49 protein-coding genes and 1 pseudogene (1 of these 50 only partly in view) are annotated in these 56481 nt (G+C 71.1%); 26 read left to right on the top strand and 24 right to left on the bottom strand.

The features are described 5' to 3' along the window. On the bottom strand, nt 1–434 hold the start of the coding sequence (locus tag ACWDUZ_RS22215; protein ID WP_451633528.1) for a LysR family transcriptional regulator. The gene continues 499 nt to the left of window position 1, outside the view; the window shows 434 of its 933 coding nt (coding positions 1–434); its start codon is at nt 432–434; its stop codon lies beyond the left edge, outside the window. Nucleotides 435–516: 82 nt separating this feature from the next. Between ACWDUZ_RS22215 and ACWDUZ_RS22210 the strand changes: the two genes are divergently transcribed. Both ACWDUZ_RS22210 and ACWDUZ_RS22205 read left to right on the top strand, forming a co-directional pair. Beyond that, the gene (locus ACWDUZ_RS22210) at nt 517–1278 is read left to right on the top strand and encodes a sulfite exporter TauE/SafE family protein (protein WP_451633527.1); all 762 of its coding nucleotides are present in this window, start codon (nt 517–519) and stop codon (nt 1276–1278) included. A 265-nt stretch (nt 1279–1543) separates the two neighbouring features. After that, nucleotides 1544–4651 (top strand): alpha-N-acetylglucosaminidase, encoded by a 3108-nt coding sequence (locus ACWDUZ_RS22205; RefSeq protein WP_451633526.1) that lies wholly within the window; start codon nt 1544–1546, stop codon nt 4649–4651. A 298-nt stretch (nt 4652–4949) separates the two neighbouring features. Here ACWDUZ_RS22205 and solA read toward each other — a convergent pair whose 3' ends face one another. Both solA and ACWDUZ_RS22195 read right to left on the bottom strand, forming a co-directional pair. Continuing rightward, nucleotides 4950–6098, bottom strand: coding sequence for an N-methyl-L-tryptophan oxidase (solA, locus tag ACWDUZ_RS22200; protein WP_451633525.1), 1149 nt, complete (start codon nt 6096–6098; stop codon nt 4950–4952). 136 nt (nt 6099–6234) lie between these two features. Continuing rightward, a complete protein-coding gene (locus ACWDUZ_RS22195; protein ID WP_451633524.1) occupies nt 6235–6912 on the bottom strand; it encodes a DUF305 domain-containing protein in 678 nt (225 codons plus the stop codon). 216 nt (nt 6913–7128) lie between these two features. On the opposite strand from ACWDUZ_RS22195, the gene ACWDUZ_RS22190 reads away from it, so the two are divergent. Then, a complete protein-coding gene (locus tag ACWDUZ_RS22190; protein ID WP_451633523.1) occupies nt 7129–8607 on the top strand; it encodes an LVIVD repeat-containing protein in 1479 nt (492 codons plus the stop codon). 95 nt (nt 8608–8702) lie between these two features. Here ACWDUZ_RS22190 and ACWDUZ_RS22185 read toward each other — a convergent pair whose 3' ends face one another. Continuing rightward, on the bottom strand, nt 8703–9527 hold the full coding sequence (locus ACWDUZ_RS22185) for an alpha/beta fold hydrolase (protein ID WP_451633522.1): 825 nt from the start codon (nt 9525–9527) through the stop codon (nt 8703–8705). A gap of 216 nt (nt 9528–9743) precedes the next feature. After that, on the bottom strand, nt 9744–10490 hold the full coding sequence (locus ACWDUZ_RS22180) for a phosphotransferase family protein (RefSeq protein ID WP_451633521.1): 747 nt from the start codon (nt 10488–10490) through the stop codon (nt 9744–9746). 326 nt (nt 10491–10816) lie between these two features. On the opposite strand from ACWDUZ_RS22180, the gene ACWDUZ_RS22175 reads away from it, so the two are divergent. Then, nucleotides 10817–11923 carry a DUF6215 domain-containing protein gene (locus ACWDUZ_RS22175; RefSeq protein ID WP_451633520.1) on the top strand — a complete coding sequence of 369 codons (1107 nt, stop codon included), beginning with the start codon at nt 10817–10819 and terminating at the stop codon, nt 11921–11923. Between the two features lie 44 nt (nt 11924–11967). Here the strand turns inward: ACWDUZ_RS22175 and ACWDUZ_RS22170 are convergent, their stop codons facing one another. Then, nucleotides 11968–13761, bottom strand: a complete 1794-nt coding sequence (locus tag ACWDUZ_RS22170) for a hydroxysqualene dehydroxylase (protein WP_451633519.1) — start codon at nt 13759–13761, stop codon at nt 11968–11970. A gap of 195 nt (nt 13762–13956) precedes the next feature. Here ACWDUZ_RS22170 and ACWDUZ_RS22165 point away from each other — a divergent pair, with 195 nt between their 5' ends. Next, entirely contained in the window at nt 13957–14250 is a 294-nt protein-coding gene (locus ACWDUZ_RS22165) for an ArsR/SmtB family transcription factor (protein ID WP_451633518.1), read from the top strand. Next, the gene (locus ACWDUZ_RS22160) at nt 14247–14639 is read left to right on the top strand and encodes a VOC family protein (protein ID WP_451633517.1); all 393 of its coding nucleotides are present in this window, start codon (nt 14247–14249) and stop codon (nt 14637–14639) included. The genes ACWDUZ_RS22165 and ACWDUZ_RS22160 overlap by 4 nt, the downstream gene beginning before the upstream one ends. Before the next feature lie 203 nt (nt 14640–14842). Here the strand turns inward: ACWDUZ_RS22160 and ACWDUZ_RS22155 are convergent, their stop codons facing one another. After that, nucleotides 14843–15793, bottom strand: a complete 951-nt coding sequence (locus tag ACWDUZ_RS22155; protein ID WP_451633516.1) for an NADP-dependent oxidoreductase — start codon at nt 15791–15793, stop codon at nt 14843–14845. Nucleotides 15794–15963: 170 nt separating this feature from the next. Here ACWDUZ_RS22155 and ACWDUZ_RS22150 point away from each other — a divergent pair. Together ACWDUZ_RS22150 and ACWDUZ_RS22145 are read left to right on the top strand one after the other, a co-directional pair. Continuing rightward, nucleotides 15964–16251, top strand: a pseudogene (locus ACWDUZ_RS22150) (helix-turn-helix domain-containing protein); the annotation flags it as partial. Between the two features lie 226 nt (nt 16252–16477). Further along, nucleotides 16478–17377, top strand: coding sequence for a GNAT family N-acetyltransferase (locus tag ACWDUZ_RS22145; protein WP_451633515.1), 900 nt, complete (start codon nt 16478–16480; stop codon nt 17375–17377). A gap of 193 nt (nt 17378–17570) precedes the next feature. Here the strand turns inward: ACWDUZ_RS22145 and ACWDUZ_RS22140 are convergent, their stop codons facing one another. Together ACWDUZ_RS22140 and ACWDUZ_RS22135 are read right to left on the bottom strand one after the other, a co-directional pair. Next, nucleotides 17571–17960 carry a hypothetical protein gene (locus ACWDUZ_RS22140; RefSeq protein WP_451633514.1) on the bottom strand — a complete coding sequence of 130 codons (390 nt, stop codon included), beginning with the start codon at nt 17958–17960 and terminating at the stop codon, nt 17571–17573. A 403-nt stretch (nt 17961–18363) separates the two neighbouring features. Next, nucleotides 18364–19011, bottom strand: coding sequence for an RraA family protein (locus ACWDUZ_RS22135; RefSeq protein WP_451633513.1), 648 nt, complete (start codon nt 19009–19011; stop codon nt 18364–18366). Between ACWDUZ_RS22135 and ACWDUZ_RS22130 the strand changes: the two genes are divergently transcribed. Both ACWDUZ_RS22130 and ACWDUZ_RS22125 read left to right on the top strand, forming a co-directional pair. Next, complete coding sequence (locus tag ACWDUZ_RS22130; protein WP_451633512.1) at nt 18989–19474, top strand: hypothetical protein; 486 nt, start codon at nt 18989–18991, stop codon at nt 19472–19474. The two genes, ACWDUZ_RS22135 and ACWDUZ_RS22130, sit on opposite strands and share 23 nt — an antisense overlap. 488 nt (nt 19475–19962) lie before the next feature. After that, complete coding sequence (locus ACWDUZ_RS22125) at nt 19963–20427, top strand: DUF417 family protein (protein WP_451633511.1); 465 nt, start codon at nt 19963–19965, stop codon at nt 20425–20427. Nucleotides 20428–20776: 349 nt separating this feature from the next. On the opposite strand, the gene ACWDUZ_RS22120 is transcribed toward ACWDUZ_RS22125, so the two are convergent. Then, entirely contained in the window at nt 20777–21658 is an 882-nt protein-coding gene (locus ACWDUZ_RS22120) for a LysR family transcriptional regulator (protein WP_451633510.1), read from the bottom strand. A 71-nt stretch (nt 21659–21729) separates the two neighbouring features. Between ACWDUZ_RS22120 and ACWDUZ_RS22115 the strand changes: the two genes are divergently transcribed. From ACWDUZ_RS22115 to ACWDUZ_RS22100, 4 genes are all read left to right on the top strand, one after another. Beyond that, on the top strand, nt 21730–22926 hold the full coding sequence (locus ACWDUZ_RS22115; protein WP_451633509.1) for a thiolase family protein: 1197 nt from the start codon (nt 21730–21732) through the stop codon (nt 22924–22926). Beyond that, nucleotides 22923–23618 (top strand): 3-oxoacid CoA-transferase subunit A, encoded by a 696-nt coding sequence (locus tag ACWDUZ_RS22110; RefSeq protein ID WP_451633508.1) that lies wholly within the window; start codon nt 22923–22925, stop codon nt 23616–23618. Before ACWDUZ_RS22115 ends, ACWDUZ_RS22110 begins: the two co-directional genes overlap by 4 nt. Beyond that, entirely contained in the window at nt 23615–24310 is a 696-nt protein-coding gene (locus ACWDUZ_RS22105) for a 3-oxoacid CoA-transferase subunit B (RefSeq protein WP_451633507.1), read from the top strand. Before ACWDUZ_RS22110 ends, ACWDUZ_RS22105 begins: the two co-directional genes overlap by 4 nt. 241 nt (nt 24311–24551) lie before the next feature. Continuing rightward, nucleotides 24552–25466, top strand: a complete 915-nt coding sequence (locus ACWDUZ_RS22100) for a helix-turn-helix domain-containing protein (RefSeq protein ID WP_451633506.1) — start codon at nt 24552–24554, stop codon at nt 25464–25466. Here the strand turns inward: ACWDUZ_RS22100 and ACWDUZ_RS22095 are convergent. From ACWDUZ_RS22095 to ACWDUZ_RS22085, 3 genes are all read right to left on the bottom strand, one after another. Continuing rightward, on the bottom strand, nt 25463–27235 hold the full coding sequence (locus ACWDUZ_RS22095; protein WP_451633505.1) for an FAD-dependent oxidoreductase: 1773 nt from the start codon (nt 27233–27235) through the stop codon (nt 25463–25465). The two genes, ACWDUZ_RS22100 and ACWDUZ_RS22095, sit on opposite strands and share 4 nt — an antisense overlap. Nucleotides 27236–27252: 17 nt before the next feature. Further along, the gene (locus ACWDUZ_RS22090) at nt 27253–29181 is read right to left on the bottom strand and encodes a maleylacetate reductase and hydroxyquinol 1,2-dioxygenase domain-containing protein (protein WP_451633504.1); all 1929 of its coding nucleotides are present in this window, start codon (nt 29179–29181) and stop codon (nt 27253–27255) included. Between the two features lie 213 nt (nt 29182–29394). After that, complete coding sequence (locus tag ACWDUZ_RS22085) at nt 29395–29877, bottom strand: ATP-binding protein (protein WP_451633503.1); 483 nt, start codon at nt 29875–29877, stop codon at nt 29395–29397. A gap of 213 nt (nt 29878–30090) precedes the next feature. Here ACWDUZ_RS22085 and ACWDUZ_RS22080 point away from each other — a divergent pair, with 213 nt between their 5' ends. Then, nucleotides 30091–30717 (top strand): cysteine hydrolase family protein, encoded by a 627-nt coding sequence (locus tag ACWDUZ_RS22080; RefSeq protein WP_451633502.1) that lies wholly within the window; start codon nt 30091–30093, stop codon nt 30715–30717. Nucleotides 30718–30802: 85 nt separating this feature from the next. Beyond that, nucleotides 30803–33001 (top strand): FUSC family protein, encoded by a 2199-nt coding sequence (locus ACWDUZ_RS22075; RefSeq protein ID WP_451633501.1) that lies wholly within the window; start codon nt 30803–30805, stop codon nt 32999–33001. A gap of 255 nt (nt 33002–33256) precedes the next feature. On the opposite strand, the gene acnA is transcribed toward ACWDUZ_RS22075, so the two are convergent. After that, complete coding sequence (gene acnA, locus ACWDUZ_RS22070; RefSeq protein ID WP_451633500.1) at nt 33257–35977, bottom strand: aconitate hydratase AcnA; 2721 nt, start codon at nt 35975–35977, stop codon at nt 33257–33259. A 132-nt stretch (nt 35978–36109) separates the two neighbouring features. On the opposite strand from acnA, the gene ACWDUZ_RS22065 reads away from it, so the two are divergent. From ACWDUZ_RS22065 to ACWDUZ_RS22055, 3 genes are all read left to right on the top strand, one after another. Next, nucleotides 36110–36904, top strand: coding sequence for a COG4280 domain-containing protein (locus ACWDUZ_RS22065; protein WP_451633499.1), 795 nt, complete (start codon nt 36110–36112; stop codon nt 36902–36904). Continuing rightward, entirely contained in the window at nt 36904–37122 is a 219-nt protein-coding gene (locus tag ACWDUZ_RS22060) for a hypothetical protein (protein WP_451633498.1), read from the top strand. The genes ACWDUZ_RS22065 and ACWDUZ_RS22060 overlap by 1 nt, the downstream gene beginning before the upstream one ends. Nucleotides 37123–37250: 128 nt before the next feature. Next, nucleotides 37251–38177 (top strand): MurR/RpiR family transcriptional regulator, encoded by a 927-nt coding sequence (locus ACWDUZ_RS22055; protein WP_451633497.1) that lies wholly within the window; start codon nt 37251–37253, stop codon nt 38175–38177. 25 nt (nt 38178–38202) lie between these two features. On the opposite strand, the gene ACWDUZ_RS22050 is transcribed toward ACWDUZ_RS22055, so the two are convergent. From ACWDUZ_RS22050 to ACWDUZ_RS22015, 8 genes are all read right to left on the bottom strand, one after another. Then, on the bottom strand, nt 38203–38790 hold the full coding sequence (locus ACWDUZ_RS22050; RefSeq protein ID WP_451633496.1) for a Chromate resistance protein ChrB: 588 nt from the start codon (nt 38788–38790) through the stop codon (nt 38203–38205). Nucleotides 38791–38799: 9 nt separating this feature from the next. Beyond that, nucleotides 38800–40674 carry an FAD-binding protein gene (locus ACWDUZ_RS22045; protein ID WP_451633495.1) on the bottom strand — a complete coding sequence of 625 codons (1875 nt, stop codon included), beginning with the start codon at nt 40672–40674 and terminating at the stop codon, nt 38800–38802. After that, nucleotides 40671–41390 (bottom strand): VIT1/CCC1 transporter family protein, encoded by a 720-nt coding sequence (locus ACWDUZ_RS22040; RefSeq protein WP_451633494.1) that lies wholly within the window; start codon nt 41388–41390, stop codon nt 40671–40673. The genes ACWDUZ_RS22045 and ACWDUZ_RS22040 overlap by 4 nt, the downstream gene beginning before the upstream one ends. 146 nt (nt 41391–41536) lie before the next feature. Next, the gene (locus ACWDUZ_RS22035; RefSeq protein WP_451633493.1) at nt 41537–42376 is read right to left on the bottom strand and encodes an ABC transporter ATP-binding protein; all 840 of its coding nucleotides are present in this window, start codon (nt 42374–42376) and stop codon (nt 41537–41539) included. A gap of 9 nt (nt 42377–42385) precedes the next feature. Next, complete coding sequence (locus tag ACWDUZ_RS22030) at nt 42386–43414, bottom strand: FecCD family ABC transporter permease (protein WP_451633492.1); 1029 nt, start codon at nt 43412–43414, stop codon at nt 42386–42388. Further along, nucleotides 43411–44463: a FecCD family ABC transporter permease gene (locus tag ACWDUZ_RS22025; protein WP_451633491.1), complete on the bottom strand. Its 1053-nt coding sequence runs from the start codon at nt 44461–44463 to the stop codon at nt 43411–43413. The genes ACWDUZ_RS22030 and ACWDUZ_RS22025 overlap by 4 nt, the downstream gene beginning before the upstream one ends. Next, nucleotides 44460–45491 (bottom strand): ABC transporter substrate-binding protein, encoded by a 1032-nt coding sequence (locus tag ACWDUZ_RS22020; protein ID WP_451633490.1) that lies wholly within the window; start codon nt 45489–45491, stop codon nt 44460–44462. Before ACWDUZ_RS22020 ends, ACWDUZ_RS22025 begins: the two co-directional genes overlap by 4 nt. 60 nt (nt 45492–45551) lie before the next feature. Further along, nucleotides 45552–46736, bottom strand: coding sequence for a C45 family autoproteolytic acyltransferase/hydolase (locus tag ACWDUZ_RS22015; RefSeq protein ID WP_451633489.1), 1185 nt, complete (start codon nt 46734–46736; stop codon nt 45552–45554). Nucleotides 46737–47039: 303 nt separating this feature from the next. On the opposite strand from ACWDUZ_RS22015, the gene ACWDUZ_RS22010 reads away from it, so the two are divergent. The 3 genes from ACWDUZ_RS22010 to ACWDUZ_RS22000 all read left to right on the top strand — a co-directional run bounded on the left by ACWDUZ_RS22010 (nt 47040) and on the right by ACWDUZ_RS22000 (nt 51301). Then, nucleotides 47040–48494, top strand: a complete 1455-nt coding sequence (locus ACWDUZ_RS22010) for a TldD/PmbA family protein (protein ID WP_451633488.1) — start codon at nt 47040–47042, stop codon at nt 48492–48494. After that, nucleotides 48491–49807, top strand: a complete 1317-nt coding sequence (locus tag ACWDUZ_RS22005) for a metallopeptidase TldD-related protein (protein WP_451633487.1) — start codon at nt 48491–48493, stop codon at nt 49805–49807. Before ACWDUZ_RS22010 ends, ACWDUZ_RS22005 begins: the two co-directional genes overlap by 4 nt. Before the next feature lie 246 nt (nt 49808–50053). Next, nucleotides 50054–51301, top strand: a complete 1248-nt coding sequence (locus tag ACWDUZ_RS22000; RefSeq protein WP_451633486.1) for a lipase — start codon at nt 50054–50056, stop codon at nt 51299–51301. A 78-nt stretch (nt 51302–51379) separates the two neighbouring features. On the opposite strand, the gene ACWDUZ_RS21995 is transcribed toward ACWDUZ_RS22000, so the two are convergent. Further along, entirely contained in the window at nt 51380–52216 is an 837-nt protein-coding gene (locus ACWDUZ_RS21995; RefSeq protein WP_451633485.1) for an alpha/beta hydrolase, read from the bottom strand. A 165-nt stretch (nt 52217–52381) separates the two neighbouring features. Here ACWDUZ_RS21995 and ACWDUZ_RS21990 point away from each other — a divergent pair, with 165 nt between their 5' ends. Genes ACWDUZ_RS21990 through ACWDUZ_RS21975 form a run of 4 tightly spaced genes read left to right on the top strand, consistent with a single transcriptional unit; the run spans nt 52382 to nt 55672 of the window. Next, a complete protein-coding gene (locus ACWDUZ_RS21990) occupies nt 52382–53461 on the top strand; it encodes an isocitrate/isopropylmalate dehydrogenase family protein (protein WP_451633484.1) in 1080 nt (359 codons plus the stop codon). Next, on the top strand, nt 53458–54864 hold the full coding sequence (locus ACWDUZ_RS21985; protein ID WP_451633483.1) for an NAD-dependent succinate-semialdehyde dehydrogenase: 1407 nt from the start codon (nt 53458–53460) through the stop codon (nt 54862–54864). Before ACWDUZ_RS21990 ends, ACWDUZ_RS21985 begins: the two co-directional genes overlap by 4 nt. Beyond that, nucleotides 54861–55379, top strand: a complete 519-nt coding sequence (locus ACWDUZ_RS21980; protein ID WP_451633482.1) for a cupin domain-containing protein — start codon at nt 54861–54863, stop codon at nt 55377–55379. Before ACWDUZ_RS21985 ends, ACWDUZ_RS21980 begins: the two co-directional genes overlap by 4 nt. Next, nucleotides 55376–55672 (top strand): antibiotic biosynthesis monooxygenase family protein, encoded by a 297-nt coding sequence (locus tag ACWDUZ_RS21975; RefSeq protein ID WP_451633481.1) that lies wholly within the window; start codon nt 55376–55378, stop codon nt 55670–55672. The genes ACWDUZ_RS21980 and ACWDUZ_RS21975 overlap by 4 nt, the downstream gene beginning before the upstream one ends. A gap of 63 nt (nt 55673–55735) precedes the next feature. Here ACWDUZ_RS21975 and ACWDUZ_RS21970 read toward each other — a convergent pair whose 3' ends face one another. After that, the gene (locus tag ACWDUZ_RS21970) at nt 55736–56269 is read right to left on the bottom strand and encodes a DUF4863 family protein (protein ID WP_451633480.1); all 534 of its coding nucleotides are present in this window, start codon (nt 56267–56269) and stop codon (nt 55736–55738) included. Nucleotides 56270–56481 lie beyond the last annotated feature (212 nt).

Here is a 56481-nt window from a genome sequence, read left to right as displayed (position 1 = left end):
AGGTCCGCCTCGCCGTCGGCGAGCATCCGGACCGTCTGCGGGGTGCGGCTCTCGGACACCGTGACATCGGTGTCCGGGTGGGCGCGGAGGAACGAGATCAGGGCCTGCGGCACGAGCCGGTGCATCGCGGAGCCGCCGCCCAGCAGGATCAGCGGAGCGGTCGGGGACCGGGTGTAGCTCGCGACGGCGCTCTCGAGCCGCGCGGTCCGGTCGAGTACGTCGCGGGCGTGGCGGGCCAGGGTCGTCCCCGCCGGAGTCGGCCGCACGCCCCGTCGGCCGCGGATCAGCAGGGCCACGCCGGCGTGGTGTTCCAGCGAGCGCACTCTGGCGCTGGCCGAGGGCAGGCTCAGGTGCATGCGCTGAGCGCCCGCAGTGATCGACCCCTCGGTGACGATGTGGAGGAACAGACGCAGGTCATCCAGGTCATAGCGCACCGCCCCAGCCTATGGCACAGCCTTAGGCCGGGTTATTGGATTCCGCATTGTGGAAGCGTTCGTCCACGGTGAAGCTCGACAGGTGATCGAGTTCCCGCTTGTCCTGCTGGCCGGTGTCGCCGCCGGAGTCCTCAACGCCATGGGGGGTGGAGGGACGTTCGTCGCCCTGCCCGCTCTCGTCGCCTTCGGCCTGCCCCCGGTCACGGCCAATGCGGTGTCGCGGGTCGCCCTCGTACCCGGCGCCGTGGCCAGTGCGTGGGTGTACCGGCACGAGCTCACGCGCATCGGAGCCACCTCCACGAAGGCGCTGACAGCGGTCAGTGCGGTCGGCGGAGGCGTCGGTGCCGGTCTGCTGCTGGTGCTGCCCGCGTCGTCGTTCGAGGTCGCGGTGCCGTGGCTGCTCGCCTTCGCCACCGTGACCCTCGCCTGCGGACGCCACCTCTCCCGGGCGTTGAGCAGCGCACTGGGCCGTTCCGTCGACCTGAGCTCACGAGGCGTCCTGATCGGACAGTTCTTCCTGGCCGTGTACGGCGGGTACTTCGGCGGAGCCGTAGGCATCATGATGCTGGCCCTGTGGACCATCGGCCTCCGCCTCGACGCCGCGGCCGGCAACCCGATGCGGGTCACTCAACTCGCGGCCATCTATCTCAGCGCAACGGCGCTGTTCCTCACCGCCTCGGACGCGCTGAGCGCTCCGCTGCTCCTCACCGCCATGCTGGTCGGCGCGGTGGCCGGTGGCTTCGTCGGCGCCCATCTGGCCCGTCGTCTTCCCGCCCGGCTGCTGCGCGGCATCCTCCTGTCGACCGCCGCGATCACGACGGTCCTGTACTTCCTTCGCGGTTGACCACATCGGAAGTCGCGGCGATCACTGCCGGCTTCGGGAAGCGTGCCGCAGTCCGCATCGGCCGGCACGGGCCGGGCCGGGCCCCGACAGCACCACCCGCGCCGGGCACTGTCCCTTTCCGACGCGCGCCGTCGCAACCGGCGGGGCCTGGACGAGCCCATGATCAGCCGCCGTTCGTCTCAGCCGTCAGGCGCGCACCGTTGAGCACAAGCAGGCCCCCGGATAGCGTGCGCCGCACCATCCGCGACGCATGGGGGTTACACACATGTCCGCACCGACGCGACGCTCGGTCATCGGCACGTTAGGCGCCCTCGGGCTCGGCACGGCACTGGGCGCCCTGGACGTTCCCGCCGCGCACTCGGCCACACGCTTCGACACGGCGGAGGCACTCGCCGCACTCGACAGGCGACTTCCCCGCCACGCAGACCAGTTCCGGCTCAACCTGATCGACGCGAACGACGGCACCGACCGTTTCCGGGTCTTCGGGACCCGGGGCCGCGTCGAGGTGCACGGCACGACCCCGGCGGTCCTGCTCACCGGGGTCCACTGGTATCTGAAGTACGTGTGCGGGGCGCACATCTCCTGGACCGGCACCCAGTTGGAGCTGCCGCGTACGCTGCCGGCACCGGGCCGCACCCTGGAGCGGTCGACGACGCTGCCCCACCGGTTCGCCCTCAACGACACCAACGACGGCTACACGGCGCCGTTCGCCGACTGGGCGTACTGGGAGCGCGTGATCGACGTTCTCGCGCTGCACGGCTGCAACGAGGTGCTGATCACCCCGGGCGCGGAGGCTGTCTACCACCGCGTGCTGCAGGACTTCGGGTACAGCGACGCGGAGGCCCGCGCCTGGCTCCCGGCCCCTACGCACCAGCCCTGGTGGCTGCTGCAGAACCTGTACGGGTACGGCGGCCCGCTCTCGCCCCAGCTGATCGCCGAGCGCGCGGGGTTGGGACGCAGGATCGTGGACCGGCTGCGGGCGCTGGGGATGAGACCCGTGCTGCCGGGCTACTACGGCCACGTCCCCAAGGGCTTCGTGGAACGCAACGGCGGCGACGCGCACGTCGTTCCGCAGGGCACCTGGTCGAGCGGGTTCGAGCGGCCCGACTGGCTCGATCCACGTACCACGTCCTTCGCACGGGTCGCCGAGTCGTTCTACCGGCACCAGCGGGACCTGTTCGGGGAGATCGACGCCTTCAAGATGGATCTGCTGCACGAGGGCGGCACCGCCGGCGACGTGCCCATCGACGGCGCGGCGCGCGGCGTGGAGGCGGCCCTGCAGAAGAACCGGCCGGGCGCCACCTGGGTCATCCTCGGCTGGCAGTCGAACCCGCTGCCGGCGCTGCTAGATGCCGTCGACAAGAAGAAGATGCTGATCGTCGACGGCGTCTCCGACCGCTACGCGTCGGTGACCGACCGTGAGAGGGACTGGGGCGGCACCCCGTACGCGATCGGCACCATCCCCAACTTCGGCGGGCGCACCACGATCGGTGCCCGCGCACACATCTGGAACGAGAAGTTCTTCGCCTGGCGCGACAAGCCGGGCAGCGCGCTCGCGGGCACCGCCTACATGCCGGAGGCCACGCACCGCGACCCGGCCGCCTTCGAGCTGTGGTCCGAACTGGCGTGGACCGAGCAGAAGGTGGACCGCGCTCATTGGTTCGCCGGGTACGCCGAGTTCCGTTACGGGCGCCGCGACGATGGTGCCCGCGCCGCCTGGCGTGCGCTGTACGAGACGGCGTACCAGCACACGGCGGTCGAGCACTCCGACCCGCACGACTCGCTGTTTGCCGCTCGCCCCGACCTCACCACCGACCGTGCCAACTACTGGGGGCCGCGTGCCCTGACCTTCGATCCGGGCCGCTTCGACGCCGCGCTGAGCGGACTGCTGGCTGTGGCCGGGGACTTGAGGCGCAGCTCCGCATACCGCTACGACCTGGTCGACGTGGCCCGGCAGGCTCTGGCGAACCGCAGCCGCCAACTGCTGCCCCAGCTGCGGGCCGCGTACGACGGCAAGGACCGGGCCTCGTTCAAGGAGCTCGCCACGCTGTGGCTGACGTTGATGCGGCTGTCGGACGAGGTGACGGGCACCGACCCGAACTTCCTGCTGGGCCCGTGGATCCAGGCTGCCCGGACGATGGGCACGAGCGAAACCGAACGCACCGAGTTCGAGCGCTGTGCCAAGGTCCTGATCACGGTGTGGGGCGACCGGTCCGTGGCCGACGCGGGCAATCTGCACGAGTACGCCAACCGCGAGTGGCACGGCCTGATGGGTGACTTCTACCTGCCGCGTTGGCAGAAGTGGCTGGACGAACTGCAGGACGCGCTCTCCTCGGGGCGCGAGCCGGAGGCGGTCGATTGGTTCGCGGTCGAGGAATCGTGGACACGGCAGCGCAAGGACTACCGGCTGCGGCCCTGCGGGGACGCGTACCGGACGGCCTCGCGGGTGCGGGACGTGCTCGCCCGGGCCCCGTACCAGGGCAGTGTGACGGTGACGGCCGAGCCGTCCTCGTTCCCGCCGGGTGGTCGCGCACGCCTGGCCGCCACCTTCCACAACATCAACGGGCTGCGAGCGACCGGCCGTGTCGACTTCACGCTCAAGGGCCTCGACGCGGCGCCCGAGCACGGCACAAGCCTGCCGCGCGTGGCAGCGGCCGGCCAGGGAACGGTCTCCTGGCAGGCGGCCGCACCGGCCGCGCCGCTGGACCAGCCGCTGCGCCCGCTGCCGTACACGATCGACGTGTGCTACGGGCCGCGAGGAGAGAAGCGGGTCACGTCCCGGCACCGGGGCACGCTGTTCGAGGTGGGCCCGCTGGCGGAGGGCTGGCGGACGTACAGCGACAACGCGGCCGTCATCGGGCAACTGGCGGACCGGTTCGCGATCGACGGCGGTGGCGCCGACCTGTGGAAGGCCACGACGGAGTTCGGCACCGCGTACCGCGAGGGCGCGTTCCGGGACGGTTCGTCGGTCGTGCTGCGGGTGGACGCGCAGGCGGTGACGGGCGCGTGGGCGCGGGCCGGGATCGTGGCCCGCAACCGTCTCGACGTGCCGAGCTCTCCTGGCTTCCTGAACCTGTCGGTGACCCCGTCGAACGGGGTGGTGTTGTCGTACGACACCAACGGCGACGGAACGCTGGACACCTACAAGCGGATCACCGGGATCAAGGCACCTGTGCTGCTGCGGCTGAGCCGGGCCGGCGGCGCGTACACCGGTGCCTGCTCCACGGACGGCGGGGCCACGTGGCAGACCGTCGCGACGGTGTCGGTGCCCGGTGCGACGGTGGCGCAGGACGTGGGCCTGTTCATGACGGCGGCGAACGGCGGCAGCGGGGCCCGCGGCACGGTCGAGTTCAGCGGCTGGACGCTCACGTAGGCGGCTTGAGGCGGCCGGAGGGGGTCCCTGGACCGTCGAAGGCCGCCCATCGACCCGGTGACCACCGCACCGTCGATCGGATGACCGCCGCAGCCGGGTGGGGCCGTCGGCACCGTGGTCCGCGAACTCGTCGCCCAGGGCCACTCCCCCGGTCGTGCCGCGGACGGGCCTGCGGTCAGGGCACCGACTGGTGGCCACGTCGCCGCGATGCGGGGAGGCGGACCGTGGTTGCCACCGTCGCCGGAACGAGTTGCCTCCCGGCCGGGCCGGGGCCCTGACCTTTCGCTGCCTCGGCGGCCTACCGGGTGAAGCGATCGAACGCGAAGGGGGCGAGGTCGAGGGTGCTGGCGCCCTGCGTGGCCAGTTCGGCGAGCGCCTCGCCGATCGCCGCGGAGTGCTTGAAGCCGTGTCCGGAGCAGGGAGAGGCGACCAGAACGCGCTCGCTTCCCGGCAGACGGTCGATGACGAACGCCTCGTCCGGCGTGACGGTGTACATGCAGACCTGGGAGTGTGCGGCGCGAACGGACACCCCCGGCAGCCGGCCGCCGATCATGGTCTGGTGGAAGCCGGCCGCCTCTTCCGCGGCGACGGTGCGATCGAGGCTGTCCGGGTCGGGGGTGCGGTGCTCGAGCTGTCCGGTGGCCACCTTGATCGTCGCGCCGTCGAGGGAGGGGAAGCCGTAGAAGTACTCCTCGGCGCGGCTCACTCCCTGCCAGATGAAGGTGGGGAAGCGCCCCGGGGAGAAGTCCTGCCCGGAGTCCTCGACGCCGAACCAGTGCAGGACCTGGCGGTAGACGCCGAAGAGGCGAGCGAGTCCGGGATCGTCGAGCAGGCCGGCCAGCCACCCGCCCGCGCACAGCACGACCTGGTCGGCCGTGTACGTGCCGACGTCGGTGCGCACGGTCACGGCCGACGCCGACGGCTCGACCGCCAGGACGTGCTCGCCACGGTGCAGCCGCGCACCGTACCGCTCCGCCAGCTCCAGTTGGGCCTTGATCGCGGCCTCGGGGCGGACGAGACCACCACCCGGCTCCAGCAGGCCCACGCGGGTGTCCTCCACACGGAACTGCGGGAAACGGTCCCGCAGCACCGCAGCGTCCAGCAGCTCGTACTCGATGCCGTAGGCGGTCGCGGCCCGCTCGTGCACGGCGAACGCCCGCGGATCGGCGGCACTGTCGGCCAGGTTCAGTACGCCACACGCGGTGAGCACCGAGGTGCCGGTCTCCGCCTCGATGCGCCGCCACCACTCATGTGAGCGCACCGCCAGCGGCGCGTACTCAGCGCCTTCCAGAGTCAGCCGACGGGTGATCCTGCTTTCGCCGTGGCTGGAGCCGAAGGCGTGCGCCGGGCTGTGGCGGTCGATACCCAGTACCTCGACCCCGCGCCGCGCGAGCTGGTGGATCGCGGCACTGCCCATCGCGCCCAGGCCCACCACGATCACGTCCATATCTGCCCCTACCTGCTGCTTCCCTTACCTCTGGCTCACCATACACATCGGGTCAGGACGGGCCGTCGGCCGTGATGCGTGACGGGGCGCCGACAGTCAGGGGGTCCGCACGGCAGTGCCGGCATGCGGGACGCCGTCATTGCATCGCGCGCATCCGCTTGATCTCGGCGGACTGCTGGGCGATGACGTCGTCGGCCATCTCCTCGATGCGGATGTTGTTGCCCTCGCCCTTGACGTCTGTGGCCATGGTCAGAGCGCCCTCGTGATGGGTGATCATCAGTCGGAGGAAGAGCGCGTCGAACTTCTCGCCGTGGGCGGCGCGCAGCTCGGTGAGCTGCTCCTCGGTGGCCATCCCCGGCATGGCCCCGTGGTCGTGCGCGTGGCCCGCCTGCTCCTCCGCATGCGCGTCCTTCAGCCAGCTGCGCATGGCCTCGATCTCCGGACCCTGTTCGGCGGTGATTCTTTCCGCAAGCCGCTTGACCTTTGCCGACTGTGCCTGGTCCGGGGCCAGTCGGGTCATCTGCAGAGCCTGGCGGTGATGGACGATCATCATCTGCGCGTAGGAGATGTCGGCCGTGTTGGGGGTGTCGTCCTGTCTCCGCCGCCGCTGTGCCTCGTCGGCGGAGAGCACCTTGTTCTTCTCTCCCGGCTTGCCCGGCGCGAGCACCGACGGGCCGTTCGCCGGGCGGGAGTCGGCATGCGCGGAGTCGTCGCCGGATCCGGAGTCGCAGCCGGTGACGGCGACGGCGAGCACGGTGAGCGCCAGCGGGGCGAGGACGCGGACGATCGTGCGGCGTGCGCGGGAGAAGGGCACAACAACCTCCGGCTTCGGATGAGTTGAGGTCGATCAGTCCTGGGGCAGAGCAGGCGCGTCGCTCGTGTTCCCCCGTGCCGGCACGCCGATCCGCACGACCGGGCAAGACCGTTTCCTGACAGTCTCGTTACCTCCTATTGATATGTGCATGGTGCAGACGATACTTCAAGGGTCGGAGAACAGTTCCCGTTTCAACGGAACTTCACGGAGGACGTAGTGACCCTGCGCCATACGACCCGAATACGCCCCAGACGCCTGGGAGTCGCCGCCACCGCGGCCGGCCTCCTGGCCGCGCTGCTCACGGCGGTTCCGGCGACGGCCACCCCCGGACCGGGAGACGGCAAGAACTCGTCCAAGTCGGTGTCCGAGAGCACCGAGGCCGAGGTCAGAGCGGCCATCGCGAACGAGGAGATCCCCGCCCCCGACGAGATCGTCCACTCGGACAACATCAAGCACGTCGCCCACGTGCCGAAGGCGGGCCTGACGGACTTCAACACCGACCTCGCCTTCCAGGGCAAGTACGCGTTCGCCGGCAACTACGACGGCTTCCGCATCTACGACATCAGCAACCCGAAGAAGCCCAGGACCGTCTCCGAGGTGCTCTGCCCCGGTTCGCAGAACGACGTCTCGGTCTCCGGTGACCTGCTGTTCCTGTCCACCGACTCCTCGCGCAGCGACAACTCCTGCAACAGCACCACGCAGCCCGCGACCGAGAAGTCCTCGTGGGAGGGCATGAAGGTCTTCGACATCAGCGACAAGGCCAACCCGCGCTACGTCGCCGCCGTCGAGACCGCCTGCGGTTCCCACACGCACTCGCTGGTGCCCACGGCCAAGAACGTCTACATCTACGTCTCCTCCTACTCGCCGCGCGCGACCTTCCCCGACTGCCAGCCGCCGCACGACGGCATCTCGGTCGTCAAGGTCCCGCGCAACGCACCGGAGAAAGCCGCCGTCGTCGGCTTCCCCGTGCTCTTCCCGGACGGCGGCAACCCGGGAGACCAGGGTAGCAGCGCCACCACCGGCTGCCACGACATCACCGCCCTGCCCTCCAAGGGCATCGCCGCCGGCGCCTGCATGGGCGACGGCATCCTGATGTCCATCAAGGACCCGGAGCACCCGAAGGTCATCGACCGCGTCGAGGACAACGTCAACTTCGCCTTCTGGCACTCCGCGACCTTCAACCAGAAGGCCGACAAGGTCGTCTTCACCGACGAGCTCGGCGGCGGCGGCGCGGCCACCTGCAACGCCGAGATCGGCCCGAACCGGGGCGCCGACGGCATCTACGACATCGTCGGCAAGGGCGAGCACGCCAAACTGGTCTTCCGCAGCTACTACAAGATCCCGCGCCATCAGGCGGACACCGAGAACTGCGTGGCCCACAACGGGTCGCTGATCCCGGTGAAGGGCAAGGACATCATGGTCCAGGCCTGGTATCAGGGCGGTGTCTCCGTCTGGGACTTCACCAACTCCTCGCACCCGAAGGAGATCGCCTACTTCGAGCGGGGTCCGATCAGCGCCGACCAGTTGGTGCTCGGCGGTTCGTGGTCGGCGTACTACTACAACGGCTACATCTACTCCAACGACATCGACAAGGGCTTCGACGTCCTGAAGATCTCCGACAAGCGGACCGACCCCGCGAAGAGGATCAGGATGAAGGAGCTCAACGTCCAGACCCAGCCGGACTACTTCGACTGACCACCCTCCCGGCCGGCCCCCGGGGCCGGCCACCCGGGGACGGCCACCCGGACGCGCGGAAGTGACAGATCACTGACGTGTGCGCCGCCCGGGCGTCAGGTTCTCTCGGCGTCCGGGCACTCGCCGGTGTCCCGCAGGAACCGTTCGAGCGCCTCCTCCAGGACGTCGGGTCGTTCCAGATGGAGGTCGTGCCCGGCCCCGGGGACGCTCAGGGCGACCGTCTCGGGCCGTTGCTGGAGCATCCTGTCGCAGTCCTCCGGGGCGATGATGCCGCCTTGCCCGAACACGGCCAGCGTCGGGCAGGTGAGGCCGGCCCACTCGTCCCAGTAGGAACGCCGGGCGTTCTCGGCCAGGGAGTCGACCATCACGTCGCGGTCGAAACGCGGCCACCATGCGCCATCACGTTCCTCCAGTCCGGCGGCCCAGCCCTCGCCGACCGGGCCGCCACCGAAGAACGTCGCTGCGGCCTGCCTCGACGGGAACGGGACCGGCCACGAGTCGAGCCACCTGCCGATCTCAGCGGGAACATTCGGACTCGCCCCGCCCGGTCCGGCCTCGACGAGCACGAGCGCGTGGACACGGTCGGGATGCGCGGCGGCGGTGAGCATGGCGGTGTGGCCGCCGAGCGACTGGCCGATCAGGACAGCCTGCCGGCGGCGCAGTTGATCGAGGACCGCGATGACGTCGGCGACGTATGCGGCGCGCGAGCGGTCGTCAGGGCGCCGCTCGCCGGCACCGTGGCCACGCTGGTCCAGTGCGACGACACGGTGCCGGGGGCTCAACTGCCGTGCGATCGCGACCCATTCGCCCGCATGGCCGGCCAGTCCGTGCAGCAGGACAACGGGGCGCCCCGCTCCGACCCAGTCGCGACAGGAGATGCGTACGCCGTCGCGGACAACGGTGCGCTCGGACCAGGTCATTCGGCCCCCCTCGAAGGTGTCGGGCGGGTGCGTGTCGGCGGTGGTCAGGGTAGGCGGTGAGCTCCGTCATCGCCTGGCGCTCGAGCGCTGACCTGCGCGTGACCAACCGCGGGAGGCCACGATGCCTGTGCGGCTCTTGAGGGCGGCGATGCGCCCCCTGGGGAAGGCCCGCTCGATGCGCCGGAACGCATACGGAGCGATACGTCACGCGCGGCCTCACATCCGGGATCTCAGCACGTCGACCTCACAGCCCGGCGCGAAGGCGTCGAAGCCGTGCTCGAGCAGCCAGCGAACGTTCAGCAGGCTTCGCAACGACCACCAGGCGTGGATCACCTCCAGGTCGATGTCGCTGCCGTAGCCGGCGATGACGTCGTCGAGGTGCTCCTCGTGCCCGAGCGTGAAGGTGGCGAGGTCGTACAGCGCGTCACCCTGGCCCGCTTCGGACCAGTCGATGATGCCCGTGACCTCGTCGCCGTCGACGAAAACGTGGTCGATCTGCAGATCGCCGTGCGTGAACGCGGGCGTCCAGGGCCGGAGGGCGGCCTCGGCGACCCGGCGGTTTCGGGTGACCAGGTCGGCGGGCAGGACGCCGTTCCTCACGAGCGACTCGCACTCGTCGTCGAGTTCCGCCGCCAGCGCCACGATGTTCCGGCCGGCCCGGCCCGGCCGGGGCGGCAGCGGTGCGTCGTGCAGTTTCCGGATGGCGGCGCCCGCCGCGGCCCACGCCGTCGGCGACCCGGTCGACGGCCCGCCGAGACGCCCGAGCGTCGTGCCCGGGAGTGCGGCGGTCGCGAGAACGGGCGGCTTGCGCCACAGCACCTGCGGGGTCGGGACCGGCGCGAGGGACATCGCCTCGACCTCGACATCAATGCGCGCCTGATCGGGGTCGACCTTCAGGAACACGTCGCCGACGCGCAGAGTCGCGCGCTCGGAATGAGCGACGACGACTTCGACCCCATCCATGGGTGAGCAGTATCCCGGCGATGTTCGCCGACGTCGCCGGGTTTTTCACGGGCCGTTACGCGGCGAACGCCCGTGACTGACGCCGAGATGCTGTGCGCCGTGCGATGTCGGCGTGGACGAGGGGTCGGGGCGGAGGCCGAGCAGCGCCCGGCGCGAAGCCTCGGTGACGACCTCGACTCCGGCCGGGGGGCCGAGCGCAATGGCCACGGCGACGGCGTCACGCCACGGCGATCGCGGCCACCGCCGGATCCGGTGCAGGCAAGCCTTTTTACGGAATTATGGCTTCCACCATGGCGTATGTGATCTTGTCATGATCAGATCGGGGAATGCTCGGTTTTCTCATCCGGCTCCTGCCCTTCTGGGTCCGCGAGCCGCTGCTCATCGTGCTCGGGTCCGTACTCGGCGTACGCATCATGTATCTCGGGGTCCAGGACCACGAGTGGGTCGCTATCGGTCTCGGCACCGTGTTCCTCGTGTTCACGGCGATCCGCGTCACTGTGGTGGTCCGTGCGCTGCGCGCACGCCGGAACCGGGGCCCCGCGGCGACACACGTGGACACCGCGGGCGCGGCAGGGGGCCATGCCGCCGGGACGCAGATTCAGGTTCCCGGGGAAGCCGGGCCTCACCCGGACCCGGCCGCTTCGGACAAGGCCACTGCGGCGAGAACCGTTGCGGAGCAGGCCGTTCCGGCGAGGACCGTTCCGGAGAAGGAGCCCAACATGTGGCTCCAGGCCGGCGCGGCCGTGGCCGTGTTCGCGGCGATCGGGGCCGCGGTATGGCTGCTTCCGGACACGATGACGTCCGCCGCCGGCGCGCCGAAGCCCGCCTCGTGCCCGAGCGGGGAACACGAGGAGCTGCCCCAGGCCTACCGCCGGAACTCCCGGGCCGTGACCGGCGACGAGCTGTGCAAGGCGCTCAACCGGCCCGACCTGGCCCAGCTCCTCGGTACGCCCGGTGAGATCCCGGACACGGTCTCGGGCACCAGCGGCACCGCTCCCCTCACCAACGGGAAGATCGCCCTCCCGGAGGCCAAGGTCGCGTTCGGCACGTACACCGTGAACCTCTCGGCCACGTACAACGAACTGACGACCGCCCAGTACGTGAAGCTGATGAAGTACGGGGACGAGCAGGACGTCCGGACGCTCACCGTCCTCGGCCGGCCCGCCATCCTGTCCTCGGACCACACCATGAAGATCGAGATCAGGTTCGGGGCCGACGCGACCGGCGGTAGCGGCGGGCCGGTCGAACAGGGCCCCCTCGCCAGGACGCTGACCGTTGCCCTCGACCGGAAGGACCGGGGCGGCTACTACGACATCACCGTGTGGAGCGAGACCGGAGCGCTCCCGGACGACAGCCGTCTCACCGCCATCGCCGAGAAGGTCATTCCGACGATCCCCGAACGACCCGCTCGATTGGATGCCGCGACCCGATAGGGCCCGTAAGGCCGCTGCCGGTCCGGCGGCAGCGGCCTTCCTCCTCAGCCCAGGTCGAAGGTGTTGGGCAGGCCGAGCCGGTAACGCACTTCGTCGATGCGCTTGAGGGGCTCCAGTTCCCGGGGACGGTACAGCTCCCAGATACGGCACCGTTCGGCGTTCGAGCCGTCCTCGTCGAGCAGCGCGTTGACGGCCCGTCGCGCCGACTCGTTGGCGCCTTCCATCGTCGCCAGGTCCACGTCGGTGCGGACGTAGTCTCCGGCGAGGAAGAAGTTCGGTACGGCGGTCTTCGCCGACGGGCGGTTGTAGAGCGTTCCCGTGGGGTGGATCAGCAGCTGCTCACGGTTCTGCGGGTCGGGGCCGCCGAGCCCTGTCACGGCCGGGTCCATGAACCAGCCGAGCCGGTCCGCGTCCGTCAGCGTCGTCTTGCCGGGGTCGTTCAGGGCGTCCTTCAGTTGCGCCCAGCACTCCTCGACGATCTCCTCACGCGTGCACTCCCGGGCCGTCTTGCCGTACAGGATGCCCGGCCGGTCCCACTCCGAGACGATCGCGGACAGGCAGTCGTGGGCGCGTCCGTCGCCGTAGTCGTCCGAGAAGTTCCGTACGTCCCAGAACTGCGCCTGCCCGATCGCCGTCACCGACCAGGGTGAGTCGAGGCAGTTGATGTGCCCGTGGACGACGGGGGTCGGCGTGCGGAGGTAGAACTGCACACCGGTCATCCAGTCCGTCCGCAACGCGTCGCACCGGGCGAGTTGCGGGTCGGCCGCACGGAGGGCGACGCCCCAGGTGCGTCGGGCGTGCTCGACGGGCATGGCGCTGACGTAGTGGTCGGCGGTGACGGTACGTTCGTCGCTCCCGTCACGGGCGGAGACCCTCACGCCGGTGACGCGCCCGCCCGCGTACAGCACCTCCCGCACCTGCGTGCCGAGCACGAACCGGACGCCCAAGGTGCGCAGATGCGCGGACCAGGGGTCGATCCACGCCTCGCTCGTGGGCGCGTTGAGCACCCGGTCGATGTCCGCGTCGCCGTCCATGCCACGGCCGAGCAGCCCCCACAGCAGCAGCGCCTCGATGATGACGCGGCCGACGGTGCGCGTGGAGGCGACCTGGGCGCGGGTGGCGACGAGGTTGCGGGTCTGCCCGATCCCGAGGAGCGTCCGGTACTCCTCGCTCATCCGCTCGGCACGGATGAACTCCCACCAGGAGGTCTTCTCCCACTGGTCTTCGCGGCGCGCGTCACAGCTGGTGAGATGGACGAGGACACGGTCGGCGAAGTAGGCGGCCTCGTACGCGGGCAGCCGGCTGCCCAGGTCGAGGACGGAGAGGATCTGGTCGCGGATCCAGGACGGGGTGATGTCGCCGGGCGCGGGCGGGGTGGTGGCCCGCCTGAGGGGGAAGTGGAGGTCCGGGCGGCCCGCCTCGCGGGCGAAGAGCGCCTCGGTGCCGCCGTGCAGGTTGTCGTGGACGCCGCCCGCGTTGCCCGGGAAGGGGATGCGGCGCATGGTGTCCGGCAGGTTCCGGTAGAAGCCCGGGAAGAAGCGGAAGCCGTGTTCGCCGGGCAGGGGACTGCGGCCGCCCGTGCCGGTGTGGGGGACGTCCATCGAGCGGGCCTTGCCGCCCAGGACGTCGTAGTACTCGTAGACGGTGACGGCGTAGCCGCGTTCGGCGAGTTCCTGGGCGGCGCTGAGTCCGGAGACGCCGCCGCCGAGGACGGCGACGCGCTTGCCGGTGGCGGTTGCGGCAGCGGCGGCCCCCGGCCATAACGCGAGCGCGCCCACCGCGCCGCCGGCACCCGTCAGGAGGCGTCTGCGGGTTGTTCCCTGGTGTTCTGTTGTCATGGATACGGGAGGGTAGGCAGAGCGGAGACGCGGCGACAGGTCACCGTTCGGTCGCCCACGGCATCCTCACAAAGGTGCGGGATTCGTCCGGGAGTGGTTGCCGACCTGGTCTTCGTGATCCGCGGCGATGCCCGAACGGAGACTCACCCCTCCCCCGGCTTGATAGGCAAGTGATGACTTGCCTATGGTGGGGGCGTGCCGGACGATGTGTTCAAGGCGCTGTCCGACCCGACCCGCAGAACGATCCTCGACGAGCTGACGGAGCGGAACGGGCAGACCCTCTTCGAAATCTGCGCGCGGCTCACCATGAAGCACGGGCTGGGACTGTCACGTCAGGCCGTCAGCCAGCACCTCGCCGTGCTGGAGGCCGCGGGGCTGGTGACGACACGGCGCGAGGGCCGCCACAAGTTCCACAACCTCACCACCGAACCGCTCGAGCAGATCGTCTCGCGCTGGCTCAAGCCGCAGGAACCGGAGACCAGAAAATGAAAATCTACGTCGCCCACGTGTTCGTCGACGACCAGAACAAGGCCGAGCGCTTCTACACCGACGTGCTCGGCTTCGGGAAGAAGAACGACGTCCCCCTCGGCGGCGGCGCCCGGTGGCTGACCGTCGTATCGCCCGAGAACCCGGCGGGCCCCGAGCTGCTCCTGGAACCGTCCGGCCACCCCGCCGTCCCGCCCTACAAGGAAGCACTGGTCAAGGACGGCATCCCGGCCACCTCCTTCGAGGTCGAGGACGTGCACGAGGAGACGGCGCGCCTCCGCGAGAAGGGCGTGATCTTCACACAGGAGCCGGCCGACATGGGCCCGGTCACCACGGCCGTCTTCGACGACACCTGCGGCAACCTCATCCAGATCGTGCACCACAACGCCTGATGAAAGAGCCCGGGCGACGCTGGGCGGGCGGATTCCGGGGGCCTTGCCGATCACGCGGCAGGTTCGACGTGAGGGGCGGCGAGGGCGCATCACCGGATGAGGAGTGGCGAGGGAGCTCCACCGGATGAGGGGCCGACGCCGAGCGCCGACCCCACAGTTGAGGGTGCCTTGCCGGCAGAAGGGCCGGGACCTGCTCAACTCGGTCAGAAGACGAGTACGGGGCGGCCCCGTACGCCTCCCGCCTCCATGAACGCATGTGCCTGCGCGGCTTCTTCGGGGGCGAAGGTGGCTGCGACGCGAAGCGTCAGAACCCCTGACTCCACGTGATCGCGCAGCGTGGTCAGGACGCTGGTGTCGCCCGAGTGCTCGACGACGTTCACCACGCGCGAGCGCAGTTCGCGGCCGGTCTCGGTGTCGACTGCCGGGCGCAGGGTGGCGATCACGCCCCCGTCTCGGACCGCGGCGCCGGAGGCCCCGGTGAACTGGGCCGTGTCGATCAGCCCGGCCACGCCGTCCGGCCGCAGGCGCCGAACGGCGTCGACGAACCCGTCTCCCCGTGGCACCAGGTGGTCCGCGCCCAGAGCGGCAACGAGGTCACGATCGCGTTCGGCCGCATCCGCGATCACGGTCAGCCCCGCGGCCTTGGCCAACTGCACCACGTACCCGCCGACCGCTCCGGCCGCTCCGATCACCGCGACGGTCGCGCCCGGCGCGACCTCCAGCAGTTCCACAGCATGCCACGCGGACACCCCGTTCATCAGTAGGGTGGAGGCTGCGGCCGGCGCCACGCCCCGCGGCGCCCGCACGACGGACTCCGCGGCGGCCACCACGTACTCCGCCTGCGCACCGAGCGTCAACCGCGGGACGACGAGTGCGAGCGTACTGGTCCCGACGGTCAATTCCGGGCGAACGTTTTCGCCGACCTCGTCGATCACGCCTGCGGCGTCCCACCCGACGACGTACGCGTCGGACGCCGGGAACGCCTCGGGCATGAGCTTGCGTATGGTGCCGGACCGAAAGGCGATGTCGGACGGGTTGATGTCCGCCGCTCCGACCCTGATCCGTACCTGGCCCGGACCCGCGTGCGGTTCCGGCAGATCCAGTACCCGCATCACCTCCGGGCCTCCGAATTCCGTGAACCCGACAGCTCGCATGGCCGCATCTCCGTGGTGTCGATCGGCAGGTCGCGGGACCGCGGACCTGGTGGCCACCGGGGGACCACGGCACCGAGCCTCACACCGACGGATACCGGGCGCCAGGGAGGGACGTCCCTATGGAATCCGGTACCAGGCACCCCACCCCTCCCCGGTGTGAAACGGGGGGCATGGGTGAGCGGAGCGGAGACACTGACGGCAACGATCTGGGTCAGTTCCTGCGTGCCCGCCGTGCCGCGCTCGACCCGCGCCGAGCCGGCCTGGCGCCCGGTGACGGCTTGCGTCGCGTGGCTGGTCTGCGCCGCGAGGGGCTGGCCCAACTGGCACACCTGAGCTTCGACTACGTCGTCCGGCTCGAACAGGGACGCACGCGCCGTGTCTCCGCCTCCGTCCTGGACGCGCTCGCAGACGCCCTCCGGCTCGATCACGACGAGCGTGCCTACCTCTCCCGCGAGGCTCGGAACAGCCGGAGCGATTGACAGGGGCGTCTTCCAAGGGTCGCGGAAATCCATGGACGGGCCCGCGAAAGATCACGTACTGTGTGGCTACACGCCCTGAGATGGATGGAAGGAGGCGAGTGCCGTGCGGTTCACACCTTTCCAGCGCTCCCCTTTCCGCTGTCCCGGCGTGGTTCGTCACTTCTGACCGGGAGCGCTCCAAGCAGCCTGTATCCCGGAGGAATCCATGACCGATCCGGTCATCCGTGCGCTCACCGCGAGCGACGCCCGTCTCTTCGACGAACTTCCCGACCCACTGGGCGCCCGTGAAGGCCATCGGCGTACCCGATTCCGCCCCGACTGGATGCGCGTCGCTCTGCGCGACGGCGAGGTCGTCGCACGCGGCGCATGGTGGGGCGGCCCCGACGACTCGGAGCCCATCAACATCAACTGGTTCGATGTGGCCGAGGGCGAGGCCAAGGCGGGGGCCGAGCTCCTGCGCTCCGCGCCCTGGCAGGTCGAACTCGAGATCAATCTGCCTGCCGGCTGGCGGGACAAGCCCGACCTGCGCTCTGCCGCAGAGACACGCTTCGCCGCCGCCCGAGCCGCCGGGTACGAACTCCTGGTGGAACGTTTCCTGTACCGCTGGACCCCGGAGCAGGGTCTGCCCGAGCGGCCGGGACGCCTGCGCTTCAGCGCCGAACCCGACGACACCGTGTTCTTCGACGCATTGCGCCGCATCCACTCCGTCACCCTGGACGCCCACGCGCTCAAGGCCGTCAAGGAGGGCGGCCTCGACCAGGCCGCCCAGGAGGAACTCGACTTCTTCCACTGGTGCCCCTCCCCACGGGAGTGGTGGCAGATCGCGCACACGCCGGAGGGCGACCTGGCCGGCATCCACATCCCAGCCCACAACCCCTCCGGCCCGACCATCGGCTTCATCGGAGTCGTCCCGGAACAGCGGGGTCACGGCTACGCCTACGATCTCCTCGCGGAGTGCACCCACTTCCTCGTCGAGGAGGGCGCAGAGTTCGTCACCGGAGGGACCGACCAGGGCAACTTCCCCATGGCCGCGAACTTCGCCAAGGCCGGCTTCCCCGTCGTCAGCGAACGCATCAACTTCCACCCGGCGCGCCAAGCGGCCTAGCGACGGGTAACACGCGGTGAGGGATCCGGGCCCGAGAACGGGCCCGGATCCCTTGTCCTTGACGTGCTGGATCTCTGCTGTGGCCGGCGGCCACCGTCTCGTGGTCAGTCCACACAACTCACGGTGGTCCCGGTGGACGCACCCGGTCTCGGACCGGCCTCAGCCAGCAGGATCACGATCTACAGCTGGAGTATCAGGTGAGCAACGGCCAGAGGTAGACCACTCCCACGATGCAAGCCGTGGCCGATCCGGCCATCCAGTACAAGGAAAAAGTATTGAGAGGCACCTTTTCCCAAGGTTTCGCCTCTTGTTCCGCAATGTCGGATGCGACCTTTTTCGCGACCGGGGCCAGCATGACGACGAACATCACCAGGGCACAACTGTAGAAATACAGGGTGTGCGAGACGGAATAGCCTTTTATCGCGGCATTGGGGAACAGGAACATCCAGCCGACCAGCGGGGCGATCACCATGCGCCGCTTCGCCTTGGGTGTCGGCATGCACCAGTACATGGTGACCATGTAGACCACGGTGGCGCCTGCCGCGATGAGCCACCAGTCGTCAGTGGTCAAGTGGTCGGGCATGTTCGCGGCTCCTCCTGCGGTGAAACACGACGTGGTGTCCTATGACCGAGAGCCCCGGCCGTAGGGTGCTCGCGCCGTTGACATCGGCGAAACGGTGATCGGCGTGAGGTCGGCGGCGCGTGGCGCCAGCCTCTCCTTCGTGACCCGTCATCCCCCACAACCGTTCCGGACCGTCATCTCGATCCGCGGGCCGAACGCACTCGATGAAGACTGCTCGAGCGAGCATACGTACCTGGCGTCCTGATGTGAGGGCCGACTTCCGGCAGCAGGACTCCGCTGAACTCTGCCACCTTCCGGCAATTGCTCACGCGGTCCCTGCAAGGTTCAACGCGCCGGCACAACCCTGTCGAACACCGTCCTCGGGTGGCCGGCCCGTACCGCACCCGCAACACGGTCTTCGAAGTCACTTCAGCTGTCTCGGCTTGTTCTCAGCCCTGATGTCCCTGGCAGCCGCGGCTTCCTCGGCCACGATGTCCTCCGCGACGGCCAGGACCTGCCGCAGGCTCGCTGGAGGGATCACGACACCGCCTGCGCTGTCCATGTAGACGTAGTCGCCCGGGTTCACGCACACGCCGGAGATCTCGACGGCCACGCCGAACGTGTGGGGCATGACCGTGTCCCCGCCCCAGCGGACCGCCTCGCCGGTGCACCACGTGGCGAAACCGTAGTCGCGCAGCTGGTCGAAGTCCCGGAGGCGGCCGTCCGCCAGTACGCCCGCCAACCCGATGCTGTCCGCCCTTGCGAGCTTGGTGCCCCCGCCGTGCGACACGTCGGAGTAGCCACCGCTGGAAAGTACGAGTACGTGTTCCGCGGCGGCCCCTTCCCCCAGCGCTCCGTAGAAGTAGTACTTGAAGTCGTGGCCCGTTTCTGTCAGATCCTCCCGGTACGGCAGGAAGGAGATGGTGGCCGCACGCCCGAAGAGGGGGCGAAGGGGATCGGGGCTCGCCATGGCGGGAATGTGAGCCCGGTGGCTGTAGACCCGGCCCATGGCGTCGACGAGCGTGGCGCATCCGAGGCGGGCGGCTCTCATGGCCAGACTGCTGTTCTTCATCGGTTTCTTTCCGTCATGTACGCCTGGATCACCGGCGGTCTTCGCGCGGCCCGACCACGCGGAAACTCGCCCTGCCGACATGGAGCACGCCGTCCGACAGCGGCGTGCACCTCACGCCTCCCTTCCCGCGCAGCGCGCGATGCGCGCCGGGTCCGATGACAGTGTTCATCCACGCGCACGGATGGGCGGCGCGGTTGACGGCGAGAGCGATGGGGCCGTCGCCGGTGTCGAGCTCTACGATCCAACCGACGTAGGCGTCGATGTCGACGCCTCGAAGCAGGATGTTCCGTCGCGTCTGTCGGAGATCGACGGCAGGATCGATGTCCGTGGGCAGGTTCTCTTCCGCCATGATGGTCACGGCCGCGTCCCGGTGCGCCGGCTGGGCGAAGTACCGGTCGCCGACGATTCCGAGCCGGCGGCGTACATGGATCTGCTCCACCAGCCCGCCGACGGCGTCCGCTGACGGCCCCTGGGCGGGCCGTCCGGAGTACCTGTGCACTGGCGACACCAGGAGCTGCACCACCTGCACCTCGTCCGGAGCAATACCTGGGGAACTCAAACCGAGCCAGGTCCCTTCTTCCTCGAATTACCTCGTGAATTTGCTGTCTCTGGATCCCTGTAATGGCCTCCGGCACGGAGCCTTTCCAGGACTCGCGCCGCCGTCTGCTGCGCCAAGCGCCTCGGCCGCCTCACCGCACAGTCACGGTCTCGTCAATTGGACGGATGAGGGCGAGCCGCTTTTCCCCTTCCCGGCTAGGGATGTGCAGTCATGACTACGGAGAGTAGTCCGCCGTCATGCCGGTTGGACCAGTCCTTGGCATGATAGTCAGCAGATCACGCTGTGCGCGTGGGCGTTCCCGGCACGACGAGCCGTGGAGGGGAGCGAGCCTGGCGAAACGGGCACCTACGACCAGACTCTCGGGGAACTGTGAGAGGCGAGAGGAGATCTCCATGGCCATGCGCCCCACGGCCCGCGGACTGAGCTCCGGAGGGATGACCGCGGCCCGGTACGGACTCGCGCTGAACCTCCTCAGCATCGGACGGCTGAAATTCGAATCCTACGAAGTCGAAAACATCCGTGCTGTGGTTGTCGCAAGCCCACTGCTCAGGAAACCACTGAAAATGCTTGGCGAGGAGAAGCTCGCCAGGGCCATCGGTCTCACCGAGATCGCCATCGGCGGGATGGTGTCGACCGGGCGTTGGGCGCCGCGGGTTTCGGCAACCGGTAGTCTGCTCGCCTCCGGCATGTTTGCCGTCACACTCAGTTTCCTGGCCACCACCCCGGAAGCATGGCACGTGCGGGAGCGGGGGCGAGAGCCCAAACTGTCGCCTGCGGGGCAATTCCTCATCAAGGACATCGTGCTTCTCGGAGCATCCATGATCACCGCTGCGGACTCGCTCAACCGGATCCGATAGCCGCGCCGGTGGATGACAGCGTGCGCCCATTGCGGTGAGGCGTGGCTCACTGCCGCGGGAGAAGACACCGCTCGTCAGCGTCATCGGTCATCGGTCATCGGTCATCGGTCATCGGTCATCGGTCATCGGTCATCGGTCATCGTGATTATCGACGAAGAGACACATCGACCGGATCCCGTCTGTCGCAGCTGCCGGCCGAGCACCACAGCGCCGCCGCATCATCGGCGTGAAACGGTCGCGAAGTGCGGTCGACGGTGACGCGGGAGTTCGAGGCGGCCAGGGTGCCGAGCAGAACCTGTCTGCGGCGTCTCCCACCGGTGCCTGCCGAAGGCCGACGTCCGCCGGCCGTTCAGAAGAGCTCGCGAATGACCTCGACCGTGCGAGTCAGATGGGGTTCGTCGCGGTCGGCGCGGTGGGCGACGGCCAGTTCGATCGAAGCCGCCGGGCGCACCAAGGGCCGGTAGGCGACACCGTCGAGCGCGAGCGCGGTCACCGGCTCGGGCACGACCGCGACTCCGAGGCCGCCGGCGACGAGGGTGATGAGCGTCGAGGTCTCTCCGACCTCGTGCCGGATGTGCGGCTCGACGCCGACCTCTCGGAGGACGCCGAGCACGACGTCGTGCATCACCGAGTGACGGTCCGCCGAGTGCATGATCAGGTCAAGGCCGGCAAGGTCGGCGGCGCGCACCCGGGTCTTCGCCGCAAGGGGATGCTCGGCCGGGAGTGCCACCACGAGGCGGTCCCGGCGCAGGGTGTGGACGGCGAGGGACGGGTCGGCCGCGGGCGGGCGCAGCAGGGCCACGTCGATCGCGCCGCTGCGCAGCGCCTCCACCTGAGCCGGGGCGAGCATCTCCCCGCGGAAGGAGAAGTCGATGCCCGGCAGTTCGGTGGCGAGGTGGCGCGACAGCGCCGGCAGCAGGCTGTACGTCGCCGAGCCGACACAGCCGAGGGTGAGATGGCCGACCGCACCGGCGGCGACCCGGCGGGCGTGGTGGGCGGCCTCGTCGACCTCGGCGAGGATCGCCCGTACCCGGTCCAGGTAGGCACGGCCGGCGTCGGTGAGGTCGACCCGGCGTGTGGTGCGGTGGAACAACGCGACGCCGAGCTCGCCCTCGAGCTGCCGGATCGCCTGCGAGAGCGGCGGCTGTGCCATGTGGAGCCGCTCGGCCGCACGCTTGAAATGGCGCTCTTCCGCGACGGCGACGAAGTAGCGGAGCTGGCGCAGATCCATAGTTCCAGCGTATCAATCGACGTCGATATTGATACTTCACAGTATCGGCGGTGCCGTCTAGCGTCGAGTGCATGGACAGTGCATTCCTCTACGCCACCACGCGGACACCGTTCGGTAAGTTCAACGGCGCGCTGGCCGAGGTCCGGCCCGACGATCTGGCCGCTGCCGCGATCAAGGGTGTGCTCGCGCAGGCGCCCTCGCTGGATCCGGCCGCGATCGACGAGGTCGTCTGGGGCAACGCCAACGGCGCCGGCGAGGAGAACCGCAACGTCGGCCGGATGGCCGCCCTGCTGGCCGGTCTGCCGACCAGCGTGCCCGGCACGACGGTCAACCGGCTGTGCGGCTCGAGCCTGGACGCGGCGATGGCCGGTTCCCGCACGATCGAGACGGGCGACGCCGACGTCGTTCTCGTGGGCGGTGTCGAGTCGATGACGCGGGCGCCGTGGGTGCTGCCCAAGCCGTCGCGGGCCTTCCCGGCGCGCGACGTCACCGCGGTGTCGACGACCTTGGGCTGGCGGCTGGTCAACCCGCGGATGCCGAAGGAATGGACCATCTCGCTGGGAGAGTGCAACGAGCAGCTCCAGGAACGCTTCGGCATCTCCCGCGAGCGCCAGGACGAGTTCGCCGTCCGCTCTCACCGCCTCGCGCACCAGGCCTGGGAGGACGGCTTCTACGACGCTCTGGTCACCCCGGTCGGGGACCTGACCCGCGACGAGGGCATCCGCGCGGACTCCAGCACCGAGAAGCTCGCCAGGCTCAAGCCGGCCTTCCGCCCGGACGGCACCATCACCGCCGGCAACGCCTCGCCGCTCTCCGACGGTGGCTCCGCGGTGCTCCTCGGCAGCGAGGCGGCGGCGACGACCATCGGCCACGACCCGCTCGGCCGGATCCTCGGCAGAGGCGCGATGGCGCTGGACCCGCGGGAATTCGGCTACGCCCCGGTCGAGGCCGCCAACCGGGCGCTGGCCCGTGCCGGGATCACCTGGGACCAGGTCGGCGCGGTCGAGCTCAACGAGGCGTTCGCAGTCCAGTCACTGGCCTGCGTCGACGCCTGGCTCAAGGACGGCCTGCGGGATCCCGGGATCGTCAACCAGCGTGGCGGGGCCATCGCGATCGGGCACCCGCTGGGCGCCTCCGGCGGCCGGATCCTCGGAACCCTGGCCGGGGTCCTGAAGGAGCGCCGCGAGAGGTACGGCGTGGCCGCGATCTGCATCGGCGTCGGCCAGGGGCTGGCCATCGTCCTGGAGAACCTGGAGGTGGCGAAGTGAGCCGCACCGCAGTGCTGGATTCGACCGACGAGGCCGTCGCCGGGATCGAGGACGGCTCCACCGTGCTGGTCGGCGGCTTCGGCCTGGCCGGGATGCCGTTCGACCTCATCGACGCGCTCATCCGGCAGGGCGCGAAGGATCTCACGATCGTGTCCAACAATGCCGGAAACGGCGACGTCGGACTGGCGGCGCTGCTCGCCGCCGGCCGGGTCCGCAAGGTGTTGTGCTCCTTCCCGCGCCAGGTCGACTCCTATGTCTTCGACGCGCTCTACCGCGAGGGGAAGATCGAGCTCGAGGTGGTGCCCCAGGGCAATCTCGCCGAGCGGATGCGAGCGGCCGGCGCCGGGATCGGCGCGTTCTACTGCCCGACCGCGGTCGGCACCCCGCTCGCCGAGGGCAAGGAGGTGCGCACCATCGACGGACGCGACTACCTGCTGGAGTATCCGATCAAGGGCGACTACGCCCTCATCGCCGCGCACCGGGCGGACCCGATGGGCAACCTCGTCTACCGCAAGACCGCCCGCAACTTCGGCCCGGTGATGGCGACCGCCGCCACCACCACGATCGTCCAGGTCGACGAGGTCGTCCCGCTCGGCGCGCTCGACCCCGAGGCGGTCGTCACGCCGTCCATATACGTCGACCGCATCGTCCCGGTCGAGGCCCGCCACTACACCGTCCAGGGGGCACGATGACCACCGACACCACCACCGCGGCGACAGGTTCGGTGTCCGCCGGCGAGGCGCCGATGACCGTCGGTCATCCGCTCAGCATGGACGAGGTGGCCGCCGTGATCGCACGGGACATCCCGGCCGGCGCGTTCGTCAACCTCGGCATCGGCCAGCCCACCAAGATCGCCGACCATCTGCCCGAGGAGCTCGGCGTCGTCCTCCACACCGAGAACGGCATGCTCGGCATGGGGCCGAAGGCCGAAGGCACCCAGATCGACCCCGACCTCACCAACGCCGGCAAGGTCCCGGTCACCGAGCTCCCGGGGGCGGCGTACTTCCACCACGCCGACTCCTTCGCCATGATGCGCGGCGGCCACCTCGACGTCTGCGTGCTGGGCGCCTACCAGGTCTCCACCCACGGCGACCTGGCCAACTGGCACACCGGCAGGCCCGGCGACATTCCCGCCGTGGGCGGCGCGATGGACCTGGCCATCGGGGCCAAGGACGTCTACGTGATGATGACGCTCTTCACGAAGTCCGGCGCACCCAAACTGGTCCCGCAGTGCACCTACCCGCTCACCGGCGTCGGCTGCGTCAGCCGCATCTACACCGAGGTCGCCACCTTCGATCTGCGGCCCGACGGCGTCCACGTGCTGGAGACCTACGGCATCACCCTCGACGAGCTGCGCTCGCGCCTCGACGTGGAGCTGCGCTGACCTCCTCAGGTCCGCGCCTGACGCTCCCGCCGCCGTGGCCGTCACGGCGATGGCCTCGGACGGCCATCGGAGGCGACACCTTGCCGACGACCCGGGTCAGCCGAGGTCGTGGACGGCGCGGTGGTCGCTGCCGAGGCCGGCGGCCGGGCCCGTCGGAGGTTCCTTGTGGAACGGCCGCTTCCCGGCACCACCCCGATGGTTTACAATTCAACCACGTCCGGGGCTGCGAGGAGGTCGCACCATGAGGGAGCTCGGTCCGGCCGACACGGTCGGCATCCTCCGCCGGCCAGGTGTACGGGCGCGACTCACCAGCTCGGGGCTCGGCTGGGAGCAGCTGTACCTCTCCACGCAGCAGGAGCAGCCCTATCGTGATCTGTTCGATCCGGCGCCGACCCACCTGCTGATCCTCCACCTCAACGGGCCCGTCACGGTGCGCCGCGGAAAGGACGGGGGCACGCGGACGCGGACCGTGCCGGCCGGCGGGCTCTTCGTCCAGCCGGCCGGCCGGCCGCTGGCCGTCGAGCTCGGCGGCCGGCTGGACACGATCCACGCGTATCTCACGGACGAGGCGCTGCGCGACGCGAACGACGGACGGCCCGTGGAGCTCTGCGAGGAACTGGGCACGACCGATCCACTCGCCGAGCAACTGGTGCTCGCGCTGGAGGGGGCGGTGCGCTCCTGGGAGCCGTCCGCCCGCACGTACACCGACCAGCTGACGGGGATGCTCGCCGCGCAGCTGGTTCGCAGCCACCGCGTCGGCGCTTCCGCGGCTCCCCGCCCCACGGCTTCCGGACTGTCCGCCCGGCAGTTCGACGCCGTACGCGAGCTGATGGAGGAACGGCTCGACGAGCCGCTGCCGATCGCCGACCTCGCCGCCTCGGTGTCGCTGAGCGGCAGCCAGTTCACGCGGCAGTTCCGGGCGAGGACCGGACAGTCCCCCCACCAGTTCCTGCTCGGGCTGCGGCTGGAGCGGGCGTGCCGGCTGCTGCGCACCGGCTCGGCACCCATCGCCGAGGTGGCGCTCGCCTGCGGGTTCTCCCACCAGGAGCACCTGACCCGGGTGATGCGCGCCCGGCTCGGCACGACCCCGGCCGCCCTGCGGCGGGCCGAGGGCCACCGGCCGGGCGAAGCGCCGTTCGTACCGGACGGGCCCTAACGCGCCAGCACGTGCCGGAGCGCGCCGACCAGCTCATCCTGCGCCGACCGCGCGCTGTCCGGGGCGGTGGCACGGCGCCAGGCCACGTGGCCGTCCGGGCGCACCAGCAGGACTCCGTCCTCGGCGATCTCGCTGACCCGGCTCCATTCGCCGTACGGGTCGCGGGAGTCGTCGGCGCCGACGCGCACCACGCGCAGCGGCACGCCGAGGGTGTCGCGGCAGGCGCTCGCGGCCGTCTCCCAGACACCGCCCGACAGACCGGTCAGCACCGTGAGGACACCGTCACCGACGAGGTCCAGCGTGGACACCCGCTCTCCCCGTGCGTCGACGAGCCAGGCGTGCGGGAGTTTGGCGCCGGGCCGGGTCGTCGGCCGGTGCACCAGTTCCCGGTCCTCGTCCCAGACTTCGGCGCTGTCGTCGTCGGGGAGCACCGCCGAGGAGACATAGCGCTGGTTCATCTCCACGCCGTGCGCGTTGAACTCGTAGTTCTTGAGCTGGATGGCGTCTCTCAGCAGCTGTCTCTTCTTGGCGCCCTCGGGCGTCCGCGCCCGTATCGCCGCGAGTCCTTCGGCGATGGTCTCCTCGTCGCTGCCGGCGCCGACGCCGAGAGTGTCGAAGATCGGGCCGAACTGGTCACGGCTGAGGTTGGCCCGCTCGACGATCTGCCGTCCGACGGGGGCGCGTTCGGCGCTGTAGCTGTCGAGCAGCTCCGGGCCGGCCTCGCCGCGGATCACCATCGCGAGTTTCCAGGCGAGGTTGTACGCGTCCTGCACGGAGGTGTTGGAGCCCAGCCCGTTGGACGGCGGGTGGCGGTGCACGGCGTCACCGGCGCAGAAGACCCGTCCGGAGGAGTACTGCGTCGCGTAGGCGTGGTTGACGGTCCACAGCGAGGTCGACGTGATCTCCACCGGCAGGTCCGGATCGCCCACGAGGTCGCGCACGATGCTCCGCGCGGTCTCGTCGTCGACCTGGGGTGGCGGCCGCTCGATGTCGTAACCCCACACCAGCAGCCACTCGTTCCACGGGCGGACCATGCGGACCAGACCCATGCCGATGCCGCCGGTCTCCGCCCCCGGCCGTAGCACCCAGTACAGGACGCTCGGCCGGTGGGCGCAGTACCGGGTGAGGTCGGCCTTGAAGACGATGTTCATGCTGCCTGCCTTGGCCATGCGCCCGGCGAAGGGCAGGCCGAGCTGCTCGGCGACCGCGCTGCGTCCGCCGTCCGCGCCGATCAGGTAGCGGGCCCGTACGGTGAACTCGTCGCCGCGGACCCGGTCGCGCAGTACGGCGGTGACGCCGTCCTCGTCCTGGGTGAAGCGCAGGAACTCGGTGTCGAAGCGGACCTTGGCGCCGCGAGCCGCCGCGTTGCTCACCAGGATCGGCTCCAGGTAGGTCTGCGGCAGGTCGATCATCTCGCACGGGCTCTTCGACACGTACTCGGTGGCCGTCGCCGGGCCCGTGCCCCAGCTGCGGATGCGCCCGATCTCGTCTCCGGTGAGCGACGTGCACAGCACGGTGTCCCCCATCAGGTGGGACGGGCTGCCGAACGTCATCGCCTCGGACTCGACGCCCAGATCACGGAGAACCTCCATGGTGCGCTGGTTGGTGATGTGCGCGCGGGGCGTGTTCGCCAGCCACCCGTACTTCGTCACCAGCAAGGTGCGGATGCCGTAGGTGGCCAGCAGGAGTGCGGCCGAGCCGCCGGCGGGGCCGCTGCCGACGACGAGGACGTCGGTGTCGTACGCGTGGTGCGCGTCGGTGGTCGTCATGGTTGGGCGCTCCTAGGTCATCCGGCCAGGGGGGCGAGACGGAAGGTGTAGTCGAGACGGCACCATGCGCCGTCGAGCGGTCGGCCGTCGGGGGTGGGGCCGGTCTGCGGGGTGAAGTCGACGACGAGTTCGTCCTTGACGCCGAAGACGGTGTCGCTGTCCAGGTAGGCCCCGCCGGCCACGAACAGCTGGGTGACGAGCCGGCGGTGGCCCGGCGCGTCGAACATGAAGTGCAGGTGGGGCGCCCGGTAGGGGTGGCGTCCCACCGCGTCGAGCATCTGCCCGACCGGCCCGTCCCCGGGGATCGGGTAGTGCGAGGGCAGGATGGACCAGAAGGTGATCCGTCCCTCGGCGTCGCTGCGCAGCCGGGCGCGCAGCACCGGCCCGTCCAGGTCGGGGAGTTGGACGTCGTAGAAGCCGTCCTCGTTGGACTGCCACACGTCCACCACGGCGTCCTTGACCGGCGCGCCGTCGGTGTCCGTGACCTGTACGTCCACCCACAGCGGGGTGCCGTGCAGCCCCCCGGAGATGTCGCTGCCGTGCGCGGCCTCGGGCGGACCCTCCACGTAGAAGGGGCCGAGCACCGCGGACGGGGTGGTGTCGGGCGTGCGGGAGTTGGTGAGCAGGTCCACCGCGCTGGAGATGCCGAGGGTGTCCGACAGCAGGACGAACTCCTGGCGGGTCGGGCTGCAGATCTGCCCGGTGCGGGTGAGGAAGTCGATGGCGTACTGCCATTCGGCGTCGGTGACGTCGTTGTCCGCGACGAAGGCGTGCAGGCGCCGGACGAGGTCGCTCAGCAGCGCGCGGACGCGCGGGTCCGGGGCCTGCGCGAAGCTGGCCACCACTTCCTCGGTGAGCCGGGCCAGCTTCGACTCCGTCGTCGGCGGGCCCTGGGGGCGGCGTCCCTGCCAGGCTCCGTCCAGCAGCCGGGCGATGCCCTCGGTGGTCACCTCGCGCGGATTCGGGTACGGCGTCGCGGTGGCCAGTTCCGCCGCGCGGGCCAGGCCGCTCTCCGGCATCCCGAGTTCGCGCAGCGAGGTCGGGCCGCCGAGGGAGGCGACCAGGTCGTAGACGCCGCTCGGGGCGTCGGGCACGCCCAGCGCCTCGGCGATGCGGCGCATCACGTCGGGTGCCGCGGGCGCGTTGTAGGCCATGGCGTGCGGGAGCACGACGGTGTGCGTCTGGGCGTGCGGCAGGTCGAAGCTGCCGCCGAGGGTGTGGCACAGCTTGTGGTGCAGACCCATGCCGACCGTGGCGAGACAGGTCCCGGCGAGCCAGGCCGCGTACAGCAGATCGGACCGCGCCTCCTGGTCGGCGGGGTCGGCGGCCAGCCGGGGCAGCCCCCGCGCGATGCGGGACACCGCGTCCAGGGCCCGCTGGTCGGTGACCGGGTCGGCGTCCGGGGAGTACAGCGCCTCCACGGCGTGCGCAAGGGCGTTGACGCCGCTGGTGACCGTCAGGGGCAGGGGCAGCGTGAGGGTGAAGTCGACGTCGTAGACGACGGTTTCGGGCAGGATCGCCGGGGAGGACTGGGTGACCTTGCGTCCGTCCCGGGTCTCGCCGAGGACGGGGGTCACCTCGGAACCGGCGTAGGTGGTCGGCAGGATCACCTGGGGAAGGTCCGTGCGCAGGGCCAGCGCCTTGGACAGGCCGGTCGTCGAGCCGCCCCCGACGGCGACGATGCCGTCGGCCGCGGCGTCCGTGAGCAGGTGCAGCGCCTGCTCGGTCACCTCCACCGGGGTGTGCATCGCCGCGCCGTCGAACTCCGCCGCCAGCAGGTCACCGAGCGCCTCACGGACCCGCGCGGCGGCTTCCGCCACGGATGGGCCGGACAGCAGCAGAATCCGGGAGCAGCCGAGCCGCTCCACCTCCTGGCGCAGCCGGCTCACCGTGCCGGCACCGAAGACCACGCGCGAGGGCGGGGATGTGTGGGCGAACGTCCGCATGGGGCTGTGCCTCCGCTTGTCAGCTGGGGTACGTCGGTCGTCTGAGCCCTGAGTATGCGCAACGTGACCAACCGGTTTCCTGCACGTTGCGCGCGTCCGGCTGCACGAAACACGCGCGTGTGCCGGAGCCGGCGGACCGCCCGCCGCACACCGGGGACGGCGCCCGTGGGCTTGTTCCGCGCCGCGGGGAGGTCGGCTCGCCCTGTCCGGTGCCTACGCCGCCAGGTCCGGCTCGCCCTCGGGGCCGGAGATCCGCGTGACGCGCAGCCGGGCGAGCACGCGGCACCCGTTCCGGTGGGGGTGGATCTCGACGTGGTCGGCCAGGTGTTCCACGATCCCGATGCCTCGGCCGTGTTCGTCGGGCGCGACGTCGGGGGCCGCGACATGAGCACGCGCGCCGAAATCGGTCATGGCGATGCACAGCGTGTCGCCGTCGAGGTCGAGCCTCAGGGTCATGTCCGCGCACCCGTGCAGGGCCGCGTTCGCGGCCAGTTCGTCGACGATGAGTACGGCGGAGTCCTGTTCCTCGGGGCCGATCCCCCACCGGCCGAGCACACCGGCGGTGAAGACGCGGACCGACGCCACCAGTGCCGCCCGGGACGGCAGCGTGAGCACCGCGCGCTGCCGCGTCTGCCGGGAGCAGTGGCCCTCCCCGGGCGCTTGTACACCGCAGAGCCCCGTGCCGATCGCGGTCATCGCCGCGCCTCCTTCCGCCGGGGAGATCCCCACATTAATTGAACGATGAACTACACCTTCCGTATTCCGGATGCCCGTCCGGATCCGTCGCGCCGTTGTCGGCAGCAGGCGGGGTACATCTTCTCGAAGTTACGTTACAATCAATAGCTGTAACGGCCCCTGGGCTGCCGGCCCGGTTGCCGATGACGACTTCTACGAAGGAGGACGACCGAGGTGAGCGACTACGAGCGCGGTCGGGTGGGACTGCTTCTCGTCGACCTGGTCAACGAGAACTTCTCCAAGGACGGCAAGGCGTACTCCGTGTACGCCCCGGAGTACGAACGGCTGGGCACGATCGAGCACTTGAAGAGGCTCATCACCGGGGTGCGGCGGCACAAGGACGTGCCCGTCTTCTACTCGAGGACCGCCCTCACCGATGAGGACTACTCGTCGTGGAAGCACGTCTCCGGCATCCACCGGCAGATGTTCGACAACCGGCTGTTCGAGGCGGGCACCTGGAACACCGAGTTCCACGAGGACCTGGCTCCCCAGCCGGGCGAAGTGGTCCTCGCGCCGCACAAGGGCCTCGACGTGCTCCACCACACCGACCTGGAGTTTCAGCTGCGGCAGCACAACGTCGAGTACCTGGCCATCGCCGGGGTCTCCGGAATCATGGCCGTGGAGTCGACGGCCCGCACCGCGATGGAGCGCGGCTACCACGTCACGACGTTCACCGACGCCATCGCCGCTCCCGGTGGCCTGGTCACCTACCAGGCGATGATGCGCGGCCTGACCATGATCTCCCACCGCGTCGTCGACGTCGAAGGCTTCCTGGCCTCGCTCGACGAGCCGGCCGCGTGACACGTGGCCATCGGTCCGGGTGAGGGGATGAAGCCGAGGCATGCGGCGGGCAGGAGTGAGGCCGGCGGGCGTCCGGGATCGGTTCGTGGCCTCCGATCCCGGCCTGCTCCGGCTGCTGTCCGCGCTCAGTACGGTCTGCGCGGTGCTGCTGACGCTCTGCACCCTCGCGGCGCTCCACGCGCCGGTGCCGATCCTGGTCACGGGCGCCCTCACCGCCATGGTCAGCACGGTGGCGGTCACCGAGCGCCGACCGCGCGAGCAGGCGCTGACCCTGGCGGCCGGGGTGCCCGTCTCACTCGCGGTCACGGCGGTCGGCAGCGCGCTGGCACCGTACCGGGTGCCGGCAGACGTGGTGTTCGTGGCGCTGATCTTCGCGGCCCTGTACATCCGGCGGCTGGGCCCGCGGGCGACCACGCTGGGCGTCTTCGCCTTCCAGCTGTTCTTCGTGACCCAGTTCGTCGGAACCCGCCTGGCACAACTGCCGCACCTGGTCCTGGCCGTGCTGGTGGCCTTCGCCTGCTCGGCGCTGGTCCGGTTCGCCTTCCTGCGCGCCCCGCCGGAGCGGACCCTGGCGCGGCTGCACCGTGCCTTCCGGGTGCGGCTGGGCATGGTGCTGGACGCGCTGATCGAGGTGGCAGAAGGCGATCCGAAGGCGATCCGGCGCGAGCGGGCGGTCGGCGACCTGCGCCGGCAGGTGGACCGTCTGCACACGTGCGCTCTGCTGATCCAGAGCTGGCCGGCAGCCGGGGCCCCGGACGAGCGCGTCGGGGTCACGGTCCAGCGCCGGGTGGCGGAAGCGGAGACGGCCGTGGAACGGCTGGCCATTCTCGTGATGCGGCTCCTGTGGCCCGGTTCCGACGTCGACACCCTGAGTCGGCACCTGACGAAGATGCGCCGCGGCGAGGGCGGCCGCGGCGCCCAGGACGCGGCGAGTCTGCCCACGCTCACCGCGCGGCTGCGTGCGCTGCGTGCCGCTGCCGGTCCGGGTCGGGCGGGGTCGGCGTGGACCGGCAGTACCGAGGTCGAGGACCGTCGGCTCCGCCAAGGCGACGACGTGCACCTGTCCGATGTGTCCCCGGCGATGCGGGACGTCTTCCGCTCCGCCGGGGAGTTGGCGGGAGCCCTGTCCGGACTGCGGGTGACCATCGCCGGGCACACGCCTGCGCCCCGGGACTCCGACGCGGCGCGGATTGAGGAGCCGGAGGCGGAGGGTTCGGGCCCGGTGAAGGACACCGTGTCGAGGTGGCCGGAGCGCACCCGCGTCCGTCACACCACCAGGACCGCGCTCCAGGTCGCCACCGGATCGGCGCTGGCCGTCGGCGGCGGTGAACTGCTGTCGCCGCAGCGCTGGTACTGGGCGGTATTCACCTGCTGGGTGGTGTTCATCAGCACCACCTCGACCGGGGAGGTTCTCGTCAGGGGCTACCGCCGACTGGTCGGCACGGTGGCCGGTGTCGTCACCGGGCTCGCCCTCTCCGCCCTGATCGGCGGACACCCCTGGGCGGCCTTCGCCTTGGCGATCCTGAGCGTGTTCGGGATGTACTACACCGCCGCGGTGTCCTACACGCTGATGTCCTTCTTCGTCACCACGATGATCGGCATGCTGTACACCCTGCTCCATGCCATCACCCCCGGAGTGCTGGTGATCCGGATCGAGGAGACCGCGCTGGGGATCGCGTGCGGACTGGCCGCGGCGCTGCTGGTGCTGCCGGCAGGAACCCGGGAACGCACCGACCGGTTGCTGCACGAGGTGCTGGAGCGGCTGCGCGCGGTGCTCTCCCAGTCCCTGGCCCGTATGGACGGCGAACTCGTCGGGGATCTGTTCGGTCCGGCCCGCGCGCTGGATTCGGCCCTGGACAGCCTGCGCCTGGCGGTGCAGCCGCTGATCACTCCGATCAGCCCGCTGCGGTCCCGGCGGCGTACCGCGCTCGCTGTGCTGGGGCTGCTCGAGACCGCGGCCCTGCACACCCGCAGCCTGGCCGGCACCGCCGAACTGACGCCGGCCGGCATCGGCATCGCCTCCGATCCGTTCCTCGCCGATGAGGCCCGCCGGGTCGACCGCAACCTCGCGGCCCTGATCGTCCAGGTCGCCGGCGAAGGCGGCGACGGCACCCCGCTCGCCCGCGGCTCCGAGGCTGCCACCCGCCTTTCGGTGGGTGCCGGCGGAGCGCGTTCCGAGGACGCGCACGCGAGGCGGCGGGTGCTTCGGCACCTGCGACGGGTGGACAAGAGCGTACTCGGCCTGGCTCGCACGCTCGGCATGCCCGTCCGCAACGAACCGTGACGACCCGTGAGAGGGGCGCCGGCGGCCGGAGTTCTCGCCCGGGGATCGCCGACGACGTCCCCTGCCGCGACGAGCCGGTTCCCGCCGCCCGGTGACCGGCGGAGCGGCGGCCGGCCGGCCGCCCGAGGCCCCGCCGCTCCCCAGGCCGACGGAATCGCCCGGCAGGTCGGTCGTCCCCGTCCGTCCGCACCGGGCCGCTCGGGGCGCCCCGGGGTGTGCGGGATGCCCCGCTCGGAACCCCTCGGCGTGCCGCGCTCAGACCCCCTGGGCAGCGGTTTTCGAGGTCATCCGGCGCAACACATAGGGCAGGATGCCGCCGTGCCGGTAGTGGGTCACCTCGCGGGGTGTGTCCAGGCGCACGGCAGCCGGGAACGTCCGCCCGTCGGCCCGCACCCGCACCGTGCGGGCGGACATGCCGCCGTCCGTACCACCGTCACCACCGTCCTCCAGCGCCGCCGCGAGGCCGATGACGTCGTAGACCTCCTCCCCCGTGAGCCCGAGCGCGGCGACACTGTCGCCCGGGAGGAACTGGAGCGGCAGGATGCCCATTCCCACCAGGTTCGACCGGTGGATGCGCTCGAAGGACTCGGCGAGAACGGCCCGCACCCCGAGCAGTGCCGGTCCCTTGGCGGCCCAGTCGCGGGACGAGCCCGTCCCGTACTCCTTGCCGGCCAGCAGGATCTGCGGGACACCGGCGGCACGGTAGGAGGCGGCCGCCTCGTGGATCGTGGTGACCGCTCCGCCGGCGGTGAAGTCCCGGGTGAAGCCGCCCTCGGCACCGGGGACGAGGCGGTTGCGCAGGCGGATGTTGGCCAGGGCGCCGCGCATCATCACCTCGTGGTTGCCGCGCCGTGAGGCGTAGGTGTTGAGCCGGGTGGGTGGTGTCCCGCCGGCCACGAGGTGGCGTCCGGCCGGGCTGCGCGGGGGGATGGCACCGGCCGGAGAGAGGTGGTCGGTGGTGGCCGAGTCGCCGAGGGCGGCCAGCACCCGCGCGCCGCGGAGGTCCGCGGGCGGGTCCGGTTCCTCGGTCACCGCGTCCAGGAACGGCGGGCGGCGCAGGTACGTGGAGTCGTCCGGCCAGTCGAACAGCTCGCCCTGCGGTGCGTCGAGCGCCTCCCAGCGCGCGTCGCCGGTGAACACGTCCGCGTAGGCGCGGGCGAACATGTCCGGCCTGAGGGTGGACGTGACGATCTCACGGATCTCTTCGGCGCTCGGCCAGATGTCCTTCAGCAGGACCGGGCGTCCGTCCTGGTCGGTGCCGAGGGCGTCGGTGGTCAGGTCCGTGTCGACGGTTCCGGCCAGGGCGTAGGCCACGACCAGGGGCGGTGATGCCAGGAAGTTCATCCTTGCCTCCGGATGGATGCGGCCCCCGAAGTTGCGGTTCCCGGACAGCACCGCCGCGACGGTGAGGTCCTGCTCGCGCACCGCCTCCGCCACCCCCTCGGCCAGCGGGCCGGAGGCGCCGATGCAGGTCATGCAGCCGTATCCGGTGAGGTGGAAGCCGAGTTTCTCCAGGTACGGCGTCAGCCCCGCTGCGTCCAGGTAGTCCGTGACGACACGTGAGCCGAGCGACAGGCTGGTCTTCACCCAGGGTTTGCTGCGCAGTCCGCGGGCGACGGCGTTCCGGGCGAGCAGGCCCGCGCCGACCATCACCGAGGGGTTGGCGGTGTTGGTGCAGGACGTGATCGCGGCGATCACGACGGCGGCGTCCGTGACCTGTTCGGGCGCGTCGGCGGACGCGGCCGCGCCCGGCGCGGGCCGAAGGACGGTCCGGCGTTCGGCATCGCCGGTCCGCTCGCGCAGCGTGTCGCGGACGGCGGTACGCACCCGGTTCAGCGGTACCCGGTCCTGCGGGCGGCTCGGTCCGGCGAGCGAGGGCACGACGGCGGCGAGGTCGAGGCGCAGGGATTCCGTGTACCGGGGCGGCGCGTCGGGCTGGTGCCACAGGCCCTGTTCCTTCGCGTAGGCCTCGACGACGGCCACGTGCTCGGCGGTCCGGCCGGTGAACCGCAGATAGCGCAGCGTCTCCTCGTCGATCGGGAAGTAGCCGCAGGTCGCACCGTACTCCGGGGCCATGTTGGCGAGGGTGGCCCGGTCGGCGAGGGCGAGGCGGGCCACGCCGTGGCCGTGGAACTCCACGAACTTGCCCACCACGCCGTGCCGGCGCAGGAGTTCGGTGAGGGTGAGGACCAGGTCCGTGGCGGTGGCGCCCTCGGGCAGTTCGCCGTCGAGCCGTACGCCCACCACGGGCGGGATCAGCATCGACAGGGGCTCCCCGAGCATGGCTGCCTCGGCCTCGATGCCGCCGATGCCCCAGCCCAGCGTGCCCAGACCGCCGACCATCGTGGTGTGCGAGTCGGTGCCCAGACACAGGTCCGGGAACGCGCGGCCGTCGCGGACCATGACCACACGGGCCAGGTGTTCGAGGTTGACCTGGTGCATGATGCCCGTGCCCGGCGGTACGACCGCCACATCGCGCAGCGCGCCGCGGCCCCACTTCAGGAACCGGAAGCGCTCCGCGTTGCGCTCGTACTCCAGTGCCACGTTCCGCTCGGCCGCGTCGGGCCGCGCCGTCACGTCGGCGACGACCGAGTGGTCGACGGTCAACTCCACGGGGATGACCGGATTCACCCGTGCCGGATCGCCGCCGCGCTCGGCCACGGCGGTGCGCAGCGCCGCGAGGTCGGCGAGGGCCGGCACGCCGTTGGTGTCGTGCAGGAAGGCCCGCGCCGGATGGACGTCGACGGCGCGGGCGAAGGACTTCGCGGAGCCCCAGTCGAGCAGCCACCGGACCTGATCGGACGTCACCGCGCCGCGGTCCTCGTGGCGCAGCAGGTTCTCGAGCAGAATTTTGATCGTGTACGGCCAGTCGGACGGGGCCAGGGCGGAGATCCGGTGGATCGCGTGCCGCTCGCCGCCGACGCTCAGTACCTCCGCGGTGCCGAAGCTGTTCCGTCCGTTTCCGAGGGTGTCCACCCGCGCAGCTCCTTGTGTTCTCTCCGGGCGTGGGCCCGTTCGGGACGCTCCCCGATGATTGACAACATTTGTTTCATGAAACTAGCGTAGCGAGGCAACAACTGTTGCATACACCCAAGGAGAGGAGCCGCCGTGGATGCGGCAACCTGGGGGCTCATCGCCGCGACCTTCGTCGCCTGCTTCGTGGAAATGGTCGAAGCGACGACGATCGTCATGGCGATGGGCTACACCCGCAGCTGGCGTTCCGCGCTCACCGGAGTGGCCGCCGCCCTGGCACTGCTCGCCGTGGTGACGTCGATCGCCGGCTACGCCCTCGAGCGCTGGTTTCCCGAAGCGGCACTGCAGTTGGTCATCGGCGGCCTGCTGCTGATATTCGGCCTGCAGTGGCTGAGGAAGGCGATCCTGCGGTCGTCGGGCCGCAAGGCCGTGCACGACGAGGACGCCATCTACCGCGAGGAGGTGGCGGCGGCCGAGGCGGCCGGGCAGCGCACCGGCCGGCTCGACATGTTCTCCTTCATGGTGTCCTTCAAGGGCGTCTTCCTCGAGGGCATGGAGGTCGTGTTCATCGTCATCACCTTCGGACTGAACGCGGACAACGTGCCCGCGGCCAGCCTGGGCGCCCTGGCCGCGGTGATCGTCGTGCTCGGCATCGCGTTCGCCGTGCGCCGCCCGCTGTCGATGATCGACGAGAACCTGCTCAAGTACGGTGTCGGGCTGCTGCTCGCCTCGTTCGGCACCTACTGGGTGGTGGAGGGGATCGGCATCTTCCGCGCCGGCCGGGAGAGTTTGGAGTGGCCGGGCAAGGACCTCGCCCTCCTCGCCCTGCTGGCCGCGTGGTTCCTGCTGAGCCGGGCCCTGGTGGCCGCCCTGCGCACGCCCCGCACCAGCACGCCGGTGGCCGCCGGACCGATCGAGGAGAACGTGTGATGAAGCTGCTCAAGTCCTTCGGACGGTTCTGGTACGACTTCATCGTCGGCGACGACTGGAAGATCGCCGTCGCCGTGGTGCTGGCCCTCGCGGTGCTGCTGGCGGCCCTGTCCGTCGGCCTCCTCGCGGATGCCGGACTGGCCGTGCTCGGCGGTGTCCTGCTGATGGCCGCGTTCACCGTCAGCCTGCTCATCGATGTACGGGACCGCTCGGCGTGACCCGTGCGGCACGGTGCGGTGGGCGGGCCGGGAGTCTTTTCCCGGCCCGCCCACCGACCCTTTGTCGTGCACCGTTCCCGGCGCGTAGTATCCGCTACAGACCAGTCGCCGGCGAGCCGAGGAGAGCCGTGACCGCCGCTGCCCGCAAACTCCCCACTCTGCAGGAACGGGTGACCGCACGCTACGACTCGCTCACCCCCACCGAGCGCAAGGTCGCCACCTACCTGTGCGAGCACCCCCAGCAGGCGGCGTTCTCCTCCGCGGAGGAGATCGCCACGTCCACCGGCACCAGTGACGCCAGCGTCGTCCGCACCGCCAAGTCCCTTGGTTTCGACGGCCTTCCGGGCCTCAAACGCACCCTGCAGGAACACCTCGGCACGCTGCTGACGCCCACGCACCTGCTGCACAACACGATCAGCAACTTCAGCGACGGGCCCGAGGGCGTCGTGGGCAGCCTGCTCGCCGAGCGGGCGGAGCTGCTCAAAAAGCTGGGCCGCACCCTGGACCCGGTGGACTTCCGCGCCGCCGTGGAACTGCTCGCCGGTGCCCACGAGACCCTGGTGTGGGGTCTGGGCGGGGACGCCAGCCTGGTCGAGTACACGGTGACCCGTCTCAACCGGCTCGGCTACCGCGCGAGGCCGGCCTCGGAGACCGGCTTCCAGCTGGTCGACCGGCTCCTGCCGCTCGGCCCCGACGACGTGGTCCTGGTCATCGCGCAGAACCGCGTCCGGCCGGAGCTGGAGGTGACCCTCCGGCACGCGGCCGACACGGGGGCGCGGGTCGTGCTGCTGACCGACACGCTGCGCGAGGCCCTGCACGGGCGGACCCACGCCGTGCTGTCCGCCCCCGCGGGCCGACCGGAGATGTACGGCGGGCAGAGCATGTTCCTGATCGTGCTGGAGGCGCTCACCCTGGCCGTGGCCGCGCGCGACGAGGAGCGCGCGATCAGGACGTTCGACAAACGCAACCAGCTCAGGGAGCTGCTCAACGCACGGGTCGTGGCCGAGGCGAAGGTGTCGGGAGGCGGCCGCAGGGGCGGGCGGCGCCACGCGTGATCCGCCGCCCTCGCGGGGCGGCGGATCATCCGGCGTCGCTGACGGTCCTCTCATAGACGTCCGCCTCGAACTCCTCCAGCAGGCGTTCGCACTCGGCGACCTTCTGCCGGGCCAGTTCCCTGCCGTCGGCGTCCATCCAGTCCCGGGACTCGACCTTGCGCAGCCAGCGCTTGAGCTTCTCCAGGTCCTGGCGGATCTCCTCCGCCTCCTCGAAGGTGTAGTTGCCGCGGAAGCGCTCGAACTCGATCTCCTTGAAGAACTTCGTCTCGCACTCCTCGACGATCTCCGCGTACTCCTTCGCCGACTGACCGCGCAACCCCTCGACGAACTGGACGCGGGCGTCCTCCTCGACGTCGGTGAGGGTCAGGAAGACGCTGGAGCCGCCCAGCTCGTCGATGCGTTCGCGGACCCGGGTCAGCTTCTCCCGCAGATCCCCGCGATCGGGCAGCACACACACCGCTTGCTGCACATAGAAGCAGCCGAGCCGCTTCAGCTGCCGCCACACCGCCACACGCGCCCCCGAGGACTCGCTGGGGACTCGGTAGATCAACAGCAGCCAGGGGCCCTGCATGGGATCGTCGGCGGTCGGCTCGGTGCGGGTGTCGGTTGCCATGCCGCAAGGCTAATCTCCCGCCTCGGCCACTGGCCCACCGGTCAGGTCCGGCCGCTTGTCCAAGGCCGCGCACAGGGCACTCACGGCCTCCGCCCAGTCGGCGACGATGCCGATGTCGCACTGGTCGAAGACCGGCGCGGCAGCGTCGTGGTTGACGGCCAGCACGGTCGTCGCGCGCTCCACGCCACTCATGTGACGGGTACTGCCGGAGATGCCCAGTGCCAGGTACAGCTCGGGGGCGATGGCGCGTGCGGTGATGCCCAGTTGCCGTGAGTGCGCAAGCCGGCCGGCGTCGGTCACCTTGCGCGTGGCGGCCAGTTCCGCGCCCAGCAGCAGCCGCAGGGGTTCCAGCTCGGCGTAGCGGCCGGGGTCCACGCCCTGTCCCACCCCGATGACGACCCGGGCCCGTTCCAGGGCGTCGTAGTCCCCGTCCGGTTCGAGCGGGCCCGCCCGCAGTGCCGGGTCCGGCGGAACTTCCACACGCCGGACAGGCAGCGCCGTGTTCGTGCGGGACCGCGGGGCCCGCAGCGGCAGGCTGCCGGTGCGCAGCGTCGCGATCTGCACGGGGCCGAGGCTGTCGATCTCCGCGAAGGTGGCCTGACCCGACGGTTTGCTGCCGGTCAGACGCGGGCCGCCGGCGACGTCGGCCCGGGCCTCCACGGCCACGAGGTCGGACATCAGACCGCTGTCCAGTCGCGCGGCCAGCCGTCCCAGTACCTCGCGTTCCCACGAGCGTGCCGCGCCCAGCAGGGCCGACGGCCGGCCGTGGGCCGTGATCCAGGAGTGCAGCGCGGCCGCGGCCGGCCGTGCCGCCTCCCCGCCGAGCACCAGCAGCTCGTCGGCCCCCCACGAGGCGAACGCGCCGGTGTCGGTGTCCGGCTGGACGACGGCGGTGACCTGAGCGCCGAGGCGTGCGGCCACGGCCGCGGCCTCACCGAGCAGAGCCCGTGGTTCGGCCGTCCCGGCGGGACCGGTCAGGGCCAGGACCCGGCCATGAGGAGAGCGAGGACGCGCCGGCACGGCCGGCACCGGACGTGGCGGGGCGGGGTTCCCTTCCGTCCGGGACTGCCACAGGTCCAGCGCTCGCTCGACCTGCTCGTCGATGGTGCCGGACAGCAACACCGGGGTGCGCGACCGGGCCTGGCGGCGGAAGCCCGTCACCCGGGTCGGGCTGCGCTCGGGGCCGCGGTGCCCGAGGTCCGCTCGGGTCAGCGTGCGCACCCGGTCGGTGCCGGGCCAGGTGTCGGCGGGCGCCTTGGCCGGCCGGCAGGAGCGCTCGGCGACGGCGACCACGGCAGGCAGCGCCACCTGGACGCTGCGCAGTCCCTCGTCGGACTGCAGCGTGGTGCGCAGCACGCGGGTGCCGTCCTCCTCGGCCACGTCGATGTCCAGGGCCGCCCCGACGAAGGGCAGTCCGAGCAGCTCGGCCACCATGGGGCCGACGGCCGTCGTGTTGCCGTCGACGGAACTGAGCCCGACAAGCACCACCTCGGCATCGGTGTGGGCGTCCACGGCGGCCGCCAGCGCCCGGGCCGTCACCAGGCAATCGGCTCCGGCCCATTCGGGATCCGTCAGGTGCAGCGCCTCGTCGGCGCCGCAGGCGAGGGCCTCGCGCAGGACGTCCACCGCGCGGGCGGGTCCCATCGTGACGGCGGTGCTGAGCCCGCCGGGGCCGGTGGCGAGCCGCACGGCCTGGGCCACGGCGCGCCGGCACCAGGGGTTCATCTCCGCTTCCGCGTCCGTGCGCCGGAGCCGGCCGTCGAGGCCGAGGTCTCCCGAACCGCCCTCCAGCGGCACCTGCTTGACCAGGACGACGGTGCGCACTCCGGGTGCCGCGCCCGCCGTCCCGCCGCCGACAGCGGCGGATCCGATCGGCCCGGTCATGAGACGGCCGTCCCGACGAGCAGGCCGACGCCGTAGGTCACCGCGGCGGACAGGCCGCCGAGCAGCAACTGCCGGCGCCCGCCGTACCACATCGGACGTGCCGTCAGCCGGGCTATGCCGCCGCCGGTCACGGCGAGCGCCAGCGCACTGACGACGAGCGCCGGGAGGATGCCGGTGGCGCCGAGGAAGAACGGCAGCAGCGGGACGAGGGCGCCGATGGCGAAGGCCGCGAACGACGAGGCGGCCGCCGTCCAGGGCGAGGGCAGATCGTCCGGGTCGATGCCGAGTTCCTCGCGCACGTGCACCCGCCAGGCCACCTCGGGCTGGGCGGTGATCTCGCGCGCGACCTCGGCGGCCAGTTCCGGGCGCAGCCCCTTGTCCTCGTAGATCAGGGTGAGTTCGCGCAGTTCCTCGTCGGGATGGATCTCGAGCTCGCGCCGTTCGGTCGCGATCTCGTCATGGGCCAGGTCGCGTTGGGAGGAGACGGAGGTGTACTCGCCGGTGGCCATGGAGCAGGCGCCCGCGACCAGGCCGGCCAGGCCGGTGAGGATCACCGTGTGGGCCGGGGCACCGCCGCCGACGACGCCGGCGACGAGGGAGAAGTTGGAGACGAGGCCGTCCATCACGCCGAAGGTGGCGGGGCGCAGCCAGCCGCCGGTCACGTCCCGGTGGGCGTGGTGCAGTTCGGGCAGGCGGCTGTCGACGGTCGATGACATACGTGTGCGATCCGTTCTCGTGGTGCGCGGGCATGCGACAGGGAGGGTGAAGGGCGGGGCAGGAGTACGGGCCGAGGGCCCGGGTCGGCCCGCGTCCGCCGGCTCGGGTGGGTGGGTACGCGTGCCGGCGGGCGGGCGGCGGTCGTTCAGGTCGCGCCGGCCGTCATCGCGCGGGCGCCCCGTCGGCCCGGCGCGGGGCGGGTGGTCCGCTCCTGGCGTACGGGGATGCACAGCGGTTTGCCGCTGACGGGGTGGTCCACGACCCGTGACTCCACGCCGAAGACCTGCTGGATGAGTTCGGGGGTGAGGACCTCCACGGGGGTGCCCTCGGCGACGAGCGCGCCGGAGTGCATCACGAAGATGTGGTCGGCGTACTCCGCTGCCATGTTGAAGTCGTGCAGGACCATCGCGATCGTCGTTCCGTGGTCGCGGTTGAGGTCCGCGAGCAGGTCCAGCACCTCGAGCTGGTAGGCGACGTCGAGGTAGGTGGTGGGTTCGTCCAGCAGGATGATGCCCGTCTCCTGGGCCAGGCACAGGGCGATCCAGACCCGCTGCCGCTGGCCCCCGGAGAGCTGGTCCACATGGGCGTGCCGCATGTCGGCGACGCCGGTGACCTCCATGGCCCATTCGACGGCCTCGCGGTCGGCCTCCGACGGGACCTTCAGCGACGACCGGTGGGGGTGGCGGCCGAACGCCACCAGGTCCTCGATGGTGATGCCCTCCGGCGCGGTGAGCACCTGGGGCAGGATCGCCAGCAGCCGGGCCACCTCGCGGGTGGATGTCTTCTGGATGGACTTGCCGTCCAGCACCACCTGGCCCGCGCGTGGCGGCAGCAGCCGGGCCAGTGCCCGCAGCGCGGTGCTCTTGCCGCAGCCGTTGGGCCCGATCAGCACGCTCACCTTGCCGTCCGGGACGGTCAGGCTGAGATCCTCGGCGATCACGCGGGTGTCGTAGGCGAGTCGGACGTTGTGCGCCTGCAGTCTCATCGATCGCTCCTACTTGCCCAGCTTGACCAGCAGATAGAGGAAGTACGGTCCGCCGATGACGGCGGTGACCACGCCCGCGGGGATCTCCAGGGGCGGGGCGATGCCGCGGCCGACGGTGTCGGCGAGCAGCATGAGCAGCACGCCGATCATGGCCGCCGCGGACAGCAGCACCACGTGGCGGCCTCCGACCAGGCGGCGTGCGATGTGGGGTGCGATCAGGCCGACGAACGAGATGGTCCCGGAGACGGCCACGCACACGCTCGCGAGGGCCACGGAGAGCAGGAGCAGGTGGCGGCGGGTGCGCTCGACGGGTTCGCCGAGCCCTGTGCCCAGGTCGTCGCCGAGGCCCAGCACGTCCAGCCGCCGGGCCATCATCAGTACCACCGGGACGAGCACGGCGATCCACGGCAGCGCCATCCAGACGGTGTCCATCGACCGGCCGAACAGGCTGCCGGTGAGCCAGATCAGGGAGGCGTTGACGTCCAGCGGGTACTTGACCAGCAGGTACCGGATGCATGCCTCGAAGGTGGCGCTGACGGCGATGCCGACCAGCGCCAGGCGGACCGGGGAGACCCCGCGCCGGTAGGCGAAGACGTACACCAGTCCCGCTCCGACGAGGCCGCCCACGAAGGCCGCCGGGGGGACCAGTGCGGCGGACGCGGACGGCAGGGTCAGCACGAGCAGCATGCCCGCGAAGCCGGCGCCCTTGGTGACGCCGACGATGTCGGGGGCGGCCAGCGGGTTGCGGATCACGCCCTGCATCACTCCGCCGGACACGGCCAGGCCGATGCCGACCACCCAGCACAGCAGCACCCGCGGCAGCTGGAAGTCGAGGACGACCTCGGCGGCGTCGCTGCCGCGGTGCCCGGCCAGTGCGGTGAGCACATCGGAGAACGGAATCGGAGTGGCCCCGATCGCCAGGCTGACGAAGCTGCCGATCACGGCGAGCGCCAGCAGGGAACCGACCAGGATCCAGGGTCTGCGGGCCGCGACGACGGTCCGGCGCACGGGCCGTCCCACGGCTACGTTGACGGTCATCGCGTGACTTTCTGCCGTCGGGCGAGATAGATGAAGATCGGCGCCCCCACGAGGGCTGTGACCACACCGGTGGGTACCTCGAAGGGCGGGTTCACATAGCGGGAGCCGATGTCGGCGTAGACGGTGAGGACGGCTCCGACGAGCATCGCCACCGGCAGGACGCGCAGGTGGTTGGAGCCGACGAGTCTGCGCGTGATGTGCGGGGCGATCAGTCCGATGAAGGCGATGGGGCCGGCCACCGCGACCGAGGCGCCGCACAGCACGATGACCACGGCGGCGCCCAGCGCCCGGGTGCGCTCCACGTGCTGTCCCAGACCGCGGGCCATGTCCTCGCCCAGGGCGAGGATGTTGAGCGACTTGGCCAGCGCCAGTGCGGCCAGCAGCCCGGCCGCCGTCCAGGGCAGGGCGGTGGTGATGTCGTGCCACTGGGCGAAGTTGACGCCGCCGACGAGCCAGAACAGCACGGACTGCGTGTCGTTCTCGTGGAAGATGACCAGGACCTGGGTGAGGGAGACGAGCAGGCTGCTGGCGGTCACTCCGGCGAGGGCGAGCCGGACCGGGCTGACTTTGCCCGTTCCCATGCCCGCCAGGACCATCACCGTGATGCCCGCCGCCGCCGCGCCGCCGAAGGCGAGGAGGATGGAGGGGGCGCCGGCCATCGCCGGTACGACGGTGATGGCCGCGACGACGACCACGGCGGCGCCGGCGTTGACGCCCATGATGTCGGGCGAGGCGATCGGGTTGGACGTGATCGCTTGCATCACCGCCCCGGAGACGGCGAGGTTGGCGCCGACCAGGGCGGCGAGCAGCACCCGCGGCATTCTGATGGTCCGCACGATCTGTGCGGCTGGGGAGTCCCCCGAGAACCACGCGTGCGCGACCGTGGACCAGCCGATCTGCTCACTACCGAGCGAGAGGGCCCACAGCATGCCGACGGCCAGCAGGCCCACGCCGGCGACCGTGACGGCCGCGACGACGATCCGGGGGTCCCGCCCCCGGCCGGCCGGACCGGCCGGGGGCGACTTCACTGCGACTGTCGGGGCGCTCATGAGGCGGGGAAGAGCTTGTCGATCGCCTCACGGGCGATCGTCTCGGCGGCGAGGGTGCCCCGGCCCTTGGACCAGACGTTGCCGTCGACCACGTAGGTGGCCTTGTTCTTCACGGCCGGGATCTGCTTCCACAGAGCGCTGGACTGCCACTGGTCGCTGAGGGTCCTGGGGGTGTTGCGGGCCATGAACAGGACGTCGGGGGCGGTGGTGACCATGGACTCCAGGGTCATGCTCAGGGTGGCGTCCTGGCCGTCGGTGGAGGGCACGGTCGTCAGTCCCAGGCCGCGCAGCACGGTGGGGGCGAAGGCTCGCTGGGTCTGGGCGCTGACACCCTTGTCGTAGGTGATGGCGAAAACGATCTTGCGCTTGTCACCGTTGGGGACACGGGCCTTCAGCGCGGCCATGGTCTGCTTGTGCTTGTCCAGGGCGGCCGTCATCCGGTCGCACTCGTCCACGGCCTGACCGACCACCGCCTCGCTGCTGATCACCCGGTCGTAGTCGGCGGCGTTGCTGGCGAGGGCGATGGTGGGCGCGATCTTCTGCAGCTGCGCGTAGACCGCGGCGTCCCGCTGGCTGTCGGCGATGATGAGGTCGGGCTTGAGGGACTTGATGACCTGCAGGTTCGGGGACTGCCGCAGGCCCACCGAGGTGTAGTGGCCGACGGCGTCGCGCAGCGGCTTGAGGATGCGCTCGGGCTTGCCGTCGTCGGCGATGCCGACGGGCTTGACGCCGGCGTTCACCAAAGCGTCCACGAAGGAGAATTCGAGGGCGACGACGCGCTTGGGCTTGCCGGTCACCGTGGTGGTGCCCAGGTCGTGCTTGATGGTGCGGGAGTTCTTGCCGCAGCTGGCGCTGTCCGGCCGGGCTTCGGGACGGGCGGCCTGCTCTCCGCCGCCGGCGGCGCGGTCGTCCTTGGCCGCGGATCCGGCGGTGCCGCCGCAGCCCGCGGTGAGCAGGGCGAGGGTGAGAAGGGCGCCGAGCAGGCCGGCGGATCCTCGGGGCAGGCGTGGTCTGAGGACGCGGGACATCGGGGCTCCAGGGGTGTGGGACGGGAACGGGGACGGGGATCGCGGTGCCGTCGCCGGGCGTCAGCCCGCCTGAACGGCTGCGTGCGGAGCGGGAGGTGACGATTCGCCCCACGCAGGACGCGTGGGTGCGGCGGGGCCGTCGTAGAGGTTCCAGGGCGCCTGGACGTACGCGTTCTCGCACGGCAGCCCCGCGGTCAGCAGGTACTCGCCGGTGCTGAGGTCCACCAGGCTGGAGACCACCGTCTGGTAGCGGTCGGCCTCGTGACGTCGCGGGTCGGCGTGCTGGCACACCGAGTTGGGGTGTGCGAAGTGGTCGCTCATCACGTCGCGCACGTGGGCCCGCAGCTCGGAGCCGGTGGTGATGGTCCGGGCGGCGCGCAGGCCGTCGGTGACGCGGGGGACACGGAACAGCGAGTCGACGGAGAAGGGCCGGTACGTCTGCTCGATCTGCGGCGGGACGAAGGCCTGGAAGTGGTTGCCGTGGACCAGGAGTCCGTCGGTGGGGTACATCCAGCCGTGCCGGCCCGGCGTGGTCTCCAGGTCGATCGCGAAGCCGTCCCGGTGGGTGATGAGGAGGTTGCTGGGTGCGGACTGGGTGACCTCGAACGCGGCCCGCAGCGCGTCGTACATGTCCCAGGACTGAAGGATCTTGCGGCGGACGAAGGTGCCGGGCACACTGAGCCCGGCGTCGAACCCACCACCGAGGCCGTTGGCGTTGAGGGCGAGACCGGCGGAGTTGGCGCCGTGCCGGCCGACCTGGCCGGCCTCCGTCTGGCAGATGAAGGTCGGCCGGCCGGGCTGCTGGACGCGTAGGACGACGACGGTGTCCGCGACTTGCTCGCGCCAGTCCCAGTTCTGTCCGCACAGCACATGGCCGATGCCGTTGGCCTGCGGCAGCAGTGCGAACGACGTGCAGCCCTCGTCGGCCTTGTCGTCGAAGGGGTTGGACTGGCTGAGTTCGAAGCGGGCGTTGAGGGCGAGGATCTCCTCGAAGTCCCGTTCGGCGCCCTCCGCGATGCCGCGGATCTCCTCGAGGATGCCGGGGAGGTAGTCGTCGACGAGGGGCACCCAGGCGCGGGCCCGGGAGGTGGCCTCCTCCCACCGCAGGTGGGCGGTGCGTTGGAACAGTTCCGCGTAGAAGTCGATGGAGCGCGCTATCAGTCGGCGAGCGGCCGCGCCGTACTGCCGGCCGCGTTCTCGGGGGTCGGCACTCGTCAGGTCGATGAAGAGGAGTTGCTCGGGCATGAGAACTTCCTGGGGCGGTTGAGGGCGCTGTCTGCCGCCGGTTCGGGTGCGGGACGGGCCGGATCCAGCGGGATCCGGCCACGCCGGGTGGTGGCACCGTAGTAACCGCTACAACGGCAGTCAATAGATGTAGTGAAATCCGTCAGAACACTCTGAAGCATCCACAACACTCGTTGTCAATCTCTGTAGTGGACGCTACCTTCGAGGACGTGCCTGGCCGCTGGAAGCCTTTGCGCACCTCATGCCCGGTGCCCCGCCCGGCCCTGGCCGGCGCCGCACCCCGATCGAAGGGGAAGTCACACTGTGAAAGACACTGCGCACACGGTCCTGGAGCTCTTGCCCGGGGACGTCGCCTACGCGGACGTACGCGTCGTCGACCGCACCCACGAACTGGTCCTCGTCGAGCACAACGGCCCCGGTGACATCATGCGGGAGAGCTCACTCGGCGTCGGCGTGCGAGTCGTCGTCGGCGGACACTGGGGATTCGCGGCCACGCACCGCCTGGACCACAAGGGTCTGAGCGCCGCCGTCACCGAGGCGGTCGCGCAGGCCCGTGCCGCGGGCGGCGGGGCGAAGATCCCGCTCGGTCAGCCGGTCACCACCCGCGCGCGGTGGTCCTCGCCGATGGCCGTCGACCCGTTCAAGGTGTCGCTCTCCACCAAACTCGACCTGCTGGCCGCGGCGGTCGCCGAAGCCCGCACCGCAGGACCACTGGTCCGGCAGATCGAGGCGTCGATGGACTTCTTCCGTGACGACAAGGTCTTCGCCAACACCGAGGGCGCGCTGATCGAACAGACCATCACCGAGAGCGGCGGCGGACTGATGGTGGTCGCCTCCGACGGCGACGACGTCCAGCGCCGCTCGTTCCCCCAGGCGGTGCCCCGTTCCATCCGCGGACAGCGCGGCCACTTCGCCACCGCCGGCTACGAGCACATCCCCGCCCTGCGGCTGGCCGAGGAGGCCGCGCGGGTCGGAGCGGAAGCCGTCGCGCTGCTGTCGGCGCCCCCCTGCCCCGACGACACCACGACCCTGGTCGTCACGGGCGCCCAGCTCGCCATGGTGCTGCACGAGTGCGCGGGCCATCCGATGGAGGCCGACCGCGCCCTCGGCTCCGAGGTGAGCCTCGCCGGGGGCACCTACGCCTCACCCGAACGCCGCGGCACCTTCCGCTTCGGCTCCCCCCTCGTCTCCGTCCATGCCGACGCCACCATCCCGGGGGCGCTGGGCAGTTACGCGTACGACGACGAGGGCGTCGCCGCCCAGCGCACCGAACTGGTCAGGAACGGCATCTTCACCGGCTATCTCTCCGGCCGCGAGTCGGCCGCCGCCCTCGGCCAGGAGTCCTCGGGGGCGGCCCGCGCCGACGGCTGGCAACGCATCCCGCTGGTCCGGATGACCAACCTCTGCCTGGAGCCGGGGGACTCCTCGCTCGCCGAGATGATCGCCACCACCAAACGCGGCGTCCTGATGGACATGACCAAGAGCGTCTCCATCGACGACCAGCGCCTGTCCTTCCGGCTGGGCGCCGAGGCCGGCTGGGAGATCCGCGACGGACGGCTGGGACGCCTGCTGAAGAACTGCACGTACTCCGGTGTCACACCGCGGTTCTGGGCCGGCTGCGACGCCCTCGGCAACCGGGACGAGTTCCAGATCCACGGCATCCCCTCGTGCAACAAGGGCGAGCCCCTCCAGGTGGCCCACATCGGGCACGGCACGGTTCCCGCCCGCTTCCGCAACGTTCAGATAGGCACCCGATGAGCATAGAAGCCCGTCAAGTCCGCACCGCACTCGGCATCCTGGGCCAAGGCGCCCACCTCGACCTCGCCCACGAGCGCACCGGACTGCTCCGCTACGCCCGGTCGCGGGTCACCGCCCAGCACAGTGAGGAACGCCTGCGGGTGCGCGTGCGGCTGACCCGGCAGGGCAGAACCGCCCTCGGCACCCTGGAGAGCCTCGATCCCGCCGCGGTCGAAGCCCTGGCCGCACAGCTCGACGCCGCACTCGCCCTGCTGCCGGCCGCGAACGGCGCGCGACCGACGCGGCCCGCCACCGTCGCCGCCGCCCGGCCCGAGGTCGGCGTCTCCACCCTCGGCGCGGGCCCGGCCGAGCGCCACGCCTGGTTCAGCACGGTCAGGGACGGCCTGGACGGCGCCGCGCTGCTCGGCGGCTCGATCCGGCACGACGTGGTGCACCGGGTGGTCGCCGACCACGACGGCCTCTACCGCGAGGAGACCCTGACCAAGGCGTGCCTGCAGGCGATCGCCGAACGCGGGGACAGGTCCTCCAGCGTCCGCCTCGTCCACCGGGACGCCGCCCGCATCGACCCCACCGACGTCGCCCGCCGGCTTCTCGACGACCTGGCCGACCTGCCGGAACAAAAGCCCGTGCAGGGCACGTTCCGGGTCCTGCTCAGGCCCCAGGCGGTCATCACCCTGCTGGCGACCTACGGTTACGTGGCCCTGGGAGCCGCCGGCTACGCCGAGGACCGTACCGCCGTGGCCGGGCGCATGGGCAGCAGGGTCACCAGCGAACTCCTCACCCTCACCGACGACGGCACCGACCCCGCGGGCCTCGCCAGCGGCTTCGACCCGGAGGGCACGCCGCGCCGGGCCACCCGGCTGATCGACCACGGCGTGCTCACCGGGGTCGTGTCGGACCTCGGACGCGCGGCCGTCACCGGCGGCGTGTCCACCGGCCACGCGGTTCCGGCGGGCTGGCGCTTCGGCGCCGACCCCTCGCCCTCCCATCTGCTGCTGGACGGCGGCGACCGCACCGAGCGGGAGCTGGCCGGCCTCTGCGGCGAGGGACTGGTCATCAGCCGTCTCGACTACCTGCGCATCCTCCACCCCAAGGACACCCTCGTCACGGGCACGACGCGGGACGCGACGTACTGGATCCGCGACGGTGAACCGGTGGCGTGGCAGCCGTCGGTGCGCCTGACCTTCCGCATGGACGAAGTGCTCGACGCCGTCCTGGCCGTGGGCAGTCGTCGCGAGCGGGGCGAGGCGGTGTTCATGGAGAGCGTCGTCGCGCCCGCCCTGCTCGTGGACGCCGGCCCGATCAGACTCTGAACCGGAAGGCGGCGGGCTCCGCGTGACGAGAGGCCCGCGTCCGGCCGCCGGACCCGCGCGCTACGGTTGCGCCGCGCACCCGGCGGCACGCGACACCGCCGCGCTCCCGTCCTCCGGCGACGGGACCGAGCACTCCCGGGCGCGGTCGCCGGAGACTCGCCGGTTCCCCGTAAAGCGGCGACGCGGGCGGTCCGGAAGGGACCGGCGCCCGCGGTCGCCGTCGCTGTCAGAACGGAGGCTTGGCCCATGCGTGAGATCCCCCTGTCCGGCGGCCCGGTCCAGGTCCGCGGCGCGCTCGATCTGGAGCGCCGCCCCGGTGGCGGACTGCTTCCGCGCCGGCTGCCGGCCTGGACGCGCGAGCAGTATCCGGACGCGTTCATGGACTTCGTCGCGGCGATGCCGGCCGGCGTGCGGTTGGCCTTCCGTACCGCGGCCCGGACCCTGGAGCTCGATGTGCTCACCACGGTGCGGCACTTCGACGGCACCGACTCGCCCACGGACGCGGGTGTGTTCGACCTGGTGGTGGACGGCCGGCTCACGGAGCGGGCGACCGCGCCCGTGGGCCGGGTGCTGCGGCTGGCCCATGCGCGCGCCCGGCCGCGGGAGGTCGCCGGCGAGCCGGGCACCGTCCGGTTCCGGGCGCTGCCCGCGGGCGTGAAGGAGGTCGAGATGTGGCTGCCCCAGCAGACCCCGTGCGCGTTGCTCGCCCTGCGCGCCGACGCGCAGGTGGAACCGCCCGCGCCGTCCGGTCAGCGCCGCTGGGTCCACCACGGCAGTTCGATCAGTCACTGCACGCAGGCCGACGGCCCCACCGGCACCTGGCCGGCGGTGGCGGCGGCCCTGGGCTCGCTGGAGCCGGTGAACCTGGGACTGGCGGGCAACGGGATGCTGGACCCCTTCGTCGCCCGTACGGTCCGGGACCTGCCGGCCGATCTGATCAGTCTGGAACTGGGGGTGAACCCGGTGCTGAAGTCGGCACTCAAGCCGCGCACCTTCGGACCCGCCGTGCACGGCTTCCTCGACACCGTGCGGGACGGGCACCCGGACACTCCGCTCCTGGTGGTGTCGCCCGTGTTCTGCCCGCGCCTGGAGGCCACGGACGCGGCCACCGCCACGGCCCCGGGCGCGGGCTCGGGCTCGGGCTCGGGCTCGGGCTGCAGCGCGGACCCGGGCCCGTTCGGGGACTTCCGCCCGCGCGGCCACCCGGACCGTCTCGATACGGAAGCGGCTGATCCGTGGAAGGAGCCCGGCGATCCCGGAGAGGCCTCGCTCGCCCCGCTGACCCTGCCCGTGGTCCGCGAGGCGCTGGAGCGGATCGTGCTCCAACGCCGCCGCGGCGACCCCCGCCTGCACTACCTCGACGGGCGCGAGCTGTTCGGCCCGAAGGACGCGGCGGACATGCCGGACGGGGTCCATCCGAACGCCGCCGGTTACCGGACCATCGGCCGGCGCTTCGCCGGACGGGTGCTGGGCGGCGGCGGGGCGTTCGCCTGACGCGAGCCGGGCAGCGGCGAGGCGCTCGCCCGACGCGAGCCGGGCGGGAGCCGGGCGCTCGCCCGGCGCACGCCCCGTTCAGGCGCTGCCGCCGGTCAGTACGTCGGCGAAGAACCGCTGTACGTGCGGGAGTGCCGCCGAACCGCTGTGTCCCATCCCGGGTATCAGCTCGAAACGGACCGTGATGCCGTGGCGCTCCCAGTTGTCGCGCAGGGCCGTCATGCGCTCGACGCGGGTGTCGCCGCCGGCGTCCAGGCCGGGTTCGGCGATCTCCCATGTCTCGGTGTCGGCGTCGCCGACGAGCATCTGCACGGGCACGGTGCGCAGGACGTCCAGGTCGACCTCCCGGCCGAACCGCTCGGCGACGTCAGCGGTGCCGAGCCACCACGGGACGTCCGGGTTGATCCGGGTGACCCGGCCGGGCGCGCCGACGGACAGCGCGGCCAGCCGCTCGGGGTGCAGATAGGCGAACCGGTGTGCGAACTGTCCGCCGCCGGAGAAGCCGTGCAGCAGGAACCGCTCGGTGTCGACGGTGTAGCGTCCGCCGATCTGCTCGACGATGTCCAGCAGCACCTCGTCGTAGCGGATCCCCTGGTGCAGCAGCCGCTTGTAGCCGTGCAGATCCTCCGGGTCGGCGATCCCCGCCGGGAAGAGCGGCGCGAGCACGACGCAGCCGTGGGTCTCGGCGAAGTCGCGGAACATCGTGCGGTATCGCTCCGCCGTGCGGTTGGTGCCGTGCACGACCACGACCAGCGGCAGCGGCTCGGTCGCCCGCTGGTGTGCGGTCGGCACGTACAGGCAGTACGAGAAGCGCTGGTCACTCTGCGAGGCGAAGAACGCCGTCACGCCCGAGTGGAAGAACTCGGTCGGGTGCAGGATCCGGGCGCCCGCCGTGGCGGGCTGTGATGTCTTCAACGGTTTCCCTTTCACCGCGGGTTGCCACGACCCCTATCTGTAGCATATGTATCAACTAGCCGACCAGATCGTAGTGACTACTACAGACGAGGGTTTCGGGACACCCGCCCCTCCGACGACCGCGACCTGATGGCACGTCACATTCGCTGGAAGGAAAGGCAGCTAGTGAAAATCCTGGTCCTGCCCGGTGACGGCATAGGCCCCGAGATCACCGCGGCGACACTCGACGTGCTCGACGGCGTCGACCGACGGCTCGGGCTCGGCCTGAGCTACGAGACCCGCGACATCGGGCTCGCCTCGCTGGCGGCCTGCGGCACCACGCTCCCCGACACCGTGCTCGCGCGCGTGCCCGAGGCGGACGGCGTACTGCTCGGCCCCGTGTCGCACTACGAGTACCCCGCGCGCGCCGAGGGCGGGATCAACCCGTCGGCCGAACTGCGCACCGCCTTCGAGCTGTTCGCGAACGTCCGCCCCTGCCGCTCACGACCGGGACTGAGCGTTCTGCGTACCCCCATGGACCTCGTCATCGTGCGGGAGAACACCGAGGGCTTCTACTCCGACCGCAACATGCACGCCGGCTGCGGTGAGTTCATGCCGGACGCGGACCTCGCCCTGTCGGTACGCAGGATCAGCGCCCGGGCCTGCGCGAGAGTCGCCCGGGCCGCCTTCGAACTGGCCCGGGGCCGACGCAGGAAGGTCACGGCCGTCCACAAGGCCAACGTGCTCAAGCTCTCCGACGGGCTGTTCCTGCGCGAGGTGCGCAGGGTCGCGGCCGACTTCCCCGACGTCGAACTCGAGGAACTCATCGTGGACGCGACCGCCGCACTGCTGATCCGCAGCCCCGAGCGGTTCGACGTCCTGGTCACCACCAACATGTTCGGCGACATCCTCTCGGACGAGGCCTCGGAGCTGTCCGGCAGCCTGGGACTGGCCGGATCCGTCAATGCCGGCGACACCGTCTGCGTCGCCCAGGCCCAGCACGGCTCCGCCCCCGACATAGCCGGCCAGGGCGTCGCCAATCCCACGTCCCTGATCCTCTCCGCCGCCATGCTGCTGGACTGGCGCGGCGGCCGGGACGGCGACGACGGGCTCCGGCGTGCCGCCGCACTGATCGGCACGGCGGTCGACACCGTCCTGGCCGACCCCGCCACCCGTACCCGCGACATCGGTGGCCGCCTGGGCACCTCCGCGTTCGCGACAGCCGTACGCGACGCCGTCGACAACACCATGGAGGTCCCCTCGTGATCGCCTCGACCGACCCGGCCACGGGCCTCGAACTCGCCCGCTTCGTCCCGTCGTCGGACCGGGAGGTGGAGGCAGTGCTGACCGGGGCCGTGGCGGCCCAGGCGGCCTGGCGTCGCCGGGACGTCACGGAGCGCGCGTCGCTGCTGCGGCGGCTCGCCGACGTGCTGCGCGAGGGCAGGGACGGCTTCGCCCGGCTGATCACCGCGGAGATGGGCAAGCCGATCAGGGAGGCGGAGGCCGAGATCGACAAATGCGCGGCGACCTGCGCCTACTACGCCGAGCACGCCCCCGCGCAACTGGCCGACAGGCCCGTGGACTCGGACGCGGCCGAGAGCGCCGTGGTGTGCGAGCCGCTGGGCGTGGTGCTGGCCGTGATGCCGTGGAACTACCCGTTCTGGCAGTTCGTCCGCTGTGCCGCGCCGGCCCTCGCCGCCGGCAACGCGGTGGTGCTCAAGCACGCCGACAACGTGCCGCAGTGCGCCCTGGCCGTCCTGTCGGCCGTGCGGGAGGCGGGCGCGCCCGAGGGCCTGTGCGGCGCCCTGCTGATCGAGGTCGAGCGGGTGGCGGACGTCATCGCCGACCCGCGCATCGCCGCAGTCAGCCTGACCGGCTCGCCCCGGGCCGGCGCCGCCGTCGCCGCCCGGGCGGCGGCGGCGCTCAAGAAGCAGGTGCTGGAACTCGGCGGTTCCGACCCGTTCGTGGTGCTCGCCGACGCGGACGTGGCACGGGCGGCCGCCACCGCGGTCGCCTCCCGGTTCGTCAACGCCGGACAGAGCTGCGTCAACGCCAAGCGTTTCATCGTCGAGGAGTCCGTCGCCGACGAGTTCGTCGCCGCGTTCACCCGCGGCGCGCGGGCACTGGTCGTGGGGCCTCCGGCGGAGCGCCGCACCACGATCGGGCCGCTGGCCCGCGCCGACCTGCGCGACACCCTCCACGGCCAGGTCGTACGCAGCGTCGCCGCGGGCGCGGAACTCAAGCTGGGCGGCGAACCCGCCCACGGTCCCGGCTGGTTCTACCCGCCGACCGTCCTCGACCGCGTCACCCCCGGCATGCCGGCCTTCGACGAGGAGACCTTCGGCCCCGTCGCCGCCGTCACGCGGGCACGGGACGCCGAGGAGGCGATCGCCCTGGCCAACCACACGGAGTACGGGCTCGCCGCCACCTTGTGGACCGGTGACCTGGAACGCGCTCGTACCCTGGTGCGTCGGCTGGACGCGGGCGCCGTCTTCGTGAACGGCATGGTCGCCTCCGACGCGCGGCTGCCCTTCGGCGGCATCAAGAAGTCCGGCTACGGCCGCGAGCTGGGGCTCGAGGGGATCCGCGAGTTCGTCAACGTCAAGACCGTCTGGGTCGGTCCCGCCGCGGCGGACCGGCCCGCGCCGAACGGAGTGTCTCCTCGATGACCGCCGAACCCCCGTCCGCCCCGACCGCGGACCACGCACCGGCCGCCCCCTGCGGCTCCTTCCCGCCGGCCGTCCTGCGCCCCGCCGAACTCCCCGCCTTCCGGCGCGGCGGCGGAGCCAGCACCACCCCCCTGGTCACCGCGGCGGTCGGCGCGCAGGTCTTCCTGAACGGCATCACCCTGTTCGAACCCGGCGCGGGAATCCCGCTGCACACCCACAACTGCGCGGAGAGCGTGGTGGTCCTCGAGGGCGACGCGGTGGTGGAGATCAACGGCACCGAGCACCGGCTGTCCCCGTACGACACCACCTACGTCGCCGCCGGTACGCCGCACCGCTTCCGCAACGCCTCGACGGAGGCACCGATGCGGATCCTGTGGACCTATGCCTCGGTGGACGCGACGCGAACCCTCGTGGCGACGGGAGCCACCGCCCGCGTCGACGCCGAGCACGTGCGGCCCGCGGCCGAGCACACCCGCCCCGCCGAGCCGGAGAACCGGGCAGGAGGACGACCGTGATCACCGAGGTCGCCCGGATCGACGTCCGGCCCGGCAGCGAGGAGGCGTTCGAGCAGGCGGTCGCCCAGGCCCTGCCCGTGTTTCTCGAGGCGCCGGGCTGCCACGGGGTCGAACTGCACCGCGTCGTCGAGCATCCGCGACGCTACCGGCTCGTCGTGCGCTGGGAGAGCGTCGAGCACCACACCCTGACGTTCCGGGCCTCCGACGGCTTCCGCCGCTGGCGGGCCCTGGCGGGCCCTCACTTCGCGGCGCCGCCCGAGGTCGAGCACACCCGCGCGGTCCTGTCCGGGTGACGACGCCGGACCCGAACCGCTCCCCCGCCCCGGGCACCGTCCGTGGCCCGCCGTGGCGCCGCTCTATGCGGCCGCACCGGAGGACCCGCCAGGACGGATGTCGTACGAGATGCGTCCGGCGGGCAGGTAGAACAGGGCGATCAGCGCGCCTCCCCGCACCTCGGGGTAGTGGTGGCTGCCCGGGGCGGGCGCGGTCCAGCCCGGTCCCTGCCAGCCGTTCGGCCCCACCAGCTCGGCTCCGGGGTCGACGGGGACGACGAGGTTCAGTTCGCCGTACGGGTGCGCGTGGTACTGGCCCCGGTAGCGCTCGACGCTGTTCATGTAGACGGCGGTGATGCTGAAGTAGTGGGTCTCCGCCGTGGGTTCGGCTATGAGTCCGCGGCGGTAGCGGGATCCGTCCACCTCGATGTTCGCCGCCCAGCCCTCCTCCAGGACACCGGCCCTGATCAGGCGCGCGAGGTCCTGGTAGAGCTCGCTGTCGGGGCCGTAGGTGGTGTTGAGCCAGCTCTCCAGGTCGTTGCCGGCCGTACGGTTCCTCACCTCGGCAAGGAACGGGATGCTGCGCTCGATCAGTGCCTTGCGGCTGTCCTCGCTCATGCGCGGAGTCCTCTCGTGTCACCTCTGGGTCCGTCACCGAAACGATGCCTCAGCATTTCGTTACAGTCAACAGCTGTAACGATAGACGCCGACCGATGTCCGCACCCGTCGAGGTGCGACGGGGCGGCGCCGGGCGCGGCCCGGGGCCGCGCCCGCCCGGCAGATCCCGCAGCCCCCTCAGAGCGGCGGGGGGGGGGGGGGGCGCGCCCCCC

It is taken from the genome of Streptomyces sp. NPDC003393, from assembly GCF_053589015.1.
This window is presented reverse-complemented; position numbering and strand designations above follow the sequence as displayed.

Bases quoted from the DNA above. Each gene is read 5' to 3' on its own strand.
- ACWDUZ_RS22205 (WP_451633526.1), top strand. From the start codon at position 1,544: ATGTCCGCACCGACGCGACGCTCGGTCATCGGCACGTTAGGCGCCCTC.
- solA (WP_451633525.1), bottom strand. From the start codon at position 6,098: ATGGACGTGATCGTGGTGGGCCTGGGCGCGATGGGCAGTGCCGCGATC.
- ACWDUZ_RS22185 (WP_451633522.1), bottom strand. From the start codon at position 9,527: ATGACCTGGTCCGAGCGCACCGTTGTCCGCGACGGCGTACGCATCTCC.
- ACWDUZ_RS22180 (WP_451633521.1), bottom strand. From the start codon at position 10,490: ATGGATGGGGTCGAAGTCGTCGTCGCTCATTCCGAGCGCGCGACTCTG.
- ACWDUZ_RS22175 (WP_451633520.1), top strand. From the start codon at position 10,817: ATGCTCGGTTTTCTCATCCGGCTCCTGCCCTTCTGGGTCCGCGAGCCG.
- ACWDUZ_RS22170 (WP_451633519.1), bottom strand. From the start codon at position 13,761: ATGACAACAGAACACCAGGGAACAACCCGCAGACGCCTCCTGACGGGT.
- ACWDUZ_RS22160 (WP_451633517.1), top strand. From the start codon at position 14,247: ATGAAAATCTACGTCGCCCACGTGTTCGTCGACGACCAGAACAAGGCC.
- ACWDUZ_RS22155 (WP_451633516.1), bottom strand. From the start codon at position 15,793: ATGCGAGCTGTCGGGTTCACGGAATTCGGAGGCCCGGAGGTGATGCGG.
- ACWDUZ_RS22145 (WP_451633515.1), top strand. From the start codon at position 16,478: ATGACCGATCCGGTCATCCGTGCGCTCACCGCGAGCGACGCCCGTCTC.
- ACWDUZ_RS22140 (WP_451633514.1), bottom strand. From the start codon at position 17,960: ATGCCCGACCACTTGACCACTGACGACTGGTGGCTCATCGCGGCAGGC.
- ACWDUZ_RS22130 (WP_451633512.1), top strand. From the start codon at position 18,989: ATGGCCAGACTGCTGTTCTTCATCGGTTTCTTTCCGTCATGTACGCCT.
- ACWDUZ_RS22135 (WP_451633513.1), bottom strand. From the start codon at position 19,011: ATGAAGAACAGCAGTCTGGCCATGAGAGCCGCCCGCCTCGGATGCGCC.
- ACWDUZ_RS22125 (WP_451633511.1), top strand. From the start codon at position 19,963: ATGGCCATGCGCCCCACGGCCCGCGGACTGAGCTCCGGAGGGATGACC.
- ACWDUZ_RS22120 (WP_451633510.1), bottom strand. From the start codon at position 21,658: ATGGATCTGCGCCAGCTCCGCTACTTCGTCGCCGTCGCGGAAGAGCGC.
- ACWDUZ_RS22115 (WP_451633509.1), top strand. From the start codon at position 21,730: ATGGACAGTGCATTCCTCTACGCCACCACGCGGACACCGTTCGGTAAG.
- ACWDUZ_RS22105 (WP_451633507.1), top strand. From the start codon at position 23,615: ATGACCACCGACACCACCACCGCGGCGACAGGTTCGGTGTCCGCCGGC.
- ACWDUZ_RS22100 (WP_451633506.1), top strand. From the start codon at position 24,552: ATGAGGGAGCTCGGTCCGGCCGACACGGTCGGCATCCTCCGCCGGCCA.
- ACWDUZ_RS22095 (WP_451633505.1), bottom strand. From the start codon at position 27,235: ATGACGACCACCGACGCGCACCACGCGTACGACACCGACGTCCTCGTC.
- ACWDUZ_RS22090 (WP_451633504.1), bottom strand. From the start codon at position 29,181: ATGCGGACGTTCGCCCACACATCCCCGCCCTCGCGCGTGGTCTTCGGT.
- ACWDUZ_RS22085 (WP_451633503.1), bottom strand. From the start codon at position 29,877: ATGACCGCGATCGGCACGGGGCTCTGCGGTGTACAAGCGCCCGGGGAG.
- ACWDUZ_RS22060 (WP_451633498.1), top strand. From the start codon at position 36,904: ATGAAGCTGCTCAAGTCCTTCGGACGGTTCTGGTACGACTTCATCGTC.
- ACWDUZ_RS22050 (WP_451633496.1), bottom strand. From the start codon at position 38,790: ATGGCAACCGACACCCGCACCGAGCCGACCGCCGACGATCCCATGCAG.
- ACWDUZ_RS22045 (WP_451633495.1), bottom strand. From the start codon at position 40,674: ATGACCGGGCCGATCGGATCCGCCGCTGTCGGCGGCGGGACGGCGGGC.
- ACWDUZ_RS22040 (WP_451633494.1), bottom strand. From the start codon at position 41,390: ATGTCATCGACCGTCGACAGCCGCCTGCCCGAACTGCACCACGCCCAC.
- ACWDUZ_RS22035 (WP_451633493.1), bottom strand. From the start codon at position 42,376: ATGAGACTGCAGGCGCACAACGTCCGACTCGCCTACGACACCCGCGTG.
- ACWDUZ_RS22030 (WP_451633492.1), bottom strand. From the start codon at position 43,414: ATGACCGTCAACGTAGCCGTGGGACGGCCCGTGCGCCGGACCGTCGTC.
- ACWDUZ_RS22025 (WP_451633491.1), bottom strand. From the start codon at position 44,463: ATGAGCGCCCCGACAGTCGCAGTGAAGTCGCCCCCGGCCGGTCCGGCC.
- ACWDUZ_RS22020 (WP_451633490.1), bottom strand. From the start codon at position 45,491: ATGTCCCGCGTCCTCAGACCACGCCTGCCCCGAGGATCCGCCGGCCTG.
- ACWDUZ_RS22015 (WP_451633489.1), bottom strand. From the start codon at position 46,736: ATGCCCGAGCAACTCCTCTTCATCGACCTGACGAGTGCCGACCCCCGA.
- ACWDUZ_RS22005 (WP_451633487.1), top strand. From the start codon at position 48,491: ATGAGCATAGAAGCCCGTCAAGTCCGCACCGCACTCGGCATCCTGGGC.
- ACWDUZ_RS22000 (WP_451633486.1), top strand. From the start codon at position 50,054: ATGCGTGAGATCCCCCTGTCCGGCGGCCCGGTCCAGGTCCGCGGCGCG.
- ACWDUZ_RS21980 (WP_451633482.1), top strand. From the start codon at position 54,861: ATGACCGCCGAACCCCCGTCCGCCCCGACCGCGGACCACGCACCGGCC.
- ACWDUZ_RS21970 (WP_451633480.1), bottom strand. From the start codon at position 56,269: ATGAGCGAGGACAGCCGCAAGGCACTGATCGAGCGCAGCATCCCGTTC.